Source organism: Bacteroides uniformis, assembly GCF_025147485.1.
Classification (GTDB): Bacteria; Bacteroidota; Bacteroidia; order Bacteroidales; family Bacteroidaceae; genus Bacteroides; species Bacteroides uniformis.
Genome location: NZ_CP102263.1, coordinates 1543258 through 1600928 on the forward strand (window position 1 = coordinate 1543258; position 57671 = coordinate 1600928).

Annotated in this window: 37 protein-coding genes and 1 tRNA gene (2 of these 38 only partly in view); 28 read left to right on the plus strand and 10 right to left on the minus strand. The window is 47.6% G+C overall.

The features are described 5' to 3' along the window. The 3 genes from NQ510_RS05810 to NQ510_RS05820 all read left to right on the plus strand — a co-directional run. Positions 1 to 569, plus strand: the final stretch of a protein-coding gene (locus tag NQ510_RS05810; protein ID WP_229031883.1) for a LuxR C-terminal-related transcriptional regulator. 1102 nt of this gene lie to the left of the window's left edge; only the last 569 of its 1671 coding nucleotides appear in the window; the start codon falls outside the window, past its left edge; its stop codon occupies positions 567 to 569. 154 nt (positions 570 to 723) lie between these two features. Beyond that, positions 724 to 1128 carry a hypothetical protein gene (locus NQ510_RS05815; protein ID WP_005825870.1) on the plus strand — a complete coding sequence of 135 codons (405 nt, stop codon included), beginning with the start codon at positions 724 to 726 and terminating at the stop codon, positions 1126 to 1128. A 12-nt stretch (positions 1129 to 1140) separates the two neighbouring features. Continuing rightward, positions 1141 to 3477 carry a TonB-dependent receptor gene (locus NQ510_RS05820; protein ID WP_005825869.1) on the plus strand — a complete coding sequence of 779 codons (2337 nt, stop codon included), beginning with the start codon at positions 1141 to 1143 and terminating at the stop codon, positions 3475 to 3477. Positions 3478 to 3626: 149 nt separating this feature from the next. Here the strand turns inward: NQ510_RS05820 and NQ510_RS05825 are convergent, their stop codons facing one another. Further along, entirely contained in the window at positions 3627 to 4487 is an 861-nt protein-coding gene (locus tag NQ510_RS05825; protein WP_005825867.1) for a head GIN domain-containing protein, read from the minus strand. Between the two features lie 287 nt (positions 4488 to 4774). Between NQ510_RS05825 and NQ510_RS05830 the strand changes: the two genes are divergently transcribed. Further along, a complete protein-coding gene (locus NQ510_RS05830) occupies positions 4775 to 5485 on the plus strand; it encodes a YgjP family zinc-dependent metalloprotease (RefSeq protein ID WP_005825865.1) in 711 nt (236 codons plus the stop codon). 314 nt (positions 5486 to 5799) lie between these two features. Here NQ510_RS05830 and NQ510_RS05835 read toward each other — a convergent pair whose 3' ends face one another. Continuing rightward, positions 5800 to 6198 (minus strand): hypothetical protein, encoded by a 399-nt coding sequence (locus NQ510_RS05835; RefSeq protein ID WP_005825862.1) that lies wholly within the window; start codon positions 6196 to 6198, stop codon positions 5800 to 5802. Between the two features lie 62 nt (positions 6199 to 6260). Continuing rightward, positions 6261 to 10313, minus strand: a complete 4053-nt coding sequence (locus NQ510_RS05840; RefSeq protein WP_005825860.1) for a hybrid sensor histidine kinase/response regulator transcription factor — start codon at positions 10311 to 10313, stop codon at positions 6261 to 6263. Positions 10314 to 10572: 259 nt separating this feature from the next. Between NQ510_RS05840 and NQ510_RS05845 the strand changes: the two genes are divergently transcribed. The 18 genes from NQ510_RS05845 (at position 10573) to NQ510_RS05930 (ending at position 39402) form a co-directional block, all read left to right on the plus strand. Then, a complete protein-coding gene (locus NQ510_RS05845) occupies positions 10573 to 12228 on the plus strand; it encodes a carboxylesterase/lipase family protein (RefSeq protein ID WP_005825859.1) in 1656 nt (551 codons plus the stop codon). A gap of 49 nt (positions 12229 to 12277) precedes the next feature. Next, the gene (locus NQ510_RS05850) at positions 12278 to 15409 is read left to right on the plus strand and encodes a SusC/RagA family TonB-linked outer membrane protein (protein WP_005825858.1); all 3132 of its coding nucleotides are present in this window, start codon (positions 12278 to 12280) and stop codon (positions 15407 to 15409) included. A gap of 30 nt (positions 15410 to 15439) precedes the next feature. Then, entirely contained in the window at positions 15440 to 17011 is a 1572-nt protein-coding gene (locus NQ510_RS05855; RefSeq protein ID WP_034525472.1) for a RagB/SusD family nutrient uptake outer membrane protein, read from the plus strand. A gap of 153 nt (positions 17012 to 17164) precedes the next feature. Then, positions 17165 to 19531: a glycoside hydrolase family 3 C-terminal domain-containing protein gene (locus NQ510_RS05860; RefSeq protein ID WP_005825856.1), complete on the plus strand. Its 2367-nt coding sequence runs from the start codon at positions 17165 to 17167 to the stop codon at positions 19529 to 19531. 87 nt (positions 19532 to 19618) lie between these two features. Further along, positions 19619 to 20503: an alpha/beta hydrolase gene (locus NQ510_RS05865; RefSeq protein WP_005825855.1), complete on the plus strand. Its 885-nt coding sequence runs from the start codon at positions 19619 to 19621 to the stop codon at positions 20501 to 20503. A gap of 31 nt (positions 20504 to 20534) precedes the next feature. Beyond that, positions 20535 to 21740 carry an esterase gene (locus NQ510_RS05870; protein ID WP_005825853.1) on the plus strand — a complete coding sequence of 402 codons (1206 nt, stop codon included), beginning with the start codon at positions 20535 to 20537 and terminating at the stop codon, positions 21738 to 21740. Positions 21741 to 21785: 45 nt separating this feature from the next. Further along, positions 21786 to 22982, plus strand: a complete 1197-nt coding sequence (locus tag NQ510_RS05875) for an esterase (RefSeq protein ID WP_005825852.1) — start codon at positions 21786 to 21788, stop codon at positions 22980 to 22982. A 4-nt stretch (positions 22983 to 22986) separates the two neighbouring features. Continuing rightward, positions 22987 to 25314, plus strand: coding sequence for a glycoside hydrolase family 3 C-terminal domain-containing protein (locus tag NQ510_RS05880; RefSeq protein ID WP_005825849.1), 2328 nt, complete (start codon positions 22987 to 22989; stop codon positions 25312 to 25314). A gap of 136 nt (positions 25315 to 25450) precedes the next feature. Beyond that, positions 25451 to 27940: a glycoside hydrolase family 3 N-terminal domain-containing protein gene (locus tag NQ510_RS05885; protein WP_055288451.1), complete on the plus strand. Its 2490-nt coding sequence runs from the start codon at positions 25451 to 25453 to the stop codon at positions 27938 to 27940. A 470-nt stretch (positions 27941 to 28410) separates the two neighbouring features. Then, positions 28411 to 28878 carry a ribosome assembly cofactor RimP gene (gene rimP / locus NQ510_RS05890; protein WP_005824352.1) on the plus strand — a complete coding sequence of 156 codons (468 nt, stop codon included), beginning with the start codon at positions 28411 to 28413 and terminating at the stop codon, positions 28876 to 28878. Positions 28879 to 28882: 4 nt separating this feature from the next. Then, on the plus strand, positions 28883 to 30148 hold the full coding sequence (gene nusA / locus NQ510_RS05895; protein ID WP_005824354.1) for a transcription termination factor NusA: 1266 nt from the start codon (positions 28883 to 28885) through the stop codon (positions 30146 to 30148). Between the two features lie 123 nt (positions 30149 to 30271). Further along, the gene (gene infB, locus NQ510_RS05900) at positions 30272 to 33319 is read left to right on the plus strand and encodes a translation initiation factor IF-2 (RefSeq protein WP_005824356.1); all 3048 of its coding nucleotides are present in this window, start codon (positions 30272 to 30274) and stop codon (positions 33317 to 33319) included. A gap of 153 nt (positions 33320 to 33472) precedes the next feature. Continuing rightward, positions 33473 to 33985: a CvpA family protein gene (locus NQ510_RS05905; RefSeq protein WP_008661989.1), complete on the plus strand. Its 513-nt coding sequence runs from the start codon at positions 33473 to 33475 to the stop codon at positions 33983 to 33985. Between the two features lie 48 nt (positions 33986 to 34033). After that, entirely contained in the window at positions 34034 to 35488 is a 1455-nt protein-coding gene (gene sufB, locus NQ510_RS05910) for a Fe-S cluster assembly protein SufB (RefSeq protein WP_005824359.1), read from the plus strand. A 118-nt stretch (positions 35489 to 35606) separates the two neighbouring features. Beyond that, positions 35607 to 36362, plus strand: a complete 756-nt coding sequence (sufC, locus tag NQ510_RS05915) for a Fe-S cluster assembly ATPase SufC (RefSeq protein ID WP_005824362.1) — start codon at positions 35607 to 35609, stop codon at positions 36360 to 36362. A 17-nt stretch (positions 36363 to 36379) separates the two neighbouring features. Next, positions 36380 to 37723, plus strand: a complete 1344-nt coding sequence (gene sufD, locus NQ510_RS05920) for a Fe-S cluster assembly protein SufD (RefSeq protein WP_005824364.1) — start codon at positions 36380 to 36382, stop codon at positions 37721 to 37723. 67 nt (positions 37724 to 37790) lie between these two features. Beyond that, positions 37791 to 39011 carry a cysteine desulfurase gene (locus NQ510_RS05925; protein ID WP_008661986.1) on the plus strand — a complete coding sequence of 407 codons (1221 nt, stop codon included), beginning with the start codon at positions 37791 to 37793 and terminating at the stop codon, positions 39009 to 39011. Between the two features lie 70 nt (positions 39012 to 39081). Continuing rightward, positions 39082 to 39402, plus strand: a complete 321-nt coding sequence (locus tag NQ510_RS05930) for a heavy metal-binding domain-containing protein (RefSeq protein ID WP_005824368.1) — start codon at positions 39082 to 39084, stop codon at positions 39400 to 39402. 93 nt (positions 39403 to 39495) lie between these two features. On the opposite strand, the gene NQ510_RS05935 is transcribed toward NQ510_RS05930, so the two are convergent. Then, entirely contained in the window at positions 39496 to 41577 is a 2082-nt protein-coding gene (locus tag NQ510_RS05935; RefSeq protein WP_057253883.1) for an LruC domain-containing protein, read from the minus strand. 66 nt (positions 41578 to 41643) lie between these two features. On the opposite strand from NQ510_RS05935, the gene NQ510_RS05940 reads away from it, so the two are divergent. Next, positions 41644 to 43848 (plus strand): sodium-translocating pyrophosphatase, encoded by a 2205-nt coding sequence (locus NQ510_RS05940; RefSeq protein WP_009037367.1) that lies wholly within the window; start codon positions 41644 to 41646, stop codon positions 43846 to 43848. Here NQ510_RS05940 and NQ510_RS05945 read toward each other — a convergent pair. From NQ510_RS05945 to pnp, 5 genes are all read right to left on the minus strand, one after another. After that, entirely contained in the window at positions 43845 to 45446 is a 1602-nt protein-coding gene (locus tag NQ510_RS05945) for a SusD/RagB family nutrient-binding outer membrane lipoprotein (RefSeq protein WP_005824376.1), read from the minus strand. The two genes, NQ510_RS05940 and NQ510_RS05945, sit on opposite strands and share 4 nt — an antisense overlap. Positions 45447 to 45458: 12 nt before the next feature. Then, positions 45459 to 48806 carry a SusC/RagA family TonB-linked outer membrane protein gene (locus NQ510_RS05950; protein ID WP_005824378.1) on the minus strand — a complete coding sequence of 1116 codons (3348 nt, stop codon included), beginning with the start codon at positions 48804 to 48806 and terminating at the stop codon, positions 45459 to 45461. Positions 48807 to 48971: 165 nt separating this feature from the next. Beyond that, entirely contained in the window at positions 48972 to 49907 is a 936-nt protein-coding gene (locus tag NQ510_RS05955; RefSeq protein WP_005824380.1) for a FecR family protein, read from the minus strand. 96 nt (positions 49908 to 50003) lie between these two features. Then, positions 50004 to 50576 carry an RNA polymerase sigma-70 factor gene (locus NQ510_RS05960; protein WP_005833682.1) on the minus strand — a complete coding sequence of 191 codons (573 nt, stop codon included), beginning with the start codon at positions 50574 to 50576 and terminating at the stop codon, positions 50004 to 50006. Positions 50577 to 50748: 172 nt separating this feature from the next. After that, a complete protein-coding gene (gene pnp / locus NQ510_RS05965; protein WP_005824386.1) occupies positions 50749 to 52893 on the minus strand; it encodes a polyribonucleotide nucleotidyltransferase in 2145 nt (714 codons plus the stop codon). 207 nt (positions 52894 to 53100) lie between these two features. Between pnp and NQ510_RS05970 the strand changes: the two genes are divergently transcribed. The 3 genes from NQ510_RS05970 (at position 53101) to NQ510_RS05980 (ending at position 55349) form a co-directional block, all read left to right on the plus strand. Next, on the plus strand, positions 53101 to 54252 hold the full coding sequence (locus NQ510_RS05970) for a thioredoxin-like domain-containing protein (protein WP_005824390.1): 1152 nt from the start codon (positions 53101 to 53103) through the stop codon (positions 54250 to 54252). A gap of 190 nt (positions 54253 to 54442) precedes the next feature. Continuing rightward, positions 54443 to 54907, plus strand: a complete 465-nt coding sequence (greA, locus tag NQ510_RS05975; RefSeq protein WP_005824394.1) for a transcription elongation factor GreA — start codon at positions 54443 to 54445, stop codon at positions 54905 to 54907. 49 nt (positions 54908 to 54956) lie between these two features. Beyond that, the gene (locus NQ510_RS05980; RefSeq protein ID WP_005824396.1) at positions 54957 to 55349 is read left to right on the plus strand and encodes an HIT family protein; all 393 of its coding nucleotides are present in this window, start codon (positions 54957 to 54959) and stop codon (positions 55347 to 55349) included. Positions 55350 to 55449: 100 nt separating this feature from the next. On the opposite strand, the gene NQ510_RS05985 is transcribed toward NQ510_RS05980, so the two are convergent. Continuing rightward, positions 55450 to 56535, minus strand: a complete 1086-nt coding sequence (locus NQ510_RS05985; protein WP_005824399.1) for a mannose-1-phosphate guanylyltransferase — start codon at positions 56533 to 56535, stop codon at positions 55450 to 55452. Positions 56536 to 56692: 157 nt separating this feature from the next. On the opposite strand from NQ510_RS05985, the gene NQ510_RS05990 reads away from it, so the two are divergent. Together NQ510_RS05990 and NQ510_RS05995 are read left to right on the plus strand one after the other, a co-directional pair. After that, positions 56693 to 56776: transfer RNA gene (locus NQ510_RS05990), tRNA-Leu, on the plus strand. 175 nt (positions 56777 to 56951) lie between these two features. After that, positions 56952 to 57671 carry the 5' portion of a Fic family protein gene (locus tag NQ510_RS05995; protein ID WP_004291350.1) on the plus strand. It continues 90 nt past the right edge of the window, so 720 of the gene's 810 nt are visible here — the first part of the coding sequence; its start codon is at positions 56952 to 56954; its stop codon lies beyond the right edge, outside the window.

The following is a 57671-nucleotide window of genomic DNA, read 5'->3' on the forward strand; positions in this document are numbered from 1 at the left end:
GGATGTATTCGATGCTGGTTGTTGTTGTGTTTGTCGGGGTACTTGTTTCCCTTACCTTTTATATCCGTAACAGACGGAAGCGCCTTGCCGAAGCCGAGGAACGTATTGATGCACTGACCCGCCTGCTGGAAGATGCCCAGAAGGTATCGGACAATCAGGAAGAGAATAGCGGTGCTTTCTTCAAGAAGCTGCTTCTTCAGCAGCTGGGTATCATACGGCTTGTTGCCAATACGCCTACCTCACAGAACCAGGCGTTGCTGAAACTTATTTCGGGCATCGGCAATAAGGAGATTCCGGTGGAAGGACTTCTTGCCTGGGCAGACCTTTATCCGGTAATTGATAAACTATACGATGGCTTTTATTCCCGCATGATGGAAAAGTTCGGACAGGTATTGTCTGATAAGGAAGTGCAGATATGCTGTCTGCTCTGTGCCGGTTTCTCCACGAAAGAAATCGGTGTGGTCACCCAACAGACAAGTGCAACCATCTACGTGCGTAAGACTTCCATCCGGAAGAAGATAAATGCAGGCGAAAAACAGGATATTGTGGAGTGCATAAGAGGCATTTAGACCGGAAGAGGCCGGATTAAGACTTTTATAATATGTCATTGTTGATAATCAGTGCTTTATGTGCTAAGTATTAAGACTTTTAATAGTGCGATTTAGTAGGAGTTAAGAGACTTCTTGCCTTAACTTTGCATCAAATCAAAAAACAGAAAGTCTTATGAAAAGTACATTCAGAACAATGGCAATCGCAGCGTGTTTCGCACTTGTATCTCTTACTTCATGTTACTTCCCCGGAAGCGACCAGTATAAAATAAAGTCGGCAACTAAGGAATATGTTAAGTCGCAGTTAGGCGAAGGTGAGAAATTCCGTTACGGATACCTGGAGCGTAAATGTGGTCGTAACGTAGACGGCAAATTTTGCAAGTATGCCGAAGTGCACTATGAGGTAATAAGCGCGTCGGGCGAAACTTCAGAGAAAATGCTCTTTCTGCTGATGTCGGAACATTGCGATTCCGTATTGGATATCTCGGAGGAGAGAGACAAGGAGTGGACCAATAAAGAAACTCTTTCGTCAGAAGAGATAAAGGCAATCATCGAGTCAGCTTTAAAAGACAAACTCTAAACACCGGCATTTATGAAAAAGATTCTTGTTATAGCTATCGTATGCCTGTTGGGTAGCTTTGCCGCAGCGGCACAAACAGTGAAAGTAAACGGTACAATTGTAGATGAACAGAACCGTCCGGTGGAATTTGTCAATGTAGCCCTGATTTCCTTGCCCGACTCTTCATTCGTTACGGGAAGCACCACTGATGGCAAAGGTAAATTTGCTTTGAGAGCCACTGCCGGTTCGGATTTCCTGTTAAGACTCTCTTATATCGGTTACGTCGGCGAACAGATTGTCATCAGGACTCCCCAAGGCACTGTGCAGATGGGAGACATTATCTTGAAAGAACAGTCGGTAGCACTGGACGAGGTGGTAATATCGGGCAGCAATATCACGCAGAAGGTAGACCGCATGGTTGTAGTACCCACCGCTACTGCCATGAAGAATTCCTATAATCCCTACGACCTGATGCTGAACCTTGCCATTCCGCACTTGAAGGTGGATGCTCTTGGTAAAGGCCTGGAAGCCAATGGCGGCAGCGTACAGACACGTATCAACGGTATTGTGGCTACCTCCACCGAAGTGGCAGCCCTCCTGCCCAAGGAGATTGTAAGAATAGAATTCATTGAAAATCCGGGAGGGCGCTATGGCGACAGCAGCCTGGGGGCTGTGGTAGACATCATTGTCCGCCGCCGCGAAACGGGCGGACTGGTCAATATACAAGCCACTAATGCTCCCCACATATTGTTTAGCGAGGACAATGTGGTGGCCAAGTTCAATCATAAAAAGTCACAATGGGGATTGTTCTATAACTTGTCTGCCCGTAACTTCAAGAAAACGTATACGGATATAGATGAGACATATGTGTTGGAAAATAAGACGATACATCGTGTGCAGGAGGGGCTTCACGACCAAAACAAGCACTTTACCCACAATATCGACCTCTCTTACAATCTGACGGAGCAGGATAAGTACGTATTCAACGTCGTGTTCCGCAACAGTGTCTATGATGCCCCTTGCCTGAACCAGTCGAACAAGTTGTATGATGCTGCGGATGCCGATAACTATATCTTCTCCAGACTGAAGAACAAGCAGTCCAGCTACACTCCTTCGCTCGACCTTTATTACCAGCGTACATTACCGAAGAATCAGATGCTTACGATGAGCGTGACCGGTACGCTGATGCACACCGACAATAATAGGCTCTACCACGAATATACGCCTCAAGCCGAAGACCTGGCGATGATTGAAACAGATGTGACGGGGAATAAGCGTTCCATTATCGGTGAAGCCATCTACGACAAGCGTTTCAAGTTCCTCGTATTCAGCGCCGGATTGCGCCACTACCAGATGTATGCCAGGAACGAGTATGCAGGCTCTTCACCCGTCGTATCGGAAATGAACCAGGCAAAGACAGCGGCGTTTGCCGAGGTGCAGGGTAATATCAGGAAAGTGAGCTATGGTGTGAGTGCCGGACTGACCCGCTCTTATTTCAAGGAAGGAGGGGAGGAACATACCTACTATACCTTTACTCCCACTGTCCGTCTGAACTTCTCTCCGCACAAGAACGGCAACATCAACTATCGGTTCAATGTCGAACCCAAGATTCCTTCGCTCAGTGCATTGACCAATGTGGAGCAGGCGATAGATACCATCCAGATAGTACGCGGCAATCCGGCATTGGAGACTTACAGTGTCTTTAACAATACGTTGAACTACTCCTATATGAAGCAGAAGTTCGTCTTCATGCTGAATGTGACACATGGCTATCACAAGAATATCATCATGGAGAGTGTGTTTGCCGAGGGAGACAAGTTGGTTTCGATGAGCGAGAACCAGCGTTCTGCACAGTTTCTGCGCTTTGGCCCTTCTTTCACATTCCGCGGACTGAACATTGGTAGTCTGAAGAATTTCCTGACGCTGAGTATAGATGGTGGATTTACACGTTACTGGTCTAACGGCAATACCTATACCCATACGTATAATGACTTCTATTACAATCTGGTTGCCGTGTTCAATTATAAGCAGTTCTCTCTGTTGGGACAATTCAGTAAAAGGGCGAACGAACTGATGGGCGAAACGATTTATAAGGGCGAGAATCAGACTGCCATTCTGGCCACTTATACCCACAAGCGCCTGCAGCTGGGGGTAGGGATGATGTTCCCGTTCACCAACAACTACAAGACGGGTAAGGAACGGGTAAGCAAAGTGGCACCCTATACCTCGTGGAGCCATGCGAAAGAGATAGGACAGATGGCGGTTATCAAGCTGAGTTATAACTTCGAGTTCGGCAAGCGTTACAAATCATCCGACAGACGCATCAATAACAGCGACAATGAGTCGGGTATTCTGAATGTAGATAAATGATAGTTGTTCCCGTGCTTCGGAGATGTGGGGCGTACAAAAAACGAAGGACTTCCTCGCGGGAGTCCTTCGTCATCTTTATAGGTAATTATTTGAGAGAGAATTTAGTTTAGGCTTATAATTATTAATCTTAAAGTCTATATTTTCCAATGTTAGAGCTTATACAGTCCTTTCTTCGGATAATCCAGTTCCGGATTGCCCTTGTAGCCTACACTGCCACTTCCGCTGGTGCGTACTTTCAGGAAATCTGTGGCATGGCACTTGATGTCGCCTGAACCGGCAACACTGGCGGATGCTTTCTTGGCAACGAAATCGGAAGCAAACAAATCACCCGAACCTGCCACACTGTATTCAGCTTCTTGGGTGCTGCCACTCAGGATGGCGGTACCCGAACCGGCAACGGATGCTCTGGTGAAGTTGGCGGTTACGTTATTCAGCTTCATGTCACCTGAACCTGCAACGGATACTTGGAGGTCATTGCAAGTGATGTTGCTGCTATTGATGTCTCCCGAGCCTGCGATGGAAATATCGAGGTCTGTGCAGGAGATGTTGTTTCCACTGATGTCACCCGAACCAGCCACAGAGATTTTGATGTCATCCGTCTTCAGTCCGTTTTTCAGTTCCACGTCTCCCGAACCTGCCACGGCAATGCCGTTCAGCTTTTCTGCGGACACACGTACTTCCAGTTTATTATAGGATACGCTGACGTTCTTCTTGAAGCCGATGTAGAGGGTATTGTCCTTGACACGGATATCCAGTAAGTCTACAATGTTGTCCGAGGTGTATACTTCCACTGTCGGTTTGCCGGACTTCTGCGTGTAGGTCACGTCGGGGCTGCCGGCTACACTCAGCTTGGTGAAGTTGTCCACTTTTATGTCTTTGGTTACATAATTCTTGCTTGCCTTGACCGTCTTGCTGCCGAAGCCTCCGGAACGGTATGTGTGTTGTTGTGAACAAGCGGTTGTACTGAATGCCAATAAGGCGATTGCGATAAATGTTGTTAGAGCTTTCATATTCTTTTGTTTTTTGTGATTCAGTATTTATTAGTTAGACGTGATCTACCTTGAAAAAGTTGCATATAAAAATGCTTTTTTCAAAGGACGCTCGGTCATCATACTTTAATCAATTATTGTGCCATAAGTGTAAAATGTTGATTATTAAAGGATAGTCGCTTTTGTGTAGTGTTCATTATCGGACACTCCGTCCGCTTTTGTCAGGTATTTGCTTGCGTTTTTGGACGATTCTTTGTTCATTTGCAAAGCCTCTTCCCGCCCCTTTCCTATGGGAGAGGCTTTGATTTATGACAGTAAACCGCATTATAGAAGATAAAGAGCTTGGTCCTTTGTTTGTCCGGGTCAATGCCCGGGCACGGCGTCTTACTTTCCGTACAAAGGAAGATGGAATTTACGTGACTGTGCCTCCCCGGACTTCTCTTGCCGAGGTAGAGAGTGCCATCGAGCAGCTTCGTCCGCGTCTGAAAGCTGCCAGACAGAAGCTGGTCAGAAAGCTGATTGATTTGGATTACCGCATTGATACGGAGTTCTTTAAACTGACGTTGGTCAGCGGACAACGGGAACGGTTCTTGTCCCGTTCGGAATTGGGGGAAATGCAGATAATCTGTCCTCCTGATGCCGATTTCTCGGATGAGAAGTTGCAGGCTTGGCTGCGCAAGGTAATTGAGGAAGCTTTACGGCGAAATGCGAAGATTATTCTTCCGCCCCGTCTGTATATGCTTTCCATGCAGCACAACCTTCCTTACAAGAGTGTGAAGATAAATTCCAGCAGCGGGCGTTGGGGAAGCTGTTCGGCACAAGGCAATATCAACCTTTCCTATTATCTGGTACTTCTTCCCAAGCATCTGATAGACTACGTGCTACTGCACGAACTGGCACATACCCGCGAGATGAATCACGGGGAGCGTTTCTGGGATTTGCTCGACCGGATGACTGATGGAAAGGCACAAGCATTGAGAGCGGAGCTTCGGAAATATCAAACGAAAATAAATGGTTAGAGATTAGTATGGACGGTAAGTAGTTCCTTGTTTTACAGACAGTGATACTGCAAAACTACTGCATACCTCTTGCACTGTCACTGCACTCCTTTTGCAGTGCTGCTGCAATACCTTTGCAGTGACACTGCAACTGTTTTGCAGTAACGCTGCAAAAGGTATGCAGTATCGCTGCAGTGTCACTGCAGGAGTTGTGTAATGTCTTTGCAGTAGCACTGCAAAAGTTATGTGATGTCTTTGTAGTGGCTGTTGGTAAGCCAGGAAAAAGCTTGTTGACTCCGAAATATGAGAGCAAAATGCTTCACAACTTTTTATCCCTAATTTTTTGCCAGCTGCTTCACCTCTTCCCCTTCCTTCTCGAACCGGTATTCGCCCCCTTTTTCGCTTAGCTCAAATAAGGAAAGCTTTTCAGTTGCATTGTTTACAATCATGAGTGCGTTTTGCTCGGCAAAGCGTTTCACTTCGATGGTGAAAGGTTCTTCTGCAATGGTGCGGTTCACCAGCAGGCTGTCGTTGATGAATATGGAAGTGGAATCTCCGGCAAATCCTTTCGTCAGTGTGATGGTGTATGTCTCGATGAAGTTGCGTTCTCCTTCTTTCCGTTGTTGCAGCCTCATGCTCATGTAGACAAAGATGACAACTACAAAAATCACGGCGAAAGCAAGGATGCCGTTGCCTATCATAAACTGCTTGTTGGTATTCAGTCGGTGTGCCATGGATAAAAAGTTTTTTTAAGAATGGTACAAATGTAATGAATAAATTTGAACCGACTGGTTTTTTACTTGCTGTATTCGCTCGGCGTCGCCCCGAATTGTTTCTTGAAGCTGGTCGAGAAATGGGACAGTGTACTGAATCCCGTCATGTCCGCTATCTCTGAGATGGTATATTTCCCTTCCTTTATCAATTTGGCGGCACGGTTCAGCTTGTAGGTCTTGAAGAATACGCTGGGGTTCTCACCCGTCAGCCCCTTTACCTTGTAATAGAATTTGGTGCGGGAGATTTTCAGCAGCTCGGTCATGCGCGCCACGTCCAGTTCCGGATTGGAGAGTTCGTTTTCCATCAGGTGGTAAAGTTCGGTCATGAAGGTGTTGTCTTGCGGGGAGAGCACGTTCTCCTCAATCTCATCCGTTTGGGTGGAACGGCTCAGGAGACTGCGCACTTTCTCACGGTTCTTCAGCTGGGATTTGATAAGCGCCAGCAGGTAGTTGGGCTCGAAAGGTTTCGTTACGTAGGCATCTGCACCGGTATTCAGACCTTCCACCTGGTTCTCTACAGTAGCTTTGGCTGTTACCAGTATCACGGGGATGTGGCATAGTTGCAAGTCTTCCTTTATCTGTCGGCAGAGGTCGTAACCGTTTCTTCCGGGCATCACTACATCGCTCAGTACGAGGTCGGGAGCTTCTTCGCTCATGGCTTTGAAGGCGCTGTCGGCATCGAAGCGGCAGACAACGTTGTAGACGGGAGAAAGCAGGGCCTTCAGGTAGTGGGCCACTTCCGTATCATCGTCTACCACCAGCAGGGTTTGCTTTTGTTGCCGGATGCTCTCTGTGTTTTCCAGTTGATACTGTTCTTCCGTTTGTATCGGAAACGCCTTGTTCTGTTCTTCTTCGGGGAGGGTACATTCTTCGGGGGTATAGGAGAGGTCATTCACCGGCAGCAGCAGGGTGAAGACGGCTCCGCTTCCTTCGGTACGGTTACCGGCTTTCAGGTAGCCGTGATGCAGCAGCGCCAGGCTGCGGGCGTAGTACAAGCCGATGCCGGTTCCCCAGTTATAGGTGCCTTTGGATTGATTGTCCAGTTGGTAGTAGCGTTCGAATACCTTCTCCAACTGTTCCTCGGGGATTCCGTTCCCGCTGTCGGCCACGGCAACTTTGACGTATTGCGTGTCGATGTCTTTGTCGGTCAGCGTAAAGAGACGCGCAGCCTCTTCGCGGGTAATGACGTCGAAGCACAGTTCCACTTTCCCACCGTTCGGAGTGAACTTCAAGGCGTTTGAAAGCAGGTTTCCTACAATCTTGTCCAGCTTGTCCACGTCCAGCCACATGAGGAAAGTATCCTCCAGGCCATAAGTGTTCAGTGCGATGCCTTTCTCGTTGGCGTTGATGCGGAAAATATCTACAAAGCGTTGCAGTTGCGAGATGATGTCAGTCCGTTTCACTCGCAGCTTCAGGGTGTCATTCTCCAGTTTGTTGAAGTCCATCAGCTGGTTCACCAGACGGAGCATGCGCCCCACACTGCGTTGTACGATGTAAAGCAGTTGTTTGTTTTCTCCCTCTATCTTGGGACTTTCGCAAAGTTGTGTCACCGGGCCCGAAATCATGGTGAGCGGGGTGCGGAACTCGTGCGAGATGTTGGCAAAGAAACTCATGTTCATGCGGTTCACCCGTTGTTCCTGCTCCTTCTCAAGTTTGGCACGCCGGGTGGTTTCTTTTTCCTGCTTGATACGTAGCCAGGCACGGATGAAGATACCGATGATGGCGGCGGCAATAAGCAGATAGATACACCATGCCCACCACGTTTGCCAAGGGGCGGGCTTTACGATGACGCGTATGGAATTCTCCCTTTCTACAATGCTCTTGTCGTTATTGGTTATTTTAACTTTGAAGGTGTAGGTACCGGCAGGCAGATTGGCATAGTAGGCCTCGCGGTTGTTGCGGGCATCAATCCAATATTTGTCGAAACCGTCCATCTTGTAATAATAATGTACGCGTTCATATTCGCAGTAGTCCAGTGCGGCAAAGGAGATGCTGAAACCATTCTGATTGTGGTCCAGGCAGATGTCCGGTCGGTAGGAGAGGTGCTTGTCTATACTTTCGCTGTCTTGTGGGCGTGCCAACCGGTTGTGTATCTTCAAATCCTCGAAGAGCAGTGGAATTTCCCGTTTGGTACTTACGTCCATAGGGTTGAAGAAAGTCAGCCCGTGCGTACCGCCAAAAACAAGTGTCCCGTCGGGCAGGCGGCATGAAGAACGGTCGTAAAACTGATTGCCGCCTATGCCGTCGGCGGCATAGTAGTTGGTAAATTTCCCTACGGTGCGGTCATATTTGCCCAGCCCGTATTGTGTGCCTGCCCATATATTGCCTTGTGCATCTTCCTCAATGCAAGAGATGTCCCGGCAGGGTGTACCCTCTATGGTCTCGATTTTTCCGGTGGCGGCAGAATAGTGCAGCAGTCCGTTGCTGACGGTCCCAATCCATACATCTCCACGACTGTCTTCGAAGATGTCGGTAGGGATGAATACTGAACGTTGGATACAAGCTTGCCAGTCGGTGTTCTCGAATGGTACTTCAGCGCTTTCCCAATTGTCGGGATTGATTTGCATGACTGGGTTCATGAAGGCAGTGGTCCACATCTTTCCGTTGTTGCGTGGAAGGAGTCCGGGTATGAAGGTTCCCGTCCAGGAAAATACTTTTGTTTGGACAAATTCTTTTTCTTTACGCTTTTTGGCATAAAGTTTAGGGCTGTATGTACCCACCCAAATTGTTCCACAACGATCTTGTGCAAACGACAGTGGTAGGAAGATGTCATGAATAGACTCTGTCTTCAGTATGCCGTTTTTATAGCTGCATTTCATCACCTTGCTCGCATAGAGGGCCGCCAGCCAGATGTAGCCCTCATCATCTACGAATACGCGTGTGATGTCCGGTTTGTCGGTAGCGCTTTTTCCCGGAAGTCCAGCCGAGTCCACTTCTTTCACTTCGTGGCTGTCCATGTTGTAAACGTACAGCCCGTCTATCATGGTGGCCATCCAGAGATTTCGCTCCTTGTCCACTGCCACGGACAGCACTGACTTTCGGTTCAGGTATGAGCTGAGATGATTATTGGTGTTGAAACGTTCTTTATAGTTGTAACGCACGACATAGCCTTGGTCTACAGAGCCTATCCACAGGTTTTTCTGTGAGTCGGTAAACATGGTGCTTATCTTGAAGTGAGGCACTTCGAAGGGAAAACCGTTTTCGCTCTGATGTATCACGTATCCTTCCACGTAGTTGTAGAGAAACATTCCTTGTTGGTCGGTATTCAGCAGCAGGCTGTTGCTGCCGTAAGGGTGGATGTAGTTGACGTTGGCATGCAGCAGCAACGGATGGCTCCGAAGGGCTTGGGGTGTTTCCTTGAATTTGTGCGTATGTGTGTCGAACAATGTTATCTGGCGGTTTCCCGCCAGCCATAGGATTCCGTTGGTGTGCATGAAGAAGTGGGTGGGAAAAATGCCTTGCATTGGAATGGAGTCTTCCAGCGCTAGTGTGGAGGAGTTGTAGCGGCGCAGAGACAGTGGGGTCACTGCCCACAGTTTGTTGCTCTGGTCTATGAAGCAGCGGTTGTTGAAGGTATAGTTTGGGTCAAATATCTTGATGGGTACGTCAAATTTGTGTGTTTGTGGATTATATACGGCAAGGTTGTGCATCATGTTCAGAAAAATCTTTCCGTCTTTGTTCTCGAGTATTTGGATGCCGTTTTTATTGGGGAAGTCCAGTGGGATATTTTGGAAATTATCTTTGTCTGTGTATAGGCTGGTTCCATTTACGGTGACTACCCACAACCGGCCTTGTGAATCACGGAAGAGGTCGTTGATTTGATTATCGGGTATATCCAGCGAGTCATCCGTACAGTAATACTGATGATATTCGTGTACATTATATTTGTTTACCCCTCGTGAAGTTCCTATCCAAATGTGTCCTTGTGCATCTTCGGCAAAGGCGGTGACCTTCTGATTGGAGAGGTCATTGGTGATGACGGGGCTTTCGATGCTGCCTTCCGGTGTGGGCTTTGTGTCCGACGGATTGCACGCGGTGATTAAACACAATAGAAGTAAGTATTTAATGTATTTCATAATATATAGTGTAGACTAAAAGCATTGGCATGTCATCCATTTGTTTTGTTCAACGAATCTCTGCATTACGATGCGAAAATACTCATAAAAATTGAGAGAGAGACTGCCGGAGAGCATGTTTTGAACAAATCTGCAAACATTTGAACATTGGAGAAAGCTGTTTTGAACATCGGGGAAAGCCGTTTGGATAACGTAGAAAATCCTTCTGGGGAGAATGTGCTAATATTGCAATCATAAAAACATAAAACTAATACATAATATGAAAAAGCAATTCTTGTCAGTGTTAGCATTCTCCGCCATCCTACTTTCCTCGTGCGGAGGGACAGCTAAAATAGAGAAAGCATCTGCTTGTGGGCAGGAGGGGGAGATTACGGCTTCTTCGGCAACCGCCATTGCCGAGACCGAATCAGGAAAAGTAGCCGGATATGTGGAAAATGGTATCTATATATATAAAGGTATCCCATATGCCAAAGCCGAACGTTTTATGCCGCCCGTGGCCGCTGATAAATGGGAAGGCGTCCGCAGCAGCCGTGCCTATGGCCCTACTTGTCCGCAAGGCAAGCGCATGGGATGGTACAGCGACGAGCAGGCGTTTGCCTTCAACTGGGATGACGGTTATCCTGACGAGAATTGTCTGCGGGTGAATATCTGGACACCGGGACTGAAAGACGGGAAGAAACGCCCCGTCATGGTGTGGCTGCATGGTGGAGGTTATTCCGCCGGCAGTGGTCAGGAGCTTCCCTCGTATGACGGAACAAATCTGGCAAAGAAAGGGGATGCAGTGGTTGTGACGCTGAATCATCGTCTCAACGTCCTGGGTTTTCTCGACCTTTCCGCCTATGGCGATAAATATGCAAAATCGGGCAATGCCGGACTGCTTGATCTGGTGGCGGCACTGCAATGGGTGAATAAGAATATAGAATCCTTCGGTGGAGATGCTCGGAATGTTACCATTTTCGGTCAATCCGGTGGAGGAGGCAAGGTCTCTACGCTACTTGCCACGCCATCGGCGAGAGGCTTGTTCCATAAAGCCATTGTACAAAGCGGATCTATGCTTCGCACGATGGAGCAAAAGTATTCTCGTCGCATTGGCAGTGCCGTGATGGAAGAACTTGGTCTGAAGGCTTCGCAGATAGACGAACTCTGCAAGATGCCGTATGACAAGGTGCTTGCCGCCGGTGACAAGGCGATAGCCAAAGTGCGTGCAGAGGCAGAGAAGGAGGGGGTGTCTTCCTTCATTTTTGGCTGGGCGCCTACGGTGGACGGCGATGTACTGCCCGTACAGCCTTTCGACCCTCAAGCTCCAGCACAAAGCAAGGGCATTCCGGTAATGATTGGCACTACTCTGCACGAATTTACCATGAGTACTTATGTCCCCGCTTTTCGTACCATTACCAAAGAAAAAGCGGTGGAATTCCTGCAAAAGAAATACGGCGAACGTACGGACGAGTTCCTTACCGCTTTCGAGAAAGCCTACCCCGGCTATCAGCCTAAAGATTTGGTGGATGTGGACTTCGTGTTCCGTCCCGGTGCTGTGGAGCAGGCTAAACTGAAAGCTGCGCAGCAGGGTGCTCCGGTCTATATGTACATGTTCGCGTGGGAATCGCCCGTACTTGACGGCATGTTTCGCAGCACGCACTGCATGGACATTCCCTTTGCCTTCAACAATGTAGTGCGCCACGCTTCCATGACCGGGGGTGGCGCTGAAGCACAAGCTTTGGGCGAAAAGATGAGCAGCGCGTGGTTGAACTTTGCCCGTACGGGCAATCCCAATGCCGAAGGGTTACCCGAGTGGGAACCTTATACCGCAGAAAAGGGAGCAACGATGATTTTCAATAACGATTGCCAAGTGAAGTATAACCATGACAAGGAACTGCTGGAGGTAGTGATGGCATTTCCTACACGTGGGTTCTGACACTTTCTTAAGAAACCTTTTATTATTAACATAAATCTAATTTAATCAAATGAAACAAAATCTGAAGCAAACAGCTCGGAAGAGACTTGCAGCTATGGCACTCTTCCTATTGATCTGTCTTCCTTTCAGTCTGGCACAAGCCCAGACTATAAAGGTGAACGGTAGGGTTACTGACGACCTGAATGAACCGATGATTGGCGTGAGTATCTTTGAGAAAGGCACTACCAACGGTGTCATTACGGATATGGACGGCAACTACTCTTTGTCTGTGAAAGAAGGAGCGACGATTGTCTATTCCTACATCGGCTACCTGACACAAGAAAAGAAAGCAGTGGCAGGAGTAATGAATGTGATATTGAAAGAAGACACTAAAACGCTGGATGAAGTGGTGGTGGTAGGTTATGGCGTGCAGAAGAAAAGTTCACTGACCGGTGCCGTATCTTCGGTAAAATCAGAAGATATGGAAGCACGTACCATTACCCGTGCTGAGCAGGCATTGCAGGGTAAAACTGCTGGTGTGCAAGTGCTCAGTGCATCTGCTAAACCGGGTGCTTCTCCACAGGTGCGTATCCGTGGAATAAGTTCTAACGGCTCTTGCGATCCGCTGTATGTAGTGGATGGACGTATTGCCAGCGATATTGGTGGTATTGACCCTAATGACATTGAGTCTATGGAAGTTTTGAAGGATGGTGCTTCTGCAGCTATCTATGGCGCTGCTGCCGGTAACGGTGTAGTATTGATTACTACAAAGAAAGGAAAAGGAAACGGTAAAATCACATACGATTTTCAATATACTTCACAGAGTTTGGGTAAAGTACCCGAAGTAATGAATGCTGCGCAGTATAAGGAATTCTTCTTGGAAAACAAGAAGCTTACCCAGAGTGCTTTTGATACCTATTGGGATGGAAAAACCGATACGGATTGGGTCGATGAGGCTTTTGAAAACAGTTCGATGGTACGTCATAATGTGACTTTCCAAGGTGGTAGCGACAGAGGTTCTTTCTATCTGTCATTGTCCCACCTTGATAACGACGGTATGATTGTCGGCAATGCCGATACTTATGAACGACTCACGGGAATGGTAAATGCCAGCTGGAAAATCAAACCTTGGCTGGAGGTAGGTACCAATAATCAGATTGAGCACTACAAAACTCAGTCCGTAGCCGAGGGCAATGAGTATGGTAGCATGATGCTTTCTGTATTACAATTAGACCCTCTGACCAAGCCTCTTTATCCTATTGATGACTTGCCGTTGAATATGGCTACCATCTATAAGGATCATAAGAATATGTTGGGCGATGGAAACGGCAACCTTTATGGTGTATCAGCTTTCACTGGCAATGCCGAAGCTATCAATCCTTTTGCCATGCGTGACAACTCTTATACCAAGAACAGAGGCTTTAATATCAATGGTTCTACTTATTTGAATTTTATGCCTATCAAGGGGCTTACCGTTACTTCTCGTCTTTCTTATCGTTTGGCTTCAACTTCCTCTTATGGCGTGGGGCAATCTTATTACTATACTGACAAGGCTAAACGTGATTGGGTGGAGGTTTCGGCTTCGGATTATAGCCCAACCTATTATCAGTGGGAGAACTTTTTGAACTACACCCGTTCTTTTGGCAAACACAACGCAACATTGATGTTGGGAACTTCTTATAGTCAGAGCCGTTCTTATGGCGTTAGCGGAAGTAAGAAGGGATATAATGAAGATACTACAGATATGTGGGGAAATGTGATTAACAGAGTTTCGCATTTGGGTTTCTTGCAGAATGATCCTAATTTCTTCTACTTTGCCTATGCTACATCTGATGCTGTAAAGGATGTAAGTGGTGGTGAGCCTACCTATACTCGTAAATTATCTTACTTCGGACGTTTGAATTATGACTATGCCGGAAAGTACATGGCTCAGTTCTCACTGCGTGCCGATGCTGCTGACCTCTCTGTGTTGCCAAAGAACAAACGTTGGGGCTATTTCCCGGCAGTTTCTTTGGGTTGGGTTCTTTCGGAGGAAAATTTTATGAAAGGAACTGAAGACTGGCTGTCACAATTAAAGCTCCGTGCCAGTTGGGGACAGAATGGTTCTACTGCATCATTGGGCGGTTATAAATGGAATGTATCAATTGGTGCTACCGGGCATTTGGCTGTAGGTGATAATAATAATTTCTCTTACATCAATGGTTATGCTCCCTCTGCTACCGGTAATGACGGACTTAAATGGGAAACTTCTGAACAAACCAATATAGGTATTGATGCCCGTTTCTTGAATAGCCGTTTGACTGTTACAGCCGATTATTTCCATAAAAAGACAAAAGACCTGATTGTTTCGGGCATTAAGGCTTCAACTGTAGTAGGTAACAGTTTCTCGCCAGTTAATGCCGGTAATATTACGAACAAGGGGTTTGAATTGGAACTGGGATGGCAAGATCGTATTGGTGACTTTGCTTATGGTGTCCGTGCCAACGTTGCTACATTGAAGAATAAAGTGACCAAGATGCATGAGTCTTTATCAAGTATTGATGGGGCTACTTATGTGACTTATGGAGCCATTACTCGTTTTGAGGTAGGTAAGCCCGCGTGGTATTTTTATGGTTATGATTTCATGGGTGTGGATTCAAAAACCGGTGAGCCAATCTTTAGAGATATTGATGGTGTAGAAGGTATTACGGATAATGATAAGACAGAAATTGGTAAGGGAATTGCCGACTATACTTATGGTATTACCTTGAATGCAGCTTGGAAGGGATTTGATTTTATCTTGTTTGGTACGGGTTCTCAAGGTAACGATGTGTTCTGTGGCTTGAACCGTGTGGATTACAATTTGAATCAGCTGACTTATTTTACAAAAAACCGCTGGACAGAAAGCAATCGCAATGGGAAGACTCCTGCATCAGGCGCTACAGATTATACCAAGTATCTGACTTCTTCCGGTTGTGTATTTGACGGTTCTTATTTTAAAATTAAACAGATTCAGTTAGGTTATTCTTTCCCGAAGCAACTGATTAAGAAGGTAGCAATTGAAAATCTACGTATATATGGCTCACTTGAGGACTTCTTTACTTTTACAGACTATCCTGGTTTTGACCCTGAAGTTACCGGTGTCGGAAATTCATTAGGTGTGGATAAAGGTAGTTATCCTAATTCAAAGAAGGTTGTTCTTGGTTTGAGTGTGACATTCTGATTTTTATGAACTTATTAAAATGAAAAACATATGAAATTAAGATATTCTTTAATGCTCGGAGCGCTCCTTATATTGGCTGGCACTTCGTGTGAAGACAAATTGGATATACCTCAAAAAGGTGTATTGGACTTTTCCACTTATTATAAAACTGACGAACAAGCTCAAGCAGCGGCTGATGCGCTTTATATACAACTCAAGGGTACATACTATAACTATACGATGATGAAGAATGCCCTTTCGGACGATGTTTGGGCAGGTGGTGGTGGTCGTAATGACAATGCAGAGCTGGAAGGCTGTAATGAATATTCATTTGGCTCAGACCAAAGTTTTATCGGAGGCGTATGGGAAAGCTACTATCAGCTTATTTATAAGGCGAATGTGATTCTGGGACGTGTTGAGCCTGATACTGATTTGAAGAAGAAGGCTTGTGCTGAAGCCAAGTTCTTCCGTGCTTTTGCTTATTTTGATTTAGTTTCTATGTGGGGTGATGTACCATTGGTAGACCATGAACTTGATAAATCCGAATATCAGTTGGCTCGTTCGCCTAAGGCTGATATTTGGGCGTTGATAGAGCGGGACCTGACTGAAGCTATCAATTCAGGACTCTTGGAGGAAAAGAAGAGTGTAGATGATAAAACGACATGGCGTGTTACCAAGCAGTTGGCACAAGCTATATTGGGTAAAGCTTATTTATGGCAAGAAAAATTCCATGAAGCTGCTGTTGTCTTGAATGAGGTTAGAGCTAGCGGTAAGTATAAACTTTATGATGGAAATTATGAGGATATCTTGACCTACAAGGCTGAGTATAATTGTGAAAGTATGCTCGAAAGTAACCGTATTTTTGATGCAAGTAATTCCATGGATGAGTTCAGTTTCTTTGAGGTGATGAATCATTGGCGCACTGATAAGTTGGATATGTCTGGCTCTAACAATCAGTTTAATGGTACCGGATGGGGATTTATGGTTCCTCAGAAAAAGTTGTATGATGCATTTGTTCAGGAAGAGGGTGTAGATGGTTATCGGTTGAATCAGACAATGAAAACCTATGACCAAATTACTCAATTGGGTGTCAAGGTTGCCAAAGGGCAGAGTTTGATTAATGAAGGTTATTTCATGTGGAAACGTCGCTTCTCGAATGTAGAATCTCCTGCTGGGTTCTGGTGTTCATATAATAACTATCGTTGGATGCGTTATGCTGAAGTCTTGTTACTGGCAGCTGAAGCAAACCTGAAGGATGGCAATCAATCCGAAGCTGATGCTTGCTTGAATGAGGTGCGTCAGCGTGCAAGATTGGATGCTAAGACAGCTACCCTGGATGCCATTAAATTGGAAAAGAGACTGGAACTCTGTTCTGAATATACCCGTTATCAGGATATTATCCGTTGGAAAGATGCGGAGGCTTTGCTTAAGGATCAGGGTGAAAGAACACCTATCTTGTCAAATAAGGCAGGAAAAGATGAGCCGGATAATGTAGCGGTAGAATACATTCAGTATAACAAGGATAAAACGCGTTATGGTTTCAAGGAAAGACATTATTTGTTGCCTATTCCGGCAAAGGAGATCCGCTTGAATCCGAATATGGAACAAAATGCAGGTTGGTAAAGCGTATAAAGAATCAAAATCTAACTTCGTCGTCTGATGCAGATAAACAAAATTAGATTTTTCTAACTGATTAATTGTTTGTAGAAGAAGTCCCCCGTGGGAATCAGCTAATTGTACGGGGGCTTCTTTTGTGGCTTTTTAAATATAATATATATGAGAAGATTGTCAATTACTTTATTTTCACTCTGTCTGGCATCTGCCTTGACTGCACAGACGACCGGTTCGAATCAGTCAGTCAGACTGCGTGCCGACAATATCGACGAAGTGGTCAGTGCTATGACCCTCGAAGAGAAGGTACACCTCGTCATCGGTTGTGGGATGTCGATGGGAAGTGATACCAAGTTTCCCGGAACAGCGGGACGTACTTACGACATTCCCCGACTGGGTATCCCTTCCGCCTATCTTGCCGACGGACCGCACCGGTTGGCGATGGCTGCCAAGCGGGAATTCGACAGCCGTACTTATCATGCTACGGAATTCCCTTCCAGCACCACGGTGGCAGCTACTTTCAATCCGGATGCAGCCCATAAGGTGGGACGTACTTTGGGTATGGAAGTGAAGGATTATGGTTTGGATGTGTTGCTGGCACCGGGTGTCAACCTGATGCGAAATGTGCTTTGCGGACGTAACCATGAATATTATTCGGAAGATCCGGTGTTGGCTGGTAAAATGGCTGCTGCCTATATCAATGGAGTCCAGAGCCGGGGGACAGGTACCTGCCTGAAACACTTTGCCGTGAACAACCAGGAGACCAACCGCAATAACAACGACTCTCGCCTGACACAGCGCCCCTTGCGCGAGCTGTATTTGAAGTGCTTCGAGATTGCTGTCAAAGAGTCTCAGCCCTGGAGCGTGATGACCGCCTACAATAAGGTGAACGGCAAATATACCTGCGAGGACCGCGAACTGACAGAAGACATCCTCCGCGACGAATGGGGATTCAAGGGACTGGTGATGTCCGACTGGAATGCCGGAAAAGATGCCGTGACCTCCATCGTAGCAGGAAACGACATGCTTCAACCGGGGCAAGACCGCCAGTATAAAGCTATTTTGGAAGCCGTAGAGAACGGTACACTGGATTTGGCACTCCTCGACCGCAGCGTGAAGCGTGTGCTGGAGTTTGTGGTCAAGAGCCATACCTTTGCCGGCTACGAGTATCCCAATAAAACCGATTTGGAGGCTCATGCGCAAGTAGACCGTGAGATAGGTGCGGAAGGTATCGTGCTGCTGGATAACAAGCAGGCGCTACCCATGGCTGCCGGCATCAAAAAAGTGGCCCTTTATGGAACTACTTCCTATGACATGGTTCCTGCCGGCATGGGCTTTGGCAGTACGGGCATCGGCTATTACACGGTTTCTATGGTAGAAGGTTTGCGCAATGCGGGCTACATCGTGGACAAAGAATTGCTGAACTGCTACAAGAAGCATATGGCCGACGAGCAGAAACGGCTCTTTCCTCACGGAAAACCGCCTTTCGCCTTTACTCCGCTGCCCCGTGCCGAGGAGTTCCTGCCCACTGCCGAGGAACTGGCTGCACAAGTGAAGGCCAACGACATTGCCGTGCTTACGCTGGGGCGTGTCAGTGGCGAGGGCTGTGACCGCCGTGTGGAAGATTTCCTCCTGAAGGAGAACGAATTGGCTCTGATTAAGCAAGTGTCTGCCGCTTATCGTGCTGCAGGCAAGAAACTGGTGGTGGTTCTCAACATCTGCAGCCCGGTGGAGACTGCTTCTTGGAAGGGACTGGCAGATGCAGTGGTTTGTGCCTTCCAGCCGGGACAAGAGGTGGGTAATTGTATCACGGACATCCTGACCGGAAAGGTGAATCCTTCGGGCAAGTTACCCATGACGTTTGCCGTGAAATATGGCGATGCGCCGTCGGATGCTAACTTCCCTTTTGATTACGAGTTCAAGATGCCGTCGTTTGCTATGGGTACCGGCATGAACTTCAAGTCCGAAAAGAAAGAGGAGAAACCGAAGGAACCGGAGAAAAATGTGGATTTCACCAACTATGAAGAGGGAATCTATGTGGGTTATCGCTATTTCGACACTTTCGGTAAAGAGGTTTCCTATCCGTTCGGTCATGGTTTGAGCTATACTGCTTTTGACTATGCGGTAGAGAACGCCAAAATGGATGCCGACCGCTGTGAGTTGAAAGTGAGCGTGAAGAACATCGGCAAGGTGGCAGGGCGTGAAGCTGTACAACTCTATGTGAAAGCTCCGAATGGGGGACTTGACAAGCCTGCCAAGGAGTTGAAGGCCTTCGGCAAAACTGCCTTGCTCCAGCCGGGCGAGAGCCAGACACTGATTCTGACTTGGAACGTGATGGACATGGCTTCCTTTAATGAGAAAAACAGCTCTTGGGAGTTGGCTAAGGGTGAATATCAGTGGATGGTTGCCGCATCTTCGGCCGATGTGCGTTGCACAGCGGTACAGAGGGTGACAAAGGCACGCAAGCAGAAAGTGCATGATGCCATGCGGGCGCAAGTGCCTGTGGCTGTGTATCCGATGGTGAAGAGATGAGGGGGATATGCGTGAAAAAACTGATATATATCAATTAGTTTTAGAGTGGAAAACGCTTATTTTGTAGTACATTTTTAAATCGATACCATGAAAAGATTGATACTCTCTCTTTTAGCCGTCTGCTTGCTGTGGATGGCAAATGCACAAAATCCTGCATGGGGACCGCAAAGCAAGGTAGTGACCGACAGCATCTACAGCCAGGTATTGAAAGCACACCGTGCCTACACCATCTATCTGCCGCAAAGCTATAGCAATGAAACGGATAGGAAATATCCTATCCTCTATTTGCTGCACGGCATGTCGGGGGTGAATACCAGTTGGTTTACAGACCAACGTGTGAAGGACGTGATGGACCAGTTGGTGGCATCGGGCGAGGCTTGCGAGATGATTATCGTCAGCCCTAATGCCGGAGGCAATCCGGCTACTTGCTGGAACGGCTACTTCAACATGCCGGGCTGGGCTTACGAAGATTTCTTCTATAAGGAGTTCCTTCCTTATATAGAGAAGACTTACCGGGTGAAAGGTGATAAGCGGCATCGTGCCATTGCCGGACTTTCTATGGGCGGAGGTGGAACGGCAAGCTATGCACAGCGCTATCCGGATATGTATTGTGCTGCCTATGCCATGAGTGCTTTGATGAACATCCCCGTCAGTGGTGAGGAGGTGGGAAAAGATCCCGACCCCACAAACAAGATGGCTGTGCTGACGCGTTCTGTGCAGGAACATAGTTGCATCAGGTATGTGGTTGAGGCAGATGATGCGCGTAAGGCACAGCTTCGTACAGTACAGTGGTTTGTGGATTGCGGAGATGATGACTTTCTGCTGGACCGTAATATAGAGTTTTTCCAAGCGATGCGTAATGCCGGTATCCCTTGCCAGTTCCGTGTGCGGGATGGCGGACATACCAGCGAATATTGGCATTCGGCACTTTATATGTGCCTGCCTTTTGTAAGTCGCAGCTTTGCTAAATAACAAAAAGCTAATTCATTTAATATAAGAAATTATGAAAAGATTATTAAGTTCGGCAGCGATGCTGCTGGTCTGCTGTGTCACCCTTTTTGCACAGCAAGCTCTTTGGGGAGGTGCGGCGGTTGTCTCTCCTGATATTCATGACGACAACACGGTTACTTTTCGCTTGAAAGCTCCTAAGGCTGTAAGGGTGCAGATTACTGGTGATTTTCTGCCTCCACAAACTATTAAGACTCCTCGTGGCGATTATGATGCACCGGGCATTGCCGATTTGACAGAGGGGAAGGATGGCGTTTGGGAATTTACTACTCCCGAACCATTGAAGCCGGAACTTTATGGATACTCCTTTATTGTGGATGGATTGAGAATGATGGACCCGAGCAATGTTTACATGATTCGGGATGTGGCTACCGTGACCAATGTATTTATCATCGGTGGTGACCGTGCCGATTTGTATAAAGTGAATAAGGTACCCCATGGAACGGTAAGTCGCATGTGGTACAATAGTCCTTCGCTGGGAATGGACCGCCGTCTGACGATTTACACTCCGGCTGGTTATGAAACCAGCGGCAAGCGTTATCCGGTATTTTATCTGCTTCATGGTGCAGGTGGTGATGAGGAAGCTTGGATTGCTCTTGGCCGTACTTCGCAGATATTGGATAATCTCATTGCACAAGGCAAGGCTAAACCTATGATTGTGGTGATGACTAACGGCAATGCTTGGCAAGATGCTGCTGCAGGTGAATCTCCCAAGGGTTTTGTTGCCCCCTCCATGCGTCCCGACGAAAGAGCGAAGGTGGCGGAAGGTGCTTTTGAACTCTCGTTTCCCGAAATTGTGAAGTTCGTGGAGAAGAATTTCCGCACTCTTGCCAATAAGAAGAACCGTGCTATTGCCGGGCTTTCTATGGGTAGTTTCCACTCTTGCAATATTTCCAAGTATTACCCGGACATGTTCGACTATGTAGGTCTTTTCTCCGGTGCAAGTACCGGAAACGATAAATCGACTTGTCCGGTCTATACCGACTTCGAAGGTAAGCTGAAGACTCAGTTTGCCAAGAAACCGGCTCTTTACTTCATCGCATGCGGCAAGACGGACTTTGTTTATAAAGGTGTGGCCGACTTTCGCAAGTTGCTTGACGACAATGGTTATAAGTACGAGTATCTTGAAACGGGCGAGGGACATATCTGGAGGAACTGGCGAATCTATCTGACGGAGTTCGCGCCGAAGTTGTTCAAATAAGAGGATTTGGTATAACTAATTTAATAACAAAATAACATACGTATCATGAAAAGAATTTCTATTTTGTCAGCTCTGTTGCTGATGTGTGCGATGACTTTCGCGCAACAAGCTCTCTGGGGAGGCGCTCCCGTGGTCTCACCTGAGATACACGACAACAATACAGTAACTTTCCGCTTGAAGGCGCCGAAAGCCGTAAAGGTGCAAGTAACCGGCGACTTCCTGCCTACGCAGAAAATCAAGACTCCTTTTGGTGAGTTTGATGGTCCGGGTGTGGCAGATTTGAAAGAGAACAAGGACGGTGTGTGGGAATTCACTACTCCCGAACCGCTGAAACCGGAACTCTACAGCTACACTTTCCTGGTAGACGGACTGAAGATTAACGACCCTGCCAACGTCTATATGATTCGAGACGTGGCAAGCGTGACGAATGTATTCATCATCGGTGGTGACGAGCGCATCGACCTTTACAAAGTGAATAAAGTTCCTCATGGAACGGTATCTAAGGTATGGTACAACAGCCCTACGCTGGGTATGGACCGCCGTCTGACTGTCTATACGCCTGCCGGATATGAGACAAGCGGCAAGCGCTATCCCGTCTTCTACCTGCTACACGGCATGGGTGGCGACGAGAACGCATGGAGCGAACTGGGACGTACGGCACAGATTCTGGATAACCTCATCGCCCAAGGCAAGGCCAAGCCGATGATTGTAGTAATGACCAACGGTAACGCTGCGTTGGAGGCTGCTCCGGGTGAATCGTCACTGGGTTTTGCCGCTCCCAGCATGAATCTGCCCAAGACGATGGAAGGTTCTTTCGAAACGGCTTTCCCCGACGTGGTGAAATTCATTGATAAGACTTACCGTACACAGGCCAACAAGAAGGGGCGTGCCATTGCTGGTCTCTCTATGGGAGGTTTCCACTCCATGCACATCTCCAAGCAATATCCGGACATGTTCGACTATGTAGGGCTGTTCTCGGCTGCCATCATGCCCAACAAAGATGTGAAGTCTCCGATTTATGACAACCTTGAAGTCAAACTGAAAACCCAGTTTGCCAAGAAACCGGCACTCTATTACATCGCTATCGGTAATAAAGACTTCTTGTTCCAGGCCAATAACGACTACCGCAAGATGTTGGACGAGAAGGGTTACAAATATGAATATTATGAAACCGGAGAAGGTCATATCTGGAAGAACTGGCGTATCTATCTGACAGAATTCGCACCGAAGATATTTAAATAAGATTATGAAGAAGAATATCATATCCATGGCAGCAGCAATGGCTGTCTTGTCGGCTTGCGGACCGGGTGTGCCGCAGCTTGGAAAGTCCTCTTTGGATGAAGTGATTGGTGCCATGACGCTGGAAGAAAAGGCACATCTGGTAGTAGGTACTGGTATGGCAGGTTTCTCGGGTGACAGTGCCGTAATCGGTGCGACGAAAAAGCTGGTGCCGGGCGCGGCAGGAACCACCTACCCGATCGAGCGTCTCGGCATTCCCGCCGTGGTGCTGGCCGATGGTCCCGCCGGACTGCGTATCGACCCCAAGCGTGAGGGGGATTCGGCTACATACTATTGTACTCATTTCCCTATCGGGACTTTGCTCGCCTCTACCTGGGACCAGGAATTGGTGGAAAGTGTAGGCCGGTCCATCGGTAACGAAGTGCTGGAATACGGTGCGGACGTGCTGTTGGCTCCGGCACTGAACATTCACCGTAACCCGCTTTGCGGACGTAACTTCGAGTATTATTCTGAAGACCCGTTGGTGTCGGGTAAGATTGCCGCCGCCTACGTACGTGGTGTGCAGAGCAACGGTGTGGGTACCAGTATCAAGCACTTTGCTGTGAACAACCAGGAAACCAACCGTATGGCTACGGATGCGCATGTATCTCCACGCGCCTTGCGCGAAATCTACTTGAAAGGGTTCGAGATTGCCGTGAAGGAATCCGCTCCTTGGACCGTGATGTCCTCATACAACTACCTGAACGGTGTCTACACTTCGGAAAACAAGGAGTTGCAGACAACGATGTTGCGCGACGAATGGGGCTTCAAGGGCATGGTGATGACCGACTGGTTTGGCGGCAAGGATGCCGTGGCACAGATGGTGGCAGGCAACGACATGTTGCAGCCCGGTCTGCCCAAGCAGTACGAAGCCATCGTGAAGGGTGTGCAGGACGGAGCGTTGGACGAAGCCATCCTCAATCAGAATGTGAAGCGTATTCTGGAGATGATTCTCCAGACTCCCCACTTCAAGGGATATAAATACTCCAACAAGCCTGATTTGAAGGCGCATGCTGCCGTTACTCGCCAGTCGGCAACGGAAGGCATGGTATTGCTGAAGAACGATAACGGTGCTCTGCCGCTGGCTGCCGACGTGAAGAACGTGGCACTCTTCGGTTGCACTTCCTACGATTTCATTGCAGGCGGTACAGGTTCGGGCAACGTGAACCGCGCTTATACCGTTTCGCTATTGGACGGCTTGAAGAATGCCGGCTATGTGGTGGATGAAGCGCTGAAGAATAGCTATGAAGCTTACCTGAAAACCGAGAAAGAACGTCTGTCCAAAGATAAGAAAGAGTGGTTCATGCCCGATACCCGTCCGGCTGAGATGGCTGTTTCCGCACAAGTCATCCGCGAGCAGGCTGCCAAGGCCGATGTGGCACTGGTGACGCTGGGACGTACCTCCGGTGAGTTTCTCGACCGTATGGTAGCCGACTTCAACCTCACCAAAGAGGAGCAGAGCATGTTGAAAGCAGTGTCCGATGCTTTCCACGCTGCCGGAAAGAAGGTAGTGGTGGTACTTAATATCGGTGGTGTGATTGAAACTGCTTCTTGGAAGTCTGTTCCCGATGCCATCCTTTGTGCATGGCAGGCAGGCCAGGAAGGAGGAAACAGTGTGGCTGACGTGCTGAGTGGCAAGGCTTCTCCTTCGGGCAAGCTGACAATGACTTTCCCGGTGAAGTTTGAAGATGCCGCTTCTTCCGCCAACTTCCCGATAGACATGCGTGTGAGCACCGACCTCGTGAACAAGGGCGGGAAGAAGAACGACGTGAAGGATGTGGATTATACCAATTATGAGGAGGATATCTACGTGGGTTACCGTTACTTCGATACCTTCGGCAAGCAGGTTTCCTATCCTTTCGGTTACGGTCTTTCCTATACTACTTTTGCTTACGACAAGGCTGCTGTCAAGTCAGACAACGGCGTCTATACCGTATCTGTAGAGGTGAAGAACACCGGTAAGGTAGCAGGTAAGGAAGTGGTTCAGCTTTATGTATCCGCTCCCGATGCTGCAGACGCCAACAAACCCGAAAAGGAACTGAAAGCTTTTGCCAAGACCAAGGAACTGAAACCGGGTGAAGCTACTGTGGTGACGCTGAAAGTGAATGCTGCCGACCTGGCTTCCTATGATGAGGCTGCATCGGCATGGGTGGTAACTCCCGGAAACTACAAGTTCCTCGTTGGGGCTTCCTCACGCGACATCAAGGCTACGCTGGAGGCTGAAGTAGCTGCCGCAACGCAGAAGACGAACAACATCTTGAAACTTCAGGAACCGATGAGCCTCTTGAAGAGATGAGAGTAGGATTGTCTGAAAAGATAACAAATCATACCCTAAAAAACATCCTGTTGTACCCTTTGGTATGGCAGGATGTTCTTATCTTTGTGCCTCGTATAAACAGATAGTGCAACTATTATAAACCAATATCACAACCATGAATAAAAAGTTAATCTTATCTTTAGCCCTATCAGGGTTAGTGCTTACTGCTACGGCGCAGACCACTGTTGCGCCTGCCATTCCAAGAGACGAGAAAATAGAACAGCAGATTGAGACTTTGCTGAAGAAGATGACGCTTGACGAGAAAGTCGGTCAGATGTGCGAACTCACTATCGACCTCCTGCAGAAACGCGCCAATCCCTTTGCCGGCCTCGACCCGAAGAACATCACGGTGAAGGACCTGCAAAAAATCATCAAGAGATACAAGCTTGAAAAGGAATTCAAGCTGGGCAAGGAGATGCCTTCGCAGGATGTGATGATGAAGCTCTATATGCGTATCCAAGGCATTGAGAATGCCAAGGGCTTCCAGTTGGATGAGGCGATGCTCGACTCTGTCATCGGAAAATACAAAGTAGGCTCCATCTTGAACGTGCCCAACGGTGTGGCACAGAGCGTGGAGAAGTGGCAGGAAATCATCAAACGCATTCAGGAGAAATCCATGGAGGTGATGGGTATTCCTTGTGTGTACGGTGTAGACCAGATACACGGAACTACCTATACGCTGGGTGGTACTTTCTTCCCGCAAGGCGTCAATATGGGAGCTACCTTCAACCGTGAACTGACACGTGAAGGTGCACGCATCTCCGCTTATGAAACAAAGGCGGGAAGCATTCCCTGGACGTATGCCCCGGTGACCGACCTCGGGCGTGACCCGCGCTGGCCGCGTATGTGGGAAAACTATGGTGAAGACGCCTACGTCAATGCCGAAATGGGACGTGAAGCCGTTATCGGTTTCCAGGGAGAGAACCCCAACCTGATTGGCGGGAACAACGTTGCCGCTTGTATGAAGCATTATATGGGTTATGGTGTCCCCGTTTCCGGTAAGGACCGTACGCCGTCTTCCATCACCGAGCAGGATATGCGTGAGAAGCATTTTGCTCCTTATCTGGAAATGGTGAAGGCAGGTGCCCTCTCCGTGATGGTGAACTCCGCCATGAACAACGGCCTGCCTTTCCATGCCAACTATGAGCTGCTGACCAAGTGGCTGAAAGAAGACCTCAACTGGGACGGTATGATCGTGACCGACTGGGCGGACATCAACAACCTTTATAGCCGCGACCACATTGCCAAGGACAAGAAGGAAGCCATCAAGCTCGCCATCAATGCCGGTATCGACATGTCTATGGACCCGTACGACTGGAAGTTCTGTACACTCTTGAAGGAGCTGGTGGAAGAAGGTGAAGTTCCCATGAGCCGTATAGACGATGCTGTACGTCGTGTGCTGCGTTTGAAGTACCGTCTCAACCTATTTGAAAAGCCCTATTATGACTTGAAAGACTTCCCGTTGTTCGGTAGTGCGGAACATGCCGCTGCTGCATTGCAGGCTGCCGAAGAGTCTTTGGTACTCCTGAAGAATACAGACGGTATATTGCCGTTGGCAAAAGGCAAGAAACTGCTGGTTACCGGTCCGAATGCCAATTCCATGCGTTGCCTCAACGGTGGCTGGTCCTATTCATGGCAGGGCGACAAGGCCGACGAGCATGCAAGCCAATACAATACGATTCTTGAAGCCTTCACCAATAAATTCGGTGCGGACAATATCATTTACGAAGCCGGTGTCACTTATAAGCAAGGTGGCAACTGGTGGGAAGAAAACACTCCGGAGATAGAGAAAGCTGTAGCTGCCGCTGCCGGTGCCGACTACATCGTTGCCTGCATCGGTGAGAACTCTTACTGCGAGACTCCGGGTAACCTGACGAACCTCTTCCTCTCCCAGAACCAGCTCGATTTGGTGAAGGCTCTTGCCAAGACCGGGAAGCCCATCATTCTGGTGTTGAACGAAGGTCGTCCTCGCCTGATTGCTGACATCGAGCCTTTGGCTAAGGCTGTTGTCAATACTATGCTTCCGGGCAACTACGGCGGTGATGCGTTGGCAAACCTCATTGCCGGTGACGCCAACTTCAGCGGAAAGATGCCTTTCACTTATCCGAAGGAAATCAACTCTCTGATTACGTACGACTACAAACCGTGCGAACACATCGGCAAGCAGATGGAAGGTGCTTATAACTACGATGCGCAAGTATCTGTACAGTGGGCGTTCGGTTATGGATTGAGTTATACTACTTTTGCATACAGTAACCTCAAGGTGGATAAGTCGGACTTTACCGCTGATGATGTGCTTACTTTCACTGTAGATGTGAAGAATACCGGTGACCGTGTCGGCAAGGAGAGCGTGTTGCTCTTCAGCAGTGACCTCGTTGCCTCCCTTACTCCCGATACCCGCCGTCTTCGCGCTTTCGAGAAAGTGGAACTGAAACCGGGCGAGACAAAGACCGTGACTCTGAAACTGAAAGGCTCCGACCTTGCTTTCGTAGGCTATGATGGCAAGTGGATTTTGGAGAAAGGTGACTTCCGCATCCAGACGGGTGACCAAACGGTGAACGTGGTTTGTACGGATACCAAGAAGTGGGAGACTCCGAATAAGTGATACGACAAGGTCTTTTAGACCTTTAGAACCATAGTAAAAGGGCCGATAGCATGAAACAAGCTATCGGCCTTTTATTTTTCCGCGTTGTCTTTCAACAGTATCTTCTTTCCGTTTGTATCTCCTTACTTCTTTTCCTGAAACAATAGAGATTGTATGCTTGAGATGTACATCTCATGTTGTCCGAGATGCACATCTCGTTGTGCTTGACATGTGCATCTCATGCAGTATGGAACGTGATAATTCATTTCATAAAGTATAAGCTTCTGTCTCATAAGATTATATGTTTTACCCCTTATCTTGAAGTGTTGAAAGGGTGTGTTTGTAATATAATTCCCGTTTGAACCGTTAAATCAATCTTTTTTTCTCTAATATTTTGTAGTCGAACAGATTATTTATATCTTTGCAACCGAAAACGGATGAAAGGTGGAGGGGCGATTAAGCTCCTCTTTTTTGTTCCTAATGGTTAATCTATGATAGAAAAGAAAACTGTTTGTCAGATTGTTGACGAGTGGCTGGCAGGAAAGGACTACTTCCTTGTGGAGGTGACAATCAGCCCGGATGACAAGATTTTGGTGGAAATAGACCACAAAGAAGGTGTTTGGATTGAGGACTGCGTAGAGCTGAGCCGCTACATCGAGTCCAAGTTGAACCGTGAGGATGAGGATTATGAGTTGGAAGTCGGTTCGGCCGGCATCGGACAGCCCTTCAAGGTACTGCAGCAGTACATTAACCACATCGGCAAGGAAGTGGAAGTGCTGGCAAAGGACGGCCGCAAGCTCAGCGGCGTGTTGAAGGAAGCCGACGAACAGCATTTCGTCGTGACCATTCAGAAGAAAGTGAAAGAGGAAGGTGCCAAGCGTCCCAAGCTGGTGGACGAGGACTTGACCTTTACGTATGAAGAGATAAAATACACTAAATACTTAATCAGTTTTAAATAAGACTATGGCCAAAAAAGTAGAAACTGTCAGCTTGATAGATACATTTTCGGAATTTAAGGAACTGAAGAATATCGACAGAACCACGATGGTAAGCGTACTCGAGGAGTCGTTCCGTAGTGTGATTGCGAAAATGTTCGGTACCGATGAGAATTACGACGTAATTGTAAACCCGGACAAGGGTGACTTCGAAATATGGCGTAACCGTGAGGTAGTGGCAGACGAGGATTTGGAAAACCCGAACCTGCAGATTGCATTGTCCGAAGCACAAAAGATTGATGCTTCTTATGAAGTGGGCGAGGAAGTGACGGATGAAGTTATCTTCGCGAACTTCGGTCGCCGTGCCATCTTGAACTTGCGCCAGACACTGGCCTCCAAGATATTGGAACTGGAGAAAGATAGTATTTACAACAAATACATTGATAAAGTGGGTACCATCATCAATGCGGAAGTCTACCAGATTTGGAAGAAAGAGATGCTGCTGCTCGATGATGAAGGCAACGAACTGTTGCTGCCCAAGACCGAACAGATACCGAGTGACTTCTACCGCAAGGGCGAGACCGCCCGCGCCGTAGTGGCACGTGTGGACAACAAGAATAATAATCCGAAGATTATCCTGAGCCGTACGTCGCCCGTCTTCCTGCAACGTCTGTTCGAAATGGAAGTACCCGAAATCAATGACGGACTGATTACCATCAAGAAGATTGCCCGCATCCCCGGCGAGCGTGCCAAGATTGCCGTTGAGAGCTACGATGACCGTATCGATCCGGTAGGTGCTTGCGTGGGTGTGAAGGGTAGCCGTATTCATGGTATTGTCCGCGAGCTTCGCAACGAGAATATCGACGTTATCAACTATACGTCCAATATCCAGTTGTTTATACAGCGTGCCTTGAGCCCTGCCAAGATTTCTTCCATCCGCTTGAACGAGGAAGAACGCAAGGCTGAAGTGTTCTTGAAACCCGAAGAGGTGTCGCTGGCTATCGGTAAAGGCGGTTTGAATATCAAGCTTGCCAGTATGTTGACTGAGTACACCATCGACGTGTTCCGTGAGTTGGATGAGGCCATAGAGGATGAAGACATCTACTTGGACGAATTCCGTGATGAAATAGACGGTTGGGTTATCGATGCCATCAAGGCTATCGGTATCGATACGGCTAAGGCTGTGTTGAACGCTCCCCGTGAGATGTTGATTGAGAAGACGGACCTCGAAGAAGAGACGGTGGACGAGGTATTGCGCATTTTGAAACAGGAGTTTGAAGAGGAGGAGCAGTAATGTGGTAATGTGGGTAATATGCTAATGTGCCAATGCAGATAGCATATCGGATGAAGTGCACACTCCTTTTTTCTCAGCCAATTAGCACATTAGCATATTGGCACATTAATTCATTAAATTAGTATGACGATAAGGTTAAACAAAGTAACAAGAGATTTAAATGTAGGGATTACGACGGCTGTCGAGTTCCTGCAAAAGAAGGGATTTACCGTTGAGGCAAATCCGAACACAAAAATTACGGATGAACAGTTCGAACTGCTCAAAAAGGAGTTTAGTACAGATAAGGACCTTAAGATAAAGTCGGAGCGTTTCAGCCAGGAACGTCAGAGCAAGGACCGCAACAAGGCGTCCGTGTCTATTGACGGCTATAGGGAAACGCAGGAGAAAGCGAAGCCCGAGGAGATTAAGACGGTTGTTCCGGAAGACGCACGTCCGAAGTTCAAGCCGGTAGGCAAGATTGATTTGGACAAACTGAACCGTAGACCTGCTCCTGCTCAGGAAAAAGAGAAAGAAGCGGAAAAAGCGGTAGAGGAGAAGAAGGTGGAGGAACCGGCAGTTGTAGAAACGCCGAAACCGGAACCTGCTCCTGCTCCCCAACCGGAACCACAGCCGCAACCGGAGGTACAGCCGGCATCTGAGTCCGAGCCGCAGCCCGTTTCGGAACCGCAGCCACAACCCGTTGTCAAGGAAGAGCCTGCTCCGGTTGTAGAGGCTCAACAAGAATCTAAAAAGGAAGAAATGATAGAAGCGCCTGCTCCCGTACCGGTGGCTGAAGAAGCACCGGTTGAAAAAGAGGGGAAAGAAGAAGGAGAAGAAATCTTCAAGATACATCAGCCTGAGTTTGTTTCGAAGATTAATGTCATCGGACAGATAGACCTGGCGGCTCTGAACCAATCCACACGCCCGAAGAAGAAATCGAAAGAGGAGAAACGCAAGGAGCGTGAAGAGAAGGAAAAGATTCGCCAGGATCAGAAGAAGCAGATGAAGGAAGCTATCATCAAGGAAATCCGCCGTGATGACAGCAAGTTGAAGGATACCGCTGCCGGCGATGCCAACGGCAAGAAGAAACGTGTCCGTATCAATAAGGAGAAAGTGGACATCAACAATGCTTCCAACTTCCAGCGTGGTGGCAACGACCGTGGACACGCTGGTGCCCAGCAAGGTCAGGGTGCCCGCCCGCAAGGTGGAAACCAGCCTGGTGGAAACAATGCCAATAATAACCGCAACCGCAATAAGGACCGCTTCAAGAAGCCGGTCATCAAGCAGGAGGTTAGCGAGGAAGATGTAGCAAAGCAGGTAAAGGAAACTTTGGCACGCCTCACTTCCAAAGGAAAGAACAAAGGTGCCAAGTATCGTAAGGAAAAACGTGACATGGCTTCCAGCCGTATGCAGGAATTGGAAGACATGGAAATGGCAGAAAGCAAGGTACTGAAGATTACGGAATTCGTGACGGCCAACGAGTTGGCAAGCATGATGGATGTTTCTGTTACTCAGGTCATCGCCACTTGTATGAGCATTGGTATGATGGTATCCATCAACCAGCGTCTGGATGCCGAGACCATCAACTTGGTGGCTGAGGAATTCGGCTTCAAGACAGAATATGTAAGCGCAGAAGTGGCGCAGGCCATCGTAGAGGAAGAGGATGATGAGGAAGATTTGGAACCTCGCGCTCCGATTGTAACGGTGATGGGTCACGTAGACCACGGTAAGACTTCATTGCTCGACTATATCCGTAAGGCGAATGTGATTGCCGGTGAAGCGGGTGGTATCACACAGCACATCGGTGCCTACCACGTGTCGCTGGACGACGGACGTAAGATTACATTCCTCGATACTCCGGGCCACGAGGCGTTTACCGCCATGCGTGCCCGTGGTGCCAAAGCTACGGATATTGCCATCATCATTGTGGCTGCTGACGACAACGTGATGCCGCAGACAAAGGAAGCCATCAACCATGCCATGGCTGCGGGTGTTCCTATTGTATTTGCAATCAATAAGATTGATAAACCGACTGCCAACCCCGACAAGATTAAGGAAGAGCTGGCTGCCATGAACTTCTTGGTGGAAGAGTGGGGCGGTAAGTATCAGTCGCAAGATATCTCTGCCAAAAAGGGTATCGGTGTACCCGAGTTGATGGAGAAAGTGCTGCTCGAAGCAGAAATGCTGGAGTTGAAAGCAAACCCGAACCGCCGTGCTACCGGTTCCATTATCGAGTCCTCATTGGATAAGGGTCGTGGCTATGTGGCTACGGTACTCGTTTCCAACGGTACCTTGAAAATGGGCGACATCGTGCTGGCGGGTACCAGCTACGGTAAGGTGAAGGCTATGTTCAATGAGCGTAACCAACGCATGCAGGAGGCTGGTCCTTCTACACCTGCCCTGATATTGGGCTTGAACGGTGCACCTGCTGCTGGCGACACGTTCCACGTAATCGAAACGGAGCAGGAAGCACGCGAGATTGCCAACAAACGCGAACAGTTGCAGCGTGAACAAGGTTTGCGTACGCAGAAGATGCTGACGCTCGACGAAGTGGGCCGCCGTCTGGCGCTGGGTGACTTCCATGAGCTGAACGTGATTGTGAAGGGTGACGTGGACGGTTCTGTGGAAGCGTTGAGCGACTCTTTAATCAAGCTGTCTACGGAGCAGGTGCAGGTAAACGTAATCCACAAGGGTGTCGGTCAGATTTCCGAATCGGATGTCTCGCTGGCTGCCGCTTCGGATGCGATTATCGTCGGTTTCCAAGTACGTCCTTCGGGTGCTGCCGCCAAGATGGCAGAGCAGGAGGGTGTGGATATCCGCAAGTACTCCGTCATCTACGATGCCATCGAAGAGGTGAAGGCTGCCATGGAAGGTATGCTGGCACCGACATTGAAGGAGCAGATAACGGCAACCATCGAGGTGCGCGAAGTGTTCAACATCACGAAGGTGGGACTGGTGGCAGGTGCCATGGTCAAGACCGGAAAGGTGAAACGCAGCGACAAGGCCCGTTTGATACGCGACGGTATCGTAATCTTTACGGGTGCCATCAATGCCCTGAAGCGCTTCAAGGACGACGTGAAGGAGGTAGGTACCAATTTCGAGTGCGGTATCAGCCTGACAAACTGCAACGACATCAAGGTGGGCGATATTATCGAATCTTACGAAGAAATAGAAGTGAAGCAAACATTATAATTGAATAATGTACAAATATGCTAATGTGCCAATTGGCTGCGCGTACAGAAAATGCCGCAGGGCAATTGGCACATTTTGCATATTAGTTATTTGCTCATTGACCCATTAGCATATTGGCACATTAGCATATTGTCACATTGGTACATTAATTTTATGGCAATTATAGATATCATCATATTGGCTGCTTTCGGCTTGGGCGCAATCATCGGCTTCATGAAAGGTTTTGTGAAGCAATTGGCCTCTCTGCTGGGGCTGATTGTCGGTCTGCTGGCGGCAAAGGCTTTGTATGCCTCGTTGGCAGTGAAGCTGTGCCCCATGTTGACAGACTCTATGACAGTGGCGCAAGTACTGGCATTTGTCTTCATCTGGCTGGCTGTTCCTTTGCTCTTCTCCCTGGTGGCTTCTCTGCTGACCCGGGCAATGGAGGCCGTCTCGCTGGGCTGGCTCAATCATTGGTTGGGGGCTGGTCTAGGGGCTTTGAAGTACCTCCTGCTGACGAGCCTGCTGATTGGTGTCATCGAATTTATAGACGGAGACAATACGCTGATTAGCAAAACAAAAAAGAAAGAATCAGTGTTATATTATCCTATGGAAGAGTTTGCCGGGATATTCTTTCCCGCAGCAAAGGCGGTTACGGAGCAGATTGTAAACGGAGACTTTGACTGATACCGTGAACCGTGATTTTGTAATTCATAATTTGTAATTATAGAAGTGATGCAACAAGAAGAACCCAATAAATATGTAAAGGAACTCACTCAGGAGAAGTATAAGTACGGTTTCACGACCGACGTGCATACAGACATCATTGAGCGCGGGCTGAATGAAGATGTAGTGCGGCTTATCTCTGAGAAGAAGGGAGAACCGGAATGGTTGCTGGAGTTCCGCCTGAAGGCATATCGCCACTGGCTGACATTGGAGATGCCTACATGGGCACATCTCCGCATTCCCGAAATAGATTATCAGGCCATATCCTACTATGCCGACCCTACGAAGAAGAAGGAAGGACCGAAAAGCATGGATGAGGTGGACCCTGAGTTGATAAAGACTTTCAATAAGCTGGGCATTCCGCTGGAAGAACAGATGGCGTTAAGCGGTATGGCTGTGGATGCCGTTATGGACTCGGTGTCTGTAAAGACTACCTTCAAGGAGACGCTGATGGAGAAAGGAATCATCTTCTGCTCGTTCAGCGAGGCTGTACGCGAGCATCCCGACTTGGTACAGAAATATCTCGGTTCGGTGGTGCCTTATCGTGACAACTTCTTTGCGGCACTGAACTCGGCGGTGTTCTCCGACGGTTCTTTTGTCTATATCCCGAAGGGGGTACGTTGTCCGATGGAGTTGTCCACCTATTTCCGCATCAATGCCCGCAATACGGGGCAGTTCGAAAGAACCTTGATTGTGGCGGATGATGATTCGTACGTTTCTTATCTGGAAGGGTGTACGGCTCCGATGCGTGACGAGAACCAGTTGCACGCGGCCATTGTGGAAATTGTGGTGCACGACCGTGCAGAAGTGAAATACAGCACCGTGCAGAACTGGTATCCCGGTGATGCCGAGGGCCGGGGTGGTGTCTATAACTTTGTGACGAAGCGTGGCCATTGTAAAGGGGTGGACAGTAAACTGTCTTGGACGCAAGTGGAAACAGGTTCGGCCATTACCTGGAAGTATCCGTCTTGCATCCTTTCCGGCGACAATTCGACAGCGGAGTTCTATAGTGTGGCAGTAACCAATAACCATCAGCAGGCAGACACGGGAACAAAGATGATTCATCTGGGCAAGAATACCCGGAGCACCATTGTGAGCAAAGGCATTTCTGCCGGAAAGAGCGAAAACTCTTACCGCGGCTTGGTGCGCGTGGCACAGAAAGCGGACAATGCTCGTAATTACAGCCAGTGCGACTCCTTGCTACTTGGTGACAAATGCGGCGCGCATACTTTCCCCTACATGGATATTCACAATGAAACGGCCATCGTGGAGCATGAGGCCACTACCAGCAAAATCAGTGAGGACCAGATATTCTACTGCAATCAGCGCGGTATTTCTACGGAAGATGCCGTGGGGCTGATTGTGAACGGTTATGCCAAAGAAGTTTTGAATAAACTTCCGATGGAGTTTGCCGTAGAAGCGCAGAAGTTGCTTGCCATTTCGCTGGAAGGAAGTGTGGGGTGATTGGACGATTAGACGATTTACGATTTACGATTGAAGTTTGATTGTAGATGTGAATCGTTTAATATTTAAGGGGTAATATCAATCGTAAATCGTAAATAATAAAATCGTAAATATAAAGATGTTAGAGATAAAAGACCTGCATGCCAGCATCAATGGCAAAGAGATATTGAAAGGCATTAACTTGACTATCCGTGACGGTGAAGTACATGCGCTGATGGGACAGAACGGTGCCGGTAAAAGTACGTTGAGTAACGTGTTGGTGGGACATCCGGCTTATGAAGTGACGCGCGGCTCCATCACCTTTAATGGCAAGGACTTGCTTGCCATGAGTCCTGAGGACCGTGCACATGAAGGAATCTTTCTTTCTTTCCAGGCTCCGGTAGAGATTCCGGGCGTGTCGATGGTGAACTTCATGCGTGCTGCCGTGAATGAGCAACGCAAGTACCGCCATCTGCCTGCCTTGTCCGCCAGCGAGTTCCTGAAGCTGATGCGCGAGAAGCGCGCCATTGTGGAACTGGATAACAAGCTTGCCAACCGCAGCGTGAACGAAGGTTTCAGTGGCGGTGAGAAGAAGCGTAACGAGATATTCCAGATGGCGATGTTGGAACCGACTTTCGCCATTCTGGACGAGACGGATTCCGGATTGGATGTGGATGCCCTGCGTATTGTGGCCGACGGTTTCAACAAACTCAAGACTGCGGAAACCAGTGCCATGGTCATCACCCACTACCAGCGCTTGTTGGACTATATCAAACCCGATACGGTACATGTACTGCTGGGCGGACGCATCGTAAAAACCGGTGGACCGGAATTGGCGAAGGAGATTGAAACACGTGGCTTCGATTGGATAAGGAAAGAAGCAGGTGAATTATAAACTCATAATCTGAAAACATGAGTGTAGAGCAACAATACATAGACCTTTTCTCCCAAACGGAGGCGATGATATGCCGGCATAGTGCCGAGGTGCTGAATGCGCCGCGTGCCGCTGCTTTTGCTGACTTTGAGCGCTTGGGCTTTCCCACCCGTAAGGAGGAGAAATACAAATATACGGATATCAGCAAGTTCTTTGAGCCGGATTATGGCTTGAACTTGAACCGGTTGGAAATTCCGGTGAATCCTTATGAAGTGTTCAAGTGCGATGTTCCCAATATGAGCACTGCTCTTTATTTTGTGGTGAACGATGCTTTTTATGGCAGGGCTTTGCCTAAGTCCCATCTGCCTGAAGGGGTTATCTTCGGCAGCCTGAAGGAGGTGGCCGAGAAACATCCCGATTTGGTGAAGAAATATTATGGCAAGTTGGCTGATACGGCAGAGGATGGGGTGACGGCGTTCAACACCGCTTTTGCACAAGACGGCGTTCTGTTTTATGTTCCTAAGAACGTGGTGGTAGAGAAACCTATTCAGCTGGTGAATATCCTGCGTGGTGACGTCAATTTTATGGTGAACCGCCGTGTGCTGATTATTCTGGAGGAGGGTGCACAAGCCCGCTTGTTGGTGTGTGACCATGCGATGGACGGCGTGAACTTCCTGGCAACGCAGGTGATAGAAATCTTTGCCGGTGAGAATGCCATTTTCGATTTTTATGAACTCGAAGAGACACACACCAGTACGGTACGTATCAGCAATATGTATGTAAGGCAGGAAGCCAATAGTAATGTATTGCTGAATGGTATGACCTTGCACAACGGAACTACACGGAATACAACCTGTGTGACGCTTGCCGGTGAACATGCGGAGCTGAATCTGTGCGGTATGGCCATTGCAGACAAGAATCAGCATGTGGACAATCATACGACAATCGACCATGCCGTGCCCAACTGTACCAGCAATGAGCTTTATAAGTATGTCCTTGACGAGCAGGCTGTAGGTGCCTTTGCCGGTCTGGTTTTAGTGCGCCCTGACGCACAGCACACCAGTTCGCAACAGACCAACCGCAATCTTTGTGCCACCCGAGATGCACATATGTACACCCAGCCTCAGCTGGAGATTTATGCAGATGACGTGAAGTGCAGTCACGGCGCTACGGTGGGGCAGCTCGATGAAAGCGCTCTCTTCTATATGCGGCAGCGTGGTATCCCGGTGCGCGAGGCGCGCCTGCTGCTGATGTTCGCTTTTGTCAACGAAGTTATCGACACCATCCGTTTGGATGCTTTGAAAGACCGTCTGCATCTGCTGGTAGAGAAGCGTTTCCGGGGGGAACTGAACAAATGCCAGGGGTGCGCCATCTGCAAGTGATAGCTTATAATTTCGATTCATTATGAACAACGATATAAATAAGAGTAGTATCTTGGCTCCCCTCCCTATGGGAGAGGGGCTGGGGGAGAGGCTTCGAGCTGATTTCCCTATCCTTTCCCGTGAGGTATATGGCAAGCCGTTGGTCTATCTGGACAACGGCGCGACTACGCAGAAACCTCGCCAGGTAGTAAATGCCATTACGGACGAATATTATTCGGTGAATGCCAATGTGCATCGCGGAGTGCACTTCCTGTCGCAGCAGGCTACAGAGCTGCACGAGGCCTCGCGTGAGACGGTGAGACGTTTCATCAATGCTCGCAGCACGAATGAGATTGTCTTCACCCGTGGTACGACGGAGAGTATCAACCTGCTTGTCTCCAGCTTTGGTGAGGAATTTATGCAGGAGGGGGATGAGGTGATTCTTTCTGTGATGGAACACCATAGCAACATTGTTCCCTGGCAGCTGCTTGCCGCCAAGCGTGGAATTACCATCAAGGTGATTCCGATGAATGACAAGGGCGAACTCTTATTGGACGAATATAGGCAGTTGTTCTCCGAACGTACCAGGATTGTCAGTGTGGCGCATGTTTCCAATGTGCTGGGTACGGTCAATCCCGTCAAGGAGATGATTGCTTTTGCCCATGAGCAGGGTGTTCCGGTGCTTGTGGACGGTGCCCAGTCCATTCCCCACATGCCGGTAGATGTGCAGGATCTGGATGCCGATTTCTTCGTTTTCTCCGCGCACAAGGTGTATGGTCCTACGGGGGTAGGGGTGCTTTATGGTAAAGAGGGGTGGCTGGATAGGATACCTCCCTATCAGGGCGGTGGAGAGATGATTCAGCATGTATCTTTTGAAAAGACTACCTTCAATGAATTGCCCTTCAAGTTTGAAGCCGGTACGCCGGATTATATCGGTACTACCGGACTTGCCAAAGCTTTGGACTACGTTTCGTTGGTTGGGATGGACAAGATTGCCGCCTATGAACACGAATTGACCCAGTATGCCATGCAACGGCTGAAAGAGATTCCCGGTATGCGTATCTTCGGCGAGGCAGAAGACAAGGGTAGTGTCATATCGTTTCTGGTAGGTGATATCCATCATTTTGATATGGGTACATTGCTCGACCGTCTTGGCATTGCCGTACGCACGGGACATCACTGTGCCCAACCATTGATGCAGCGTCTTGGCATCGAAGGAACAGTGCGTGCATCTTTCGGGCTTTACAATACCCGGGAGGAGATAGATGTGCTGGTGGCAGGTATAGTTCGTGTCAGCCGGATGTTCTGACCAAAGCAAAGCTTTGCAACCTTTCTTTCATTCCTTGCGTCTAATATGTCAACAACTAAAAAAATGAATTATGTTAGTAACAACAACCCCGACTATTGAGGGTGGACGTATCACCCGCTATTATGGCATCGTTTCCGGTGAAACGATTATCGGTGCCAATGTATTCCGCGATTTCTTTGCCAGCATCCGCGACGTGGTGGGTGGGCGAAGTGGCTCTTATGAAGAAGTGCTGCGCGAAGCTAAAGATATAGCCTTGCGCGAGATGCAAGAACATGCCCGTGCTATGGGTGCCAATGCCGTGATTGGTGTAGACTTGGACTATGAAACGGTAGGAGGCAGTGGCAGCATGTTGATGGTTACGGCATGCGGTACGGCTGTAACGGTGGAATAAGTTCGCTCTACTATATTACAACATAGGAAGATATAAGAAATGGCAACCCTGTGAATGGTTGCCATTTTCTTTATAAGGAGTATCTTTTATCGGTTATTTGTACCAATCCTTATAATCTGTTCCATTGGAATTGACCCAATCCATAAAATGTTCAAAGCTCTTGTCTATCGGCTGGGTTTCAGGAGTATTGAAGTTTGTGGCTCCACTTAGATGAATGGCAAAAGGATAGTTGCCATTGGCTACATAATAGCTTGTCGGTACAGAGGACAAATCCTCTTCGGTATGGAATAGAGCCATGTCTGCCTTTTCAGTAGGAGGATAGTTGACCAAATGCACTTCGATGCGTGATTCTTTCAATTCGTCATGTACCATGATGAATGGATTATAAGGGGGAATTCCAAGCGTTTCGTGTGATAGTGGAGTCTTGAAGGTGTTCTTTATCTTATATGTAGCGGTTTTTGTATTTCTCTCTGTTACATCGAGCGCACTTAGAAATACATTGACGGTAGCTTTGGAAAGGTCTGTATCCAGTCCTTGTCCGTTGAAACTTGTGGGGGCTTCCAATATTTCAGTTGACATATTGCTGCGTTCTGTATTCAGTTGGTAAGCGAAACCATTTTTGAAAGTGGCACCGGACCAAAGCAACTCATAGGTGTCTTCTGTAGAAAGGGCCTGATTGGCATCATTGAAGTTCAATACGGACTGGTATTTTACAATAACATCATTCAAGTCATAGTCACCCTTTCTGGGCCAATTATCTTCGAAAGCGATGATTCCTTTGTATTCCAGACTGTATTTCTTATCCTCGTTGCCACCGTCAGGTTTGATATCAGGAATATCCGGATTGATGATGGCTTCGATGGGGTTGGACCATACGTTGAATTGTATATCATTATAGTCTTGGTCTGTCCAATCTTCAAAGGACAATACGACAAAATCATCGATGCGGAATGCGGCTGTATGTGTACGGCCGTCCCCATTCAGCTTTGTAGTAGAGTAGAAAGGCTTATTGTTTCCGCCATAGAAGCTGTCATTCAATAGGAACCATCCGATTTTTACTCCATTGGGAAATACGGTGCCTTGGTCCACTCCGTCGGGGTCTATGTAATGAAGCTTTACACTTTCACCGCCTTGTAGTCCGGAAGCCTTTTTATTATAATAATTATCCATCAGAGTGTTTGGAAAAACAATGCATTTGGGGGCTTTTTTAATTTCACTTAAAGATGCGTCTGCCCTATAGCAATAATAGCCAAAGGCGCTCGCTGCACCGCTGGTTCCTCCAATTATCCGGATGGATACTTCCGCATTGCGCCCTTCCGGATCATTGATTTCAAAATCTATGGCTTGTCGGTATTGCTTAGGGCATGTGCCTCCTTCCTTCAAGGTCGTATTGATGATTGTCAATACATCACCGGGAATTGTGATTTTGTTGTCTGTGTCTAAATAATGAGGATATCCTTTGGAGCTCCATGTTCCTAATACATGGTATCCTTTGGGTGCCTGCCATCCCTCCGCCCGTGTTTGCGGATTATCATCGGTGGAATCCCATTTGATGTCGGCAGTAATGGCATCTCCTGCAATAACTGTTTTGAAGAGGGTGGGGACCCCTATATAAGAAGTATAGATATATGCTTCGTCCCCATGGTCCGAATTGATGATTTCCTTGCCGCTATATGCACCGTTACCGTCTGTCATGCGTCTGATGACCGGTTCCAGGTCTGTGCGTTTTATAATCTGGCCATCTTTGTCAATCGTGAACGGGTCTTCAAGATAGATTTCAAAAAGTACTTTATAGCCTTCGGGGACATCATACTTTACGTTTACTTGGATGGAAGATGTCGTAGAAAAATCAAAAGAGTTGGGAGTCTTCTCATCGTCTTTTCCATTATCGGGATTGTAGACGTCATGTTCGCATCCTATGGATAGGAATGCCAGCATAATGCTGCATAATGTCAAAGCCAGCATCTTGCATGTCAGGTTAGAATAGATTGGTTTCATAATGCCTTTGTTTTTAGCTTGTTTACTTGTTGCAAAGGTATTATAAAAGTTGTAATATATATCTATATGTGCTCTATTCTTCTCATTAAATACAAAAAATAGGTAAAAAAGGGTACTGCTTGTTGTTTTATTCGCCAGTATAAATACATGCTTGCTTGGATTTCTTTTCTTTTTCATTTGCTTATTTCGTTTCAAATCAATATTTTTAGGCTTTCGTTCAACCTTTTAATACGAATAAATGCTATGGACCAAATCCTATTCTGGCTGGTTCCAGCCGCTTCTATTATGGCACTTTGTTTTGCCTGGTATTTCCATCGTCAGATGATGAAAGAGAGTGAGGGTACGCCTCAGATGATTAAGATTGCCGCTGCTGTGCGCAAAGGTGCTATGTCTTACCTTCGCCAACAATACAAGATTGTGGGCTGGGTATTTCTGGGGCTGGTTATCCTTTTCTCCATTATGGCATACGGTTTCGGAGTGCAGAACTCCTGGGTGCCGATTGCTTTCCTTACCGGAGGATTCTTTTCCGGACTTTCCGGCTTTTTGGGTATGAAGACGGCCACCTACGCATCGGCTCGCACTGCCAATGCGGCACGCACATCGCTGAATGCCGGACTACGCGTGGCTTTCCGTAGCGGTGCGGTGATGGGACTGGTAGTGGTTGGCCTTGGCTTGCTTGATATATCTTTCTGGTATCTGTTGCTGAATGCTGTAATTCCGGAAGATGTAATGACTCCCACCCATAAACTCTGCATCATTACCACTACCATGCTGACTTTCGGTATGGGCGCTTCCACGCAGGCATTGTTTGCACGCGTAGGTGGCGGTATCTATACAAAAGCTGCCGATGTAGGTGCCGACCTTGTGGGAAAGGTGGAAGCCGGTATTCCCGAAGACGACCCGCGTAATCCTGCCACGATTGCGGATAATGTAGGCGACAATGTAGGCGACGTGGCAGGTATGGGGGCTGATTTGTACGAAAGTTATTGCGGTTCTATCCTTGCTACGGCTGCCCTCGGTGCTGCGGCTTTTATCCACTCGGGTGATACGCTGATGCAGTTCAAGGCCGTAATCGCCCCGATGCTGATTGCAGCCGTCGGAATATTGCTTTCCATTATCGGTATCTTCTCCGTGCGTACCAAAGAGAATGCGAAGATGAAGGACTTGCTGAACTCACTGGCTTTCGGTACTAATCTCAGCTCTATTTTGATAGTTGTCGCCACTTTCTTTATCCTGTGGCTGCTGAAGTTGGACAACTGGCTGTGGATTTCCTGCTCCGTGATAGTGGGTTTGATAGTAGGTATCATCATCGGGCGGTCTACGGAGTACTATACTTCCCAATCCTACCGTCCTACCCAAAAGCTGAGTGAAAGCGGAAAGACCGGTCCGGCGACAGTCATAATTTCCGGTATAGGCTTGGGAATGCTTTCTACGGCTATTCCGGTGATTGCCGTGGTGATAGGTATCATTGCTTCTTATCTCTTTGCTTCGGGCTTCGACTTCTCTAATGTGGGTCTGGGGCTCTATGGTATTGGCATTGCCGCAGTAGGTATGCTTTCTACATTGGGCATCACGCTTGCTACAGATGCTTACGGACCGATAGCTGACAACGCGGGTGGCAATGCGGAAATGTCCGGTCTGGGTGAAGAGGTGCGTAAGCGTACCGATGCGCTTGACTCCTTGGGCAATACTACAGCCGCTACGGGCAAAGGCTTTGCCATCGGTTCCGCCGCTTTGACGGGATTGGCTTTGCTGGCCTCTTATGTCGAGGAAATCCGTATCGGGCTGACCCGCCTCGGGACTACCGAACTGTCGCTTCCTCATGGCGATGCCGTGGCTCTTCAAGATGCCACTTTCTTCGACTTTATGCATCACTACGATGTGACGCTGATGAATCCGAAAGTTCTTTCCGGTATGTTTCTGGGCTCGATGATGGCATTTCTTTTCTGTGGATTGACGATGAATGCGGTAGGGCGTGCAGCGGCCCATATGGTAGACGAAGTGCGCCGCCAGTTCCGCGAAATCAAGGGAATCCTTACGGGAGAAACGGAGCCTGATTATGAGCGTTGTGTGGCAATCTCGACGAAAGGGGCGCAACGCGAGATGGTGATTCCGTCACTGATAGCTATCATTGCTCCGATTGCGACGGGACTTATTTTCGGTGTTCCCGGTGTGCTCGGCCTGCTGATTGGCGGATTGAGCAGTGGTTTCGTGCTTGCCATCTTCATGGCAAATGCCGGTGGTGCATGGGATAATGCCAAAAAGTATGTGGAAGAAGGCAACTTTGGCGGCAAAGGCAGTGAAGTCCACAAGGCTACAGTCGTGGGTGACACCGTAGGAGACCCGTTCAAGGACACATCCGGTCCGAGCTTGAATATCCTAATCAAGCTGATGAGCATGGTAGCCATTGTGATGGCAGGGCTTACGGTTGCGTGGAGTCTGTTCTAGAAAGAGTTTTTCCCCGTATCCCACCAAAGGCGGGTGGCGCCGTTATCTGCGCCACCCAGTTTTTCCGTGAGGGTGGCGTATTGTGCCGGGTCGGCAGTGGCAGCGTCCGTCGAGAACGGAAGGCGGCGGATCATGATATCCGTATCAATCACTTTTCCGGTGTTGTTTTGGACCTTGAAAAGTTTGGGGTATCCGGTACGGCGTTGCTCAGCCCATGCCTCATAACTTTCGGGCCAGCATGCCAGCCACTTCTGGGTAATAATCTTTTCGAGTTTCGTCTCTATGTCTGCATCTTCTTCCCATTTGGGGGATATGGTAATCAAGGCTTTCATGTCCTTGCCTACCTTGCCGCCCGAGACTACATCTTTATAATCGGCAGGGGTTTTGTCGCTTTCCAGATATTCGGAGGCACCAGCACAGTCCCACTGTGTAAATGAAGTACTTACCCCGTATTCATAGCATGTGCGGGGATTCTCTTTGGTATAGCCACGGAGGGCTGCTTCGGCCCTGAGCAGCCAGACTTCTGCCGCACTCATCAATACGGCTCCGGTCTTTTCGCCGATGGTACTTGTGTTGAGGGAAGAGCAAAAACTGTAAATGTTGGCGTCACCGTCTTTCATGGGTAACCCGATGGGAATGCCTAACAACTGTTTTTGATAACCTTCGAGAAGGGCGGTGTTATACCATTTCTTGCCACGCGGGTCCTCATAACCGTTGACAATGGATTCCATCGAGGCATTCATGTAGACTTCACCCCAACCGGCAACGGCACACAAAGGATTGATATAGTTCTTGCCCATTACAGCGATGGTTTCCCTTGCACCTTCCAGTACACCTTGATTGTCATTCAGTGCTTTGGTTGCTTGGTCTTTGGCAAGTGTTGCATCTACATTGGAGATGCGCATGGCAAGGCGCAAACGTAGTGAGTTGGCAAACTTTAACCACTCCTTCAAGGTCTTGCCGTTGGTCAGCATATCATACTCTTTGAATTTGTTGTTGTCACCGCCCTCGTCCAGGTATTCCCTTATCAATTGCTGCCCTTCGTCCAGGTCTGCAAAGAAGCGTGTATAGGCTTCTTGCTGTCCGTAAACCCGGGGTGTCTCACCCAGTTGATGGTAGACCAGCGGACCGTATGTATCGGCAATGCGGTGCATCAGTTCCACTTTCAAAATTTCGGTAATGCCGAGGTAGCCTTTCAAGTTGTCATTGCCATAAAAGTTCTTTTCTGCCTTCTGCACCTCCGTGTAGACATATCCGTAAGTACATTGCCATGCGGCATTGGTCCAGCCTGAGTTCAGGTTGTAGCAGGCGTTGGATTTCATGAATTTAGGAATAGGGTCCATGAAGTAGCCGGAGAACATGTCATGGTTCAGGGATTGTGTCATCTGCCATACCCAATTTAAGCCAACAGAACCTATATTGAAGTAGATACCCGACTGTATGGGTTCGAATGGAGCAGTTAGGTTCTGGAAATCTATTTCCTTTTTGTCGTCCGAGAAACCTCCCTTGATTTCGTTGTCGTTCTCAAAACCGCCGGTGCAAGCTGCAAGCAGCAATATGCTATGGCAGAAAAGGAATATGATGCACTTGTTTTTCATAAGGTATTCATTTTAAAAGGTTAATCTTAGGTTAAAGCCGATATTCCGGGTAGTAGGCATGCCAAACACGTCTACTCCTTGATTGTTGTTGCCTACGGACATTACTGCATCGGGGTCGAACGGTGCTTCCTTCTTTAAGAAACACAAGTTGCGCGCTGCCAATGATACGTCGATTCCCTTTATGAATCTACTGTTTTCCAGTATCGTTTTCGGGAAAGAATAGCTCAGTGATACTTCACGGAGTCTGATGCAGGTTGCGTCGTACATATAATATTCGGAGATGGCATTTCTGCCGCCTACTGCGCTGTAGAATGCTCTCGGGTCGTTGAACTTCTGTCCCTGGTATTCTACATATCCTCGGGCGCGGGCATCTTCGGTGACTTTGGTCACGCCGTTGGCATCCAACTCAGACTGTGTCAGTGACATGACTTCGCCGCCAAAGCGGAAATCTATCAGGAAATAGAGCTCCAGGTCCTTGTAGGTAAGTGTGTTGCTCCATCCCATCGTGAAGTCAGGATTGGCATTCCCAAGCAAATCCTTGTTTCCGGTATTTCCCAAAGGCCTTTTGCTGGTTTCATCAACCATGATGCTGCCATCCTCGTTACGGCGGAAAGCATTTCCATAAATATCCCCCAGGCTGCCTCCTTCTTTGACACGCATCTGATAGCCTGCGTTGAAACCTTCTTCGTAGTAGGAAAATTCCGGATAGTCAGGATGCAGGGTCACTACTTTGTTCTTGTTGGCGGACATGTTGATGAGACTCTTCCACGAAAAGTTTCTGTATAGTAGCGGAGTGGCGTCTACCGTCAGCTCAAAACCCTGGTTACGTATTTTTCCGGCATTGACATACCGGTATTTATAGGTGGAGCCCGTAGGATTGTCCATTCTCAACAACTGGTTCTTGGTATTGGTCTGATACCAAGTGAAGTCTATCCCGAAGCGGTGATGGAAGAAGCGCCATTCTGTACCGAATTCGATGGAGCTGCTGATTTCCGGTTTTAGGTCACCGCGCTGTTCTACGGTATTTACATTGATACTGCCGCCTACCATGATGATGTCTACCGGATTGGTGATTCCTATCGGGAGGTCATTACCGACTTCCGCCCATGAAGCGCGCACTTTTGCAAAACTTATCCATTTGGGCAGGGAGCAGGTTTTGTTAAGAATCCAGGTAGCTCCTATGGAGGGATAGAAGAATCCGGTATTCTTGCTGTCTGTGTGGGCTAATGTGGATGACCAGTCGTTACGTGCGGTAATGTCCAAGTATAGTAGTCCTTTCCAGCCCCACTGCATGGTGGCAAATACTGATTGGAGCGTGCGTTTGCTGTCGATGCTCTGATTTACGGCTGCTTTGGAGTCCATCACTACATTGGGGACGGTAAATACATTCGGTTTGTAGAGGGAAGCAAGCCTTGAGTCTATTGTCAGTGAATTGACTTTACTCATGTTGATGCTGGCTCCCAGTGCCGTATTGAGGGAAAAGTCATCAAATTCCTTGTTGAACAAGACCATTGCGTCACCGTAGACTTGGATTTCCTGGCTGTCCGACCAGATGTAACGTCCGTTTTCCTTGTCCTCGTATTTGCCGGCGATGTTGGGAGCTGTAGTGGCATACATCTTATTGTCGAATTTATCACTGATATAATCCACATTACCCCGTACCTGCAGGTTGAAGTAGTCCGTAATGTGCAGATTGGCTCTGGCCGATGCCACAGCGCGATAACGCTTGTAGCCACTGAGCACGCGTTTTTTCAGCCAGTAGGGATTCTGTCCCCATTCACTGACGGTACCATCTCCATTCTTTTCAATCCAGTTTTGTGTCATCATATTGCGGTCGGCATTCCACGTTTCAAAGTTTTCTCTGTAAGTGCTCATGTCTACGCCACGTGGGAAACTGTACAAGCTGACCAGCGGATTCAGATAATAGCCGCCGGTAGCAGGGGAGTTCTTGACGGTTTGGGTCATTAGTGTTGCAATGCCGTCCAGTTTCAGCTTGTTGTTGAAGAGGCTGGCCGTTTCGTGTAGGTTCAGGTTATTCTTCTGTAGTTTGTTATTGTCCACAATTCCTTTAGCCGTGGTGTTGGCGTATGAGAAATAAGTTTGTACCTTTTCATTTCCGGTAGTGATGGCCAGCGAATTGAAAGTGGTGATGCCATTGCTGAAGAATTCGCCTATGTTGTCATAGTCCGTTACATTGCCTTTTGTACCCCAGCTTGCCGTACCGCCATCTTCGTTCCGGCCGTATGTATTTTGGAATTCGGGGGTACTGATGGCGTGACTTACGGTCAGGTTGGAGGAGAATGTAACGCGCTGCAGTCCGGCCTTTCCCTTTTTAGTGGTGATCAGAATGACGCCATTAGCTGCCTGCGAACCATAAAGCGCGGCGGCAGAAGAACCTTTCAGGATGTTGATGCTTTCTATGTCGTCCGGATTCAGGTTGGAAATCCCGTCACCGGCATCACGGTTCAATCCATCGTAGTTACCGCCGATTACGGTGGAGGTGGATTCTGTTGAGCTGTTCAGCATAGGAACACCGTCAATTACGTACAAGGGCTGGTTGTTGCCGCTGGCAAATGCAGAGCGTGCACCGCGAATGACGACTTTGGCAGAACCTCCTAAATTGGCGGTTTTATTGATTTGTACTCCGGCCGTCTTTCCTGCCAGTGTATTAATCATGTTCGGCTCTTTGGCACGGGTCAGCTCATTGCTGCTTATCTGTTGGGTAGAATAGGTCAATGAGGACATTTTCTTCTGGATACCCATGGCGGTTACCACTACTTGCTCCAGGGCGAGGTTCTTTTCTTCCATCCGGATGTGGAGATTATTTCTACCGTTCAGGGCAATGGTTTGCGGCTCATAACTGATGTAGGATACGACAATAGTGGCATAAGGAGGGATATTCATACTAAATTCTCCTTCGGTATTGGTGATAACACCATTGGCGGTCCCTTTTTCAAGAATGTTGGCACCGATAATCGGTTCGCCTTTGGAGTCCGTCACCTTTCCTCTTACAGTAGCCATTTCCTGCAGAGTGTCTGTCTTATCCTCAGCACTCCTGCTGTTTTTGGTTAAAACGATGTTTTTGCCTTCCATCACATACTTGATGTCTGTCCCTTTGAACATTTGGTCAAGTACTTCGGAAACAGTTTGGTTGCTTGCATTGATGTCGACGGTACGGCGTACATCGACGTTCTGTTTGTTATATACAAATAAGTATTCTGTTTGCGATTCAATTTGCTCGAGAACTTGCCCTACCCTCAGCCGGGCATTTTGAATGCTGACCCTGGCATTCTGAGAGTAGCAGTTCCCGCTGTACACCTGAAATATAACAAGCAGGAGAAGGAATAATGTGATTTTCATAGGTTTGCAATAATTGCTTAAAATCTAATTTTTTTAGATAAAAAAGCCTCATCAACAAAATTTTTCTCATATCTTTGTCACTGTGTTAAGTTAATAAATTGATTAAGGTCGATTTTTGACTGTTTCGGATCGGAAAGTATGGGGGTACTTTCCGATCTTTTTTTCTTACTCATATATAACAATTGAATCCTTTTCTTCGTTGATGCGGAACTTGAAAGGATGGTCTTTCGAGATGGTCCGCAGTATATGTTCGATGCCGTCCTGCTCTCTGAACTTGCCGGTAAAGCTGCCGTAGTTCAGCAGTTGAGGACTGGCAACGGTTATCTTTACATTATAGTATTTCTCCAGTCTACCGAGGATACCGCTGAATGGAGCGTCGTCAAAACAGTATAGTCCCTCTTTCCAGCGTAGATATTCATAGGAAGGAAGGACGGCCTTTCTACATTTTCCGTTTTCATTGAGAAATACCTCGTCTTTCTGCAACCTGGTGATTATCTGGCTGCTGTTGGCCGGATAGATATCGACGATACCTTCCACCAATGTGGTTCCGAACTCATGGCTCCCACTGTAGGCACAGACGTTGAAACTCGTTCCTACAACTTTTACCTTGTTCGTTTCTGTATGTACATAGAATGGGATATTCTTGTTTTTGGCTACTTCAAAGTAGGCCTCTCCGTCCAATTCCACATTTCGTTCGTTGCGTCCGAAGTTGGCGGCATATTTCATGGTGGACTTGGAGTTCAGCCATACGCGTGTTCCATCGGCAAGGATAATTTGGGCCCGTTGTCCGGCAGGCACAGTGACTGTTTGCAACTGCACCTCCTTGTTATATAAAAAGTCGGAGGTGATGAAATAACCGGCAATGGCGACAATGGTGACGGCGGCTATACGGGCCGCCCAGCGGAGCATCGGCATGATGTGCACCGTTTTCTTTTCATTGTTTCCCTGCTTGTCCGAGAACAAGGAAATGTCGTATATCATGCGCTCTTTCAGGAAGATGTCCCGGTTTTCATCCGAGGCGTCTATCCAGTCGAGTATCATCTTTTCTTCTTCAACGGAAGTAATACCTTTGAAATATTTATATAATAGCTCTTGGTTCATTGTCAATAATTTATTTCTTTTCTAAAACGTGCTCTTTTTACCTTTTGTATATATAACCGGAAAGTGGGCGGTAACCCTATTCCGTAGAAGCATTTTTTAGGATATTAATATTATGAGTATGGTAACAAGATAATCTTTCAGTCTCAGCCGGAGAATCCGCAGCACTTTGGTGATGTGTGCCTCTACGGTTTTAAGTGATATGTCCAGACTATCGGCAATCTGCTTGTTTGCCAGGTTCTGGTATCGGCTCAACATGAATATCTTCCGGCTTTGCTCGGGCATTTCCTGTAAGGTCTTATTTACGATATGCTGTATTTCCGTGTTGAATATCTGGTCCGGTTCGCAGGCTTTCAAGGTGGAGATGCGTAAGTCCAGTTCGCGCAGGTTGTGGCTGCTGATGGTTTCTTCCGCTCGCAGACGCACCTGCTTGTGCTCGAGTACGTGCAGGGCTTTGTTCTTTATGATGGTCAGCAGCAGGGCATGCAGGTTACTGTTTTCTTCCCAGCGGTCTCGGTTTTCCCATAAGGCAATCATGGATTCCATCACAACGTCTTCCGCTTCTGCTTTATCCCTGAGATAAGAATAAGCAAAAGCCAAAAACTTTTCTTGGTTTTCCTGGAAAAAGCGTGAGAAAAGATTCATAGTATGTAGGCTCCTTAAACCGGACATTAATTGAGGTTCTTTATGGAATATAAGGCTTTACATAGCAAAAAAACATAATCTTTTTGGAATATGCAAGCATTATGCCTTGTTTTTTCAGAGCCATTTCTGGCAGTATTGACAAAAAGAAAGCCTGATGGGGTTCCACCAGGCTTTATATACTTAAAGAATAAGAAATTTCTTATTTCTTTTCCGGTCTTTCTTGTCTTTCCGGTCTCGGAAGCAATACTTTGCGTGACAGCTTAAATTTTCCGGTCTTCGGGTCGATGTCGAGAAGTTTTACGTCAATTTCATCACCTTCCTTGATACCGGCTTCTTCTACTGTTTCCAGACGTTTCCAGTCGATTTCGGAGATATGGAGCAAGCCGTCCTTACCCGGCAGGAATTCAACGAATGCACCGTAAGGCATAATGGAGCGTACCTTGCCTTTGTAGACTTCGCCTACTTCGGGGACAGCTACAATCCCTTTGATGATACGCATAGCATCATCGATGCTCTTCTTGTTGGTACCGGCGATTTCGATTCTACCGATGTTGTCCACTTCTTCAATAGTAATGGTAGCACCGGTTTCTTCCTGCATACCTTGGATAATCTTTCCACCAGGGCCGATGACAGCACCGATGAATTCCTTGGGAATGGTCATTGTCTCGATACGCGGAGCGTGAGGTTTCAGGTCTTCGCGAGGCTCGGCAATGCACTCGGTGATTTTGCCCAAGATATATTCACGGCCTTCTTTAGCCTGCAGCAATGCCTTTTCGAGGATTTCGTATGACAGACCGTCCACTTTGATGTCCATCTGAGTGGCGGTGATACCGTCTTTTGTTCCGGTCACCTTGAAGTCCATGTCGCCCAAGTGGTCCTCATCACCGAGGATATCGGACAATACGGCATATTTGTCTTCGCCTGCATTCTTAATCAATCCCATGGCGATACCTGATACCGGTTTCTTGATTTTCACACCTGCATCCATCAATGCCAGAGTTCCGGCACATACGGTAGCCATGGAAGAAGAACCGTTTGATTCGAGGATATCGGATACCACGCGTACTACATACGGATAGTTTGCAGGAATCTGACCCTTCAATGCACGCCATGCCAGATGGCCGTGGCCGATTTCACGACGGCCTACACCGCGCTGTGCCTTGGCTTCGCCCGTAGAGAACGGAGGGAAGTTGTAGTGCAGAAGGAAACGTTCTTTTCCGTGTTCCAATACGTCGTCGATAATCTTCTCGTCCAACTTGGTGCCTAAAGTCACAGTAGACAAAGACTGTGTTTCGCCACGTGTAAAGATAGCGGAACCGTGAGGGCCGGGCAGGTAGCTGGTCTCACACCAGATAGGACGGATTTCGGTCGTCTTACGTCCGTCAAGGCGCTTGCCTTCGTCCAGAATGGAACGGCGCATCGCCTCTTTTTCCACATCGTGATAGTAACGGTCGATGAGGGCTGCCTTTTCTTCCAGTTCTTCTTCGGAGAACTGTGCCTTGAATTCTTCGCGGATGGCATCGAAAGCATCCATGCGTTCGTGCTTGTTCTTGTTTCCGGAAGCGGCAATGGCATAAGCCTTGTCGTAGCAAGCGTCGTGAACGGCCTTACGGAGTTCTTCGTCGTTCACTTCGTGGCAATATTCGCGTTTCACGGTAGAGCCTACTTCTTCTGCCAGTTCCATCTGTGCCTTGCACTGAATCTTAATGGCTTCGTGTGCGGCCTTCATCGCTTCCAGCAAGTCCTGCTCGGAAACCTCGTCCATTTCGCCTTCCACCATCATGATGTTTTCGTAAGTGGCGCCCACCATCAAGTCCATATCGGCTTGTTCTAGTTGTTCGAAGGTAGGGTTGATGACGAATTGTCCGTTGATGCGTGCTACGCGTACTTCGGAAATAGGTCCGTTGAAGGGGATATCTGAAACTGCAAGTGCGGCAGAAGCTGCGAGTCCGGCCAGAGCGTCGGGCATATCTACGCCGTCTGCTGAGAAAAGAATGATGTTTACGTATACCTCTGCATGGAAATTATCAGGGAATAAGGGGCGGAGAGCACGGTCAACGAGGCGGCAAGTGAGGATTTCGTAGTCAGAAGCGCGTCCTTCGCGCTTTGTGAAACCGCCGGGGAAACGTCCGAATGCGGAGAATTTTTCTTTGTACTCTACCTGTAATGGCATGAAATCTGTTCCGGGAACTGCGTCCTTGGCGGCACAAACAGTAGCTAAAAGCATGGTGTTGCCCATACGAAGCATTACAGAACCGTCTGCCTGTTTTGCCAGCTTTCCCGTTTCGAGCGTGATGGTTCTGCCATCAGGAAGCTCGATCGTCTTAACAATTGGGTTAATCATAAAAAATGTTTTATATCTAATTTTCTTTCAAAATTCGTGCAAAGATACATAATTTATTCATGTAAAATGGTGGGAATGAGATAAAAAGTTTGTATTTAGTTGTTTTTTGCAGTTTTCTATATGGAAGAACGAGGGAAAATGCTTTGACTGAACTTGAAAAGAAGTATATTTGCAGGCACGTTTGCAAAACAAAACTGAAGATACGATATGAAGAAAATCTTTTTTATGGCACTTGCTGCAATAGCATTGGGTGCATGTAATTCCGAACCGAAATTCAAAGTAGAGGGTGAAGTGTCTGGTGCCGACGGCAAGATGCTTTATTTGGAAGCCTCGGCATTGGAAGGTATTGTTCCTTTGGATTCTGTAAAACTGGAAGGGGATGGCTCTTTCCACTTCAAGCAGGTACGTCCGGTGTCTCCGGAATTTTACCGTCTGCGGGTAGACGACAAGGTTATTAATTTCTCGGTAGATTCGACGGAAACGGTTTTGGTAAAGGCACCTTATACCGATTTCGCCACTGCCTATACAGTGGAAGGTTCTCCGAATAGCTCGAAGATAAAGGACTTGACGCTGAAGCAGATGAAGCTTCAGGATAATGTGAATGCATTGCTGCAGTCGGTGCAGGCACATAAGATAGGTGCCGATGTTTTTGAGGACAGTCTTGCCTCTTTATTGAAGAACTATAAGGATGAAGTGAAAATCAGCTATATTTTTGCCGCTCCCAATACGGCTGCTGCCTATTTCGCCTTGTTCCAGAAGTTGAATAATTATTTGATTTTCGACCCTCTGAACAATAAGGAAGACATTAAGTGTTTTGCAGCCGTGGCAACCAGCCTGAACAATTATTATCCGGATGCCGACCGCTCCAAGAACCTCTACAATATTGTGATAAAGGGAATGAAGAATACCCGTACTCCGCAGCAGAAGGTGGTGGAAATCCCCGAAGAGGCAATTTCCGAAACCGGCATCATCGACATTAACCTGCGTGACATGAAGGGCAATACACGTAAGTTGAGCGAACTGAAGGGCAAGGCTGTTATTGTGGACTTCACTGTTTATCAGAGTGCCGTTTCTGCTACACATAATTATATGTTGCGCGACTTGTACGACAAGTATGCCGCCCAGGGATTGGAAATCTATCAGGTTTCTCTGGATGCAGACGAGCACTATTGGAAAACAACTGCCGACAATCTGCCTTGGATTTGTGTGCGCGACGGCAATGGAATTTATTCGTCTATAGCGGCTTCTTATAATGTGAAGAATGTGCCTTCTGTGTTCCTGGTCAACAAGAACAATGAGTTGAGTGCCCGTGGAGAGAGCATTAAAGACCTGGAGGCGGCAGTGAAAGCATTGCTGTAACATGTTATAAATAAGAAGTTTTCGTTTAAATATGTTACAAAGCAGCCTTTTATGCTTGACACGCATTGTATAAAAGGCTATCTTTGCAAAGGAAAATCGGAAAGAGGGTTCCAGCATGCTGACCATGTTGGAATTCTTTTTTGTTTATAGTACCATTAAAAACTAACATAACATTTAAGGAGGAAAAAGTATGGCTTATATGTCAGAAGACGGCTACAAGAAATTGATGGCCGAATTGAAACACCTGGAGACGGTGGAACGTCCCAAAATATCGGCTGCCATTGCCGAAGCGCGTGACAAAGGTGATTTGTCGGAAAATGCAGAGTATGACGCTGCCAAGGAAGCTCAAGGTATGCTTGAGATGAAAATTAACAACTTGAAGCTGACCATTGCCGACGCTAAGATTATTGATGAGTCGAAGTTGAAAACCGATTCTGTACAGATTCTCAATAAGGTAGAGCTTAAGAACGTGAAGAATGGCATGAAGATGGTTTATACTATCGTTTCCGAAAGTGAAGCCAATCTGAAGGAAGGAAAGATTTCCGTCAATACTCCGATTGCACAAGGTCTGCTTGGCAAGAAAGTAGGTGACATCGCAGAAATTAAAGTTCCGCAGGGCATGATTAACCTGGAAGTAGTGAACATATCCTTTTAAAGGAAGGCAGGTCCGCATACGGGCTTGCCTTATTTTATAATTTATAGCTATGGCAACAATATTCAGTAGAATTATCGCAGGTGAAATACCTTGCTACAAGGTGGCGGAGGATGACAGATTCTTTGCGTTCCTTGACATCAATCCGTTGGTAAAAGGTCATACATTGGTCATTCCCAAGCAGGAAGTGGATTATATCTTCGATTTGAACGATGAGGATTTGGCGGCGATGCATGTTTTCGCCAAGAGAGTGGCACTTGCCATCGGCAAGGCCTTTCCGTGTAGAAAGGTAGGAGAAGCGGTATTGGGGCTGGAAGTGCCTCATGCGCACATACATTTGATTCCTATGCAGAACGAAAAAGATATGCTTTTCTCCAATCCCAAACTGAAACTGACGGACGAAGAATTCAAGGCTGTGGCAGAAGCTATCCGTGCAGTGCTTTAATCGGTTTATTTTCCTCCCCTAAATAAACGGAAGCGGGAGTTGGACTTCATCCAGCTCCCGCTATTTTTTTGCCTTCGGCACCTATCCTTTAATTTTTAATTTAAATGTATTCCTCTCCCAGTTTTATCTGGGCATCATTCACATATTTGCGGATGGTATGTTCTTCATCTTTCTTGCAAATCAGTAATACATTGTCCGACTCGGCTATGAGATAACCTTCCAAACCGTCGATAACTGCAAGTTTGTTGTCGGGCAGCACCACGATATTGTCTTTGCTATTATAGATGAGGGATTTACATTTTAAGGCTACATTGCCTGCTTCATCTTTGGGAGACAAATCATACAAAGACCCCCAGGTTCCTAAATCAGACCAGCCGAAATCGCCTAATGACACATATACATTGTCTGCCTTTTCCATGATGCCGAAGTCTATGGAGACATTGGGGCAAGCAGGGAAGTTCTCATCAATGAATTGTTTCTCTTGGACTGTTCCATACACATCTTTGCCGGGGGCCAGTTTGGAAGTCAGCTCGGGCAGCAGGGCTTCGTTTGCCTTGATGATGGTATTTACGTTCCACATGAACAGACCAGAGTTCCAATAGAATTCTCCACTTTCCACGAATACTTTTGCCAGTTCCAGTTCGGGCTTTTCAGTGAAGGTTTTTACCTTGTAGAAATTATCACCGGCGGCTTCGGCTATTTGTATATAGCCATATCCGGTTTCCGGACGGTTGGGCTTGATGCCGAGTGTCAGCAGATTGTCCGATTGGGAAACGAAGTCCAGCCCTTTTTCGATAGCTGCCAGAAATTCGCCTTCCTTCAGGATTAAGTGGTCCGAAGGAGCTACCACTATATTGGCGTTCGGATTCAAGGCGCGGATATGATAGGAAGCCCACGCAATGCAGGGGGCTGTATTCCTGCGTGTCGGCTCCAGTAGAATCTGTTCGGGTTTAAGTTCGGGAAGCTGTTCTTTTACAAGGTCGGCATACAAGTCATTTGTTACGATAAGTATATTTTCCATGGGGATTACCTGCTTGAAGCGGTCGAAGGTTTGCTGCAGCAAGGAACGTCCTGTACCGAAGAAATCCAGAAACTGTTTTGGAAGTGTCTTGCGGCTGAATGGCCAGAAACGGCTGCCGATTCCTCCGCCCATAATTACACAGAAATTATCCTTATTGGTTACCATGCTATTGATTTTAAAAGTTTCTGCTAATGTACTGCATATTTTACAAACAAGGAATGATTCAAGCAGGTTTTATCGTTTTTTTCGCCTTTTTTTAGGAAAAGTATTGCAGGTTTAGAAAAAAGCTGTATCTTTGCACCGCATTTGAGAAGTCAAACATGCCCAGATGGCGGAATCGGTAGACGCGCTGGTCTCAAACACCAGTGGATTCACTTCCATCCCGGTTCGACCCCGGGTCTGGGTACAAGAAAGAAAGCTAAGTATTTGATAGTTCAATACTTAGCTTTTTCTTTTGCTTGAATTTTCCCCACATTTTCCCCACACGTGCAAAAAATATAGCAGTAAGTCATTATTTCTTTTGGTTGAACGTAGTAAATAAGTTACCTTTGAAAAGAAATAAAGCCTATTAAATAAAAGTAATGGAACAAGGTGTTTGGCAAGAAATAGAACTGTTGTACCAGAAGTTTCAAAAACTTGGTATCAGTGAAGCGGTGGACTATGACAAGTACTACCTTTATTCTCTCATTACCCATTCCACAGCCATAGAAGGCTCAACGTTGACCGAACTTGATACGCAGCTTCTCTTTGACGAGGGAGTAACAGCGAAAGGGAAACCGCTTGTACATCATCTGATGAATGAAGATTTGAAGCAAGCGTATGAACTTGCCAAAACTGAATCAGGCAGTCTTGTACCTATAACTCCTGCTTTTCTGAAAAGGTTGAATGCAATGTTGATGCGTACTACTGGCAGCGTTCACAGTGTGTTGGGCGGCTCTTTTGATTCTTCTAAAGGAGAGTTCCGTCTATGTGGTGTTACGGCTGGTGTTGGTGGACATTCTTATATGAACTATTTGAAAGTTCCTGCTAAGGTGGATGAACTTTGTGCGATTCTTCAAGAGAAGCAAAAAAAAATGGGAACACTTCGAGAACAATACGAATTGAGCTTTAATGCCCACCTTAATTTAGTAACTATTCATCCGTGGGTGGATGGCAACGGAAGAACGGCTCGATTACTGATGAACTACATCCAATTTTGTTATCACCTTTTTCCGACCAAAATATTTAAAGAAGATAGAGAAGAATATATTCTTTCCCTGCGCCAATGTCAGAATGAAGAAACTAATCAGCCGTTTTTGGAC

Bases quoted from the DNA above. Each gene is read 5' to 3' on its own strand.
- NQ510_RS05940 (WP_009037367.1), top strand. From the start codon at position 41,644: ATGGACCAAATCCTATTCTGGCTGGTTCCAGCCGCTTCTATTATGGCA.
- NQ510_RS05970 (WP_005824390.1), top strand. From the start codon at position 53,101: ATGAAGAAAATCTTTTTTATGGCACTTGCTGCAATAGCATTGGGTGCA.
- NQ510_RS05845 (WP_005825859.1), top strand. From the start codon at position 10,573: ATGAAAAAGCAATTCTTGTCAGTGTTAGCATTCTCCGCCATCCTACTT.
- NQ510_RS05815 (WP_005825870.1), top strand. From the start codon at position 724: ATGAAAAGTACATTCAGAACAATGGCAATCGCAGCGTGTTTCGCACTT.
- greA (WP_005824394.1), top strand. From the start codon at position 54,443: ATGGCTTATATGTCAGAAGACGGCTACAAGAAATTGATGGCCGAATTG.
- NQ510_RS05855 (WP_034525472.1), top strand. From the start codon at position 15,440: ATGAAATTAAGATATTCTTTAATGCTCGGAGCGCTCCTTATATTGGCT.
- NQ510_RS05955 (WP_005824380.1), bottom strand. From the start codon at position 49,907: ATGAACCAAGAGCTATTATATAAATATTTCAAAGGTATTACTTCCGTT.
- nusA (WP_005824354.1), top strand. From the start codon at position 28,883: ATGGCCAAAAAAGTAGAAACTGTCAGCTTGATAGATACATTTTCGGAA.
- infB (WP_005824356.1), top strand. From the start codon at position 30,272: ATGACGATAAGGTTAAACAAAGTAACAAGAGATTTAAATGTAGGGATT.
- NQ510_RS05825 (WP_005825867.1), bottom strand. From the start codon at position 4,487: ATGAAAGCTCTAACAACATTTATCGCAATCGCCTTATTGGCATTCAGT.
- rimP (WP_005824352.1), top strand. From the start codon at position 28,411: ATGATAGAAAAGAAAACTGTTTGTCAGATTGTTGACGAGTGGCTGGCA.
- NQ510_RS05850 (WP_005825858.1), top strand. From the start codon at position 12,278: ATGAAACAAAATCTGAAGCAAACAGCTCGGAAGAGACTTGCAGCTATG.
- NQ510_RS05950 (WP_005824378.1), bottom strand. From the start codon at position 48,806: ATGAAAATCACATTATTCCTTCTCCTGCTTGTTATATTTCAGGTGTAC.
- NQ510_RS05905 (WP_008661989.1), top strand. From the start codon at position 33,473: ATGGCAATTATAGATATCATCATATTGGCTGCTTTCGGCTTGGGCGCA.
- sufB (WP_005824359.1), top strand. From the start codon at position 34,034: ATGCAACAAGAAGAACCCAATAAATATGTAAAGGAACTCACTCAGGAG.
- NQ510_RS05830 (WP_005825865.1), top strand. From the start codon at position 4,775: ATGACAGTAAACCGCATTATAGAAGATAAAGAGCTTGGTCCTTTGTTT.
- NQ510_RS05930 (WP_005824368.1), top strand. From the start codon at position 39,082: ATGTTAGTAACAACAACCCCGACTATTGAGGGTGGACGTATCACCCGC.
- NQ510_RS05870 (WP_005825853.1), top strand. From the start codon at position 20,535: ATGAAAAGATTATTAAGTTCGGCAGCGATGCTGCTGGTCTGCTGTGTC.
- pnp (WP_005824386.1), bottom strand. From the start codon at position 52,893: ATGATTAACCCAATTGTTAAGACGATCGAGCTTCCTGATGGCAGAACC.
- NQ510_RS05935 (WP_057253883.1), bottom strand. From the start codon at position 41,577: ATGAAAAAGAAAAGAAATCCAAGCAAGCATGTATTTATACTGGCGAAT.
- NQ510_RS05835 (WP_005825862.1), bottom strand. From the start codon at position 6,198: ATGGCACACCGACTGAATACCAACAAGCAGTTTATGATAGGCAACGGC.
- NQ510_RS05985 (WP_005824399.1), bottom strand. From the start codon at position 56,535: ATGGTAACCAATAAGGATAATTTCTGTGTAATTATGGGCGGAGGAATC.
- NQ510_RS05980 (WP_005824396.1), top strand. From the start codon at position 54,957: ATGGCAACAATATTCAGTAGAATTATCGCAGGTGAAATACCTTGCTAC.
- NQ510_RS05865 (WP_005825855.1), top strand. From the start codon at position 19,619: ATGAAAAGATTGATACTCTCTCTTTTAGCCGTCTGCTTGCTGTGGATG.
- NQ510_RS05820 (WP_005825869.1), top strand. From the start codon at position 1,141: ATGAAAAAGATTCTTGTTATAGCTATCGTATGCCTGTTGGGTAGCTTT.
- NQ510_RS05840 (WP_005825860.1), bottom strand. From the start codon at position 10,313: ATGAAATACATTAAATACTTACTTCTATTGTGTTTAATCACCGCGTGC.
- NQ510_RS05945 (WP_005824376.1), bottom strand. From the start codon at position 45,446: ATGAAAAACAAGTGCATCATATTCCTTTTCTGCCATAGCATATTGCTG.
- sufD (WP_005824364.1), top strand. From the start codon at position 36,380: ATGAGTGTAGAGCAACAATACATAGACCTTTTCTCCCAAACGGAGGCG.
- NQ510_RS05960 (WP_005833682.1), bottom strand. From the start codon at position 50,576: ATGTCCGGTTTAAGGAGCCTACATACTATGAATCTTTTCTCACGCTTT.
- sufC (WP_005824362.1), top strand. From the start codon at position 35,607: ATGTTAGAGATAAAAGACCTGCATGCCAGCATCAATGGCAAAGAGATA.
- NQ510_RS05885 (WP_055288451.1), top strand. From the start codon at position 25,451: ATGAATAAAAAGTTAATCTTATCTTTAGCCCTATCAGGGTTAGTGCTT.
- NQ510_RS05875 (WP_005825852.1), top strand. From the start codon at position 21,786: ATGAAAAGAATTTCTATTTTGTCAGCTCTGTTGCTGATGTGTGCGATG.
- NQ510_RS05860 (WP_005825856.1), top strand. From the start codon at position 17,165: ATGAGAAGATTGTCAATTACTTTATTTTCACTCTGTCTGGCATCTGCC.
- NQ510_RS05880 (WP_005825849.1), top strand. From the start codon at position 22,987: ATGAAGAAGAATATCATATCCATGGCAGCAGCAATGGCTGTCTTGTCG.
- NQ510_RS05925 (WP_008661986.1), top strand. From the start codon at position 37,791: ATGGGAGAGGGGCTGGGGGAGAGGCTTCGAGCTGATTTCCCTATCCTT.